Here is a 57,671-nt window from a genome sequence, read left to right on the forward strand (position 1 = left end):
AGATCCTGCATGAGGGCTTCCTCGCATCAAGGGCTGATATCAGCTGAACTTATAGGCTGGTTATGAATTACTCAATTGATTCGAGTCGCGGTGAAGCTATTCTGTGCACAACCGGGGAGCATTTTCTAACTTCCCCCGCGCGGAAAGCCGACGTCCAGCGCATTCTGACAACGATGAAACGAGGCCACCATGAGCGCAGCCAGTATCCCGCATTATATCAATGGGCAAATGTCTGCCGGACAGTCCGGCCAGAGCCAGGACGTTTTCAACCCGGCCACCGGCGAGGTCACGGGCCAGGTGATGCTGGCCTCTCAGGCCGATGTGGACACGGCCGTGGCTGCCGCCCAGGCCGCCTTTCCGGCCTGGGCCGATACGCCGCCAATCCGCCGCGCCCGGGTAATGTTCAAGTTCCTCCAGCTGCTCAACGAGCATAAGGATGAGCTTGCCGAAGCGATTACCAAAGAGCATGGCAAGGTGTTTACCGATGCCCAGGGCGAAGTCGCACGAGGTATCGATATCGTCGAGTTCGCCTGCGGCATTCCGCAACTGCTCAAGGGTGACTACACCGAACAGGTCGGTACCGGCATCGACAACTGGACGATGCGCCAGCCGCTGGGCGTCGTCGCCGGCATTACCCCGTTCAATTTTCCGGTCATGGTGCCGATGTGGATGTTTCCGCTCGCCATTGCCGCCGGCAACACCTTCATTCTCAAGCCGAGCCCCCTGGACCCCGGTGCCTCGCTGCTGCTCGCCGACCTGCTAAAGCGGGCCGGGCTGCCCGACGGCGTCTTCAACGTGGTGCAGGGCGACAAGGAGAGCGTCGAGGCGCTGCTTGACCACCCTGACGTCAAGGCGCTGTCGTTCGTGGGCTCCACGCCGATCGCCAACCTGATCTACGAGCGCGGTGCCCGTCACGGCAAGCGCATCCAGGCCCTGGGCGGCGCCAAGAACCACATGGTGGTGATGCCCGATGCGGACCTCGACAAGGCGGTGGATGCCCTGATCGGGGCGGCCTATGGCTCCGCCGGCGAGCGCTGCATGGCGATCAGCGTGGCAGTCCTGGTAGGCGACGTGGCCGACAAGGTGGTGCCGCAGTTGGCCGAGCGTGCCCGATCGCTCAAGGTCAAGAACGGCATGGCGCTCGACGCCGAGATGGGCCCGATCGTCACCGCCCAGGCCCACCAGCGCATCACCGGCTACATCGACAAGGGCGTGAGCGAGGGCGCCGAACTGGTGGTCGACGGCCGCGACTTCGATGCCGCCGGCACCGGCGAGGGCTGCGCCGGAGGCTTCTGGATGGGCGGCACCCTGTTCGATCACGTCACCCCGGAGATGACGATCTACAAGGAAGAGATCTTCGGCCCGGTGCTGGTCTGCGTGCGGGTGCCCGACATCGCCACCGCCATCCAGCTGATCAACGATCACGAGTTCGGCAACGGCGTGAGCTGCTTCACCGAGAGCGGCAGCGTGGCCCGCGAGTTCGGCCGCCGCATTCAGGTGGGCATGGTCGGCATCAACGTGCCGATCCCGGTGCCCATGGCCTGGCACGGTTTCGGCGGCTGGAAGCGCTCGCTGTTCGGCGATACCCACGCCTATGGCGAAGAGGGCGTGCGCTTCTACACCAAGCAGAAGTCGATCATGCAGCGCTGGTCAGATTCCATTCATGCTGGCTCCGAATTTGCCATGCCGACCCACAAGTAAGACGCGTCAACCATTGTCTCAGCGAGGGCACGTCATGGCAGAACAATTCCAAAATAGGCAAGAGTTCGACTATATCGTGGTAGGCGCTGGCACCGCCGGCTGCCTGCTGGCCAACCGCCTGAGCGCCGACCCGGCCAACCGGGTGCTGTTGATCGAGGCGGGCGGTCGCGACAACTACCACTGGATCCATATTCCGGTGGGCTATCTGTACTGCATCAATAATCCGCGAACCGACTGGTGCTTTCGCACCGAGTCCGACCCCGGGCTCAACGGCCGTTCGCTGATCTACCCCCGTGGCAAGACCCTGGGCGGCTGTTCCAGCATCAACGGCATGCTCTATATCCGCGGTCAGGCCCGCGACTATGACGGCTGGGCCGAGCTCACCGGCGACGACGCCTGGCGCTGGGACAACTGCTTGCCCGACTTCGTGAAGCACGAGGACCATCATCGGCTGGATGCGGGCGGCGATGCCGACGCGGCTCATCGCGACTTTCACGGTCACGGCGGTGAATGGCGCGTGGAGAAGCAGCGCCTCAGCTGGGAAGTGCTCGACGACTTCGCCACCGCGGCCGTGGAGGCCGGGATCCCGCGCACACGAGACTTCAATCGTGGCGATAACGAGGGGGTCGACTACTTCGAGGTCAACCAGCGGTCCGGCTGGCGTTGGAATACCTCCAAGGCCTTTCTGCGCGGGTCCGAAAAGCGCGACAGCCTCACCCTTTGGCATTCCAGCCAGGTGCTGGGTCTCGAGCTGGCACGATCAGGCGAGGGCGGCGAGCCGCGCTGTGCCGGTGTGCGCGTGGAACGCAATGGCAAGGAGACGGTGGCCCTGGCGGCGAAAGAGGTAATTCTCTCTGCCGGCGCCATCGGCTCGCCGCAGCTGCTGCAGCTCTCCGGCATTGGTCCGGCGGATCTGCTCGGTGAGCATGAGATCCCGGTGGCGGTGGACCTGCCCGGGGTGGGCGAGAACCTGCAGGACCACCTGCAGATTCGCTCGGTATATCGCGTGCATGGCGCCAAGACCCTCAATACCATGGCCAATTCCCTGGTCGGCAAGGCGAAGATCGGCCTGGAATATGCCCTCAAGCGCTCCGGTCCCATGAGCATGGCCCCCTCGCAGCTGTGCGCCTTTACCCGCAGCAGTGACGAGTACCAGCACCCCAACATCGAGTATCACGTTCAGCCGTTGAGCCTGGAGGCCTTCGGGCAGCCCCTGCACGACTTCCCGGCGATCACCGCGAGCGTGTGCAACCTCAACCCGACCAGCCGAGGCACGGTACGGATCAAGAGCCGCGATCCCCGCCAGCCCCCGGCCATTGCGCCCAACTACCTGAGCACGCCGGAGGATCGCAAGGTGGCCGCTGATTCGCTGCGGGTCACCCGGCGAATCGCCGAGCAGCCCGCCTTCGCCCGGTACTCGCCGGAGGAGGTCAAGCCCGGTGTTCAGTACCAGAGCGATGACGACCTGGCGCGTCTCGCCGGCGATATCGGCACCACCATCTTTCACCCGGTGGGCACGGTGAAGATGGGGAGCGACGACGACCCCATGGCGGTAGTGGACTCCCGTCTGCGGGTACGTGGGGTAGCGGGGCTGCGGGTGGTGGACGCCAGCGTGATGCCCACCATCACCAGCGGCAACACCAACTCGCCGACGCTGATGATCGCCGAAAAGGCGGCAAGCTGGATCCTGGCTGGGGCTTAACTCTGCTGTTGCCCAGGGCAAATAGTGTTTGACCTTCGTCATGGAAATGGGCAAAGTACACGCAGTTGGTTAGCAAGTCGAACATCGCAAGTGGTCATCGAAACGCTCATAGCATCGATCTCCCGGTGAAAAGTTTCTTGTTCTACCCACTGTAACTCGGGTATTTCCCGGCAAATCAAAACGCTATTAGAGGAATTCGATAATGGCTACCGGTACCGTCAAGTGGTTTAACGACACCAAGGGCTTTGGCTTCATTTCTCCGGACGACAACGGTGACGACCTGTTCGCTCACTTCTCCGAGATTCAAGCTGACGGCTTCAAGACCCTGCAAGACGGTCAGAAGGTTTCCTTCGACGTCACCCAGGGCAAGAAAGGCCTCCAGGCTTCCAACATCAAGGTCATCGGCTAAACGCCACTTGACCTCGATGTGACTCTCTCGAGAGTCTGAAAAGACCCGCTCCGCGCGGGTCTTTTTGTGTTTGTGTCATCTCTGTCTCCGGGAACCCTGTGCCGGGCTGCGGGCCGAACCGCATTGATTATTTTGGAATAAGAAGATCTCTATAAAGCGCTTTTTAGAATAACGATGTGGCGTCACAATGGCGACTCTCTGTCATTGACCGGATGCCTGCCATGCCCCCGGACGCCTGGATCTCCCTCGCCGTCGTGATCGCCGTCTTCCCGCTGATGGCATTTACCCGTCTCGGGCCCGATATCGTCCTGATGGGCGCAGTGATCGTGCTGCTGACCCTCGGTGTCATCGAGTCCTCCCAGGCGCTGGGTGGTTTCGCCAGTACCGGCCTGTTCACCGTGGCCTTCATGTACGTGCTGGTGACCGCCATTCGCCAGACCGGCGGCATCGACCTGATCATCCGCCACGTGCTGGGCCAACCCCGGGGCGAGGGCAGGGCGCTGATGCGCCTGCTGCTGCCAGTCGCGTCGCTGAGCGGATTTCTCAACAATACGCCGGTGGTGGCCACCTACATCCCAGCAGTGCTGAGCTGGAGTCGCCGAGTGGGTGTGCCGGCGCATCGCCTGCTGATGCCGCTGAGCTTCGCCTCCATTCTCGGCGGCACCATCACCCTGTTCGGCACCAGCACCAATCTTGTGGTGCACGGCCTGCTGGTGGATCGCTCGCCGGAGCTGGCCATGGGGCTCTTCGACCTCGCCTGGGTAGGCGTGCCGGTGGCGGTGATCGGCCTGGCCTATCTCATCCTGTTCGGGCCGCGGCTGCTGCCGGCGCGCCGCGGCACTGCAGCGGCCTTCGAGAATCCCCGTGAATTCACCATCGAGATGGAGGTCGATCCGGAGGGCCCCTTGATCAACCGCAGCGTGGAGGAAGCGGGGCTGCGCCACTTGCAGGAGCTGTTTCTGGTAGAGATCGAGCGCGGCGGCAACGTGGTCAGCGTGGTGGGGCCCGGCGAGCGGCTCAAGGGGGGTGACCGGCTGGTATTCGCCGGCACCAGCGAGGGGGCGGTGGAACTGCAGCAGGTGCGGGGCCTGATGCCGTCGCGCCACGGCGATTCGAGCCTGGAGAAGGACTTCAAGGAGCGCCGGCTGGTCGAGGCGGTGGTCTCCAGTCAGTGCCAGTTCGTGGGTCAGCGCATCCGCGATGGCCACTTCCGAACCCTCTACGGTGCCGCCGTGCTGGCGGTGTGTCGCGGTGGCGAGCGCGTGGCCGGCAACCTGGGCCAGGTGCGCCTGCAACCCGCCGACGTGCTGCTGCTGGAGGCGCGTCCTCCCTTTATTGAGCGTCATCGGCAGTCGCGGGATTTCCTGCTGATCAGCCAGATCAATGGCGCAGCGCGCCCCGTACACGAGAAGGCCTGGCTGGCCTGGAGTATCCTAGCCGGCGTGGTGGCCCTGGCGAGTCTCGGCGTGATGAGCATGATGAACGCGGCCATGCTGGGGGCAGCCATGGTGCTGCTGACCGGTTGCTGCACGGTGGGAGCGGCCAAGCGCGGGCTGGACACCCAGGTGCTGCTGACCATCGCCGCCTCATTCGGCCTGGGGGCAGCCCTGGAGAGCTCCGGGGCCGCCGCGGCCCTGGCCAATGGCGCCCTGGGGCTGGCCGGTGGCGATCCGCTGCTGCTGCTGATCGGTTCCTATCTGATGGTGGCGCTTTTGACCGAACTGGTGACCAACAATGCCGCCGCGGTGATCACCTTTCCGGTGGTGATGGCCAGCGCCGAGAGCCTGGGCGTGAGCCCCATGCCTTTCGTGGTGGCGGTGATGTTTGCCGCCTCGGCGAGCTTCCTCACGCCGATCGGTTACCAGACCAACCTGATGGTGCACGGGCCCGGCGGCTATCGCTTCGGCGACTTCCTGCGCGTGGGCGGGCTGCTCAATCTGATCACCGCCGCCATGGCGCTGACCCTGATTCCGTTGGTCTGGCCCTTCTGAGTGGCCGGGCGCCTCGCCGGCGCCGGGGCTTTGCGGTAGGGTGTCGAATCTGATTTCTCCGACTAACGGAAACCTTAACCATGAACCAATCCGGTGAGCTGATCATCGATCCGAAGGGCGCCAAGCCCGCCGATGCCTGCGTCTTTATCCTTCACGGCCTCGGCGCCGACGGCAGCGACTTCGAACCACTGGTGCCGGCACTACCACTGCCGGCGAACGCCAGCGTACGCTTCGTCTTGCCTCATGCACCGCGCCTTCCGGTGACCATCAACGGTGGCATGGTGATGCCTGCCTGGTACGACATCCTCGAGATGAGCCTGGATCGCCGCGTCGACGAGACGCAGCTGATGGCTTCGGCTGAGCGTATCCAGGCCCTGGTCCGCGAGCAGATGGGGCACGGCATCGACAGCCGGCGCATCATCCTGGCTGGATTCTCTCAGGGTGGGGCAGTGGCCTATCAGGCCGCACTCTCTTTCGAGGCGCCTCTGGGTGGCCTGCTGGCGCTCTCCACCTATTTTGCGACCTCGCAAAGCATCGCGCTTGCCGAGGCCAACCGAGAGCTACCCATCGAGGTGCACCACGGCAGCTTCGACCCGGTGGTGCCGGAGGCGCTGGGGCGTGCGGGCTTCGAGCGAGTCAAGTCGCTGGGCTATCCGGCCCACTATCGGCAGTACCCCATGGCGCATGCTGTCTGTCCCCAGCAGGTATCGGATATCGGCCACTGGCTGAGCCAGCGCCTGGCGCGCTGATCGTCCAAGGTCGCCTCGACAGGCTTGGGGCGGCTCGGCAAACTGGCCTGACGATATTCCGGTAAGCTTTCAGGACTGAGACCATGAGCCTTTCCCCATTCGCCAATCTCCCCGATGCCCAGGGTTACTTCGGTCGTTTCGGTGGCCAGCTGATTCCCCCCGAGCTCAAAAGAGTGATGGATGAGATCGACGCCGCCTATGAGGAGATTCGTGTTCGCGAGGATTTCCAGCAGGAGCTGGCCAGCCTGCTCGCCGACTATGTGGGACGTCCCAGCCCGATCTTTCATGCTCGACGGCTCTCGAAGAAGCTGGGTGGCGCTCAAATCCATCTCAAGCGCGAGGACCTAAATCATACCGGCGCCCACAAGATCAATCATTGTCTGGGCGAGGCATTACTGGCCAAGTTCATGGGCAAGACCAAGGTGATTGCCGAGACCGGCGCCGGCCAGCATGGTGTGGCCCTGGCTACTGCCTGCGCCCTGGTGGGTATTCCCTGCGAGATCCACATGGGCCAGGTAGACATCGAGAAGGAGCATCCCAACGTCACCAAGATGAAGATTCTGGGCTGTAAGCTGGTGCCGGTTACTCGCGGGACGGCGACCCTCAAGGATGCAGTAGACAGCGCCTTTGAGGAGTACCTCAAGGATCCCCAGCACTTCATCTATGCCATTGGCTCGGTGGTGGGGCCGCATCCTTTCCCGAAGATGGTGCGCGATTTCCAGTCGATCATTGGCCGCGAGGCCCGCGAGCAGTTCCTGGCGGGCCATGGGCGCCTACCCGATCACATCTCCGCCTGCGTGGGCGGTGGCTCCAACGCCATCGGCATGTTCACTGCTTTCCTCGACGACGAGGCCGTCCATCTGGTCGGCGTGGAGCCGGCCGGCGAGGGCCTGGAGACGCAACGCCACTCCGCCACCCTGACCCTGGGCAAGCCGGGTGAAATTCACGGCATGGCCTGCTACGTGCTGGAGGACGAGGCCGGTAACCCCATGCCGGTGCACTCCATCGCCTCCGGCCTGGACTATCCTGGCGTGGGGCCGCAGCACAGCTACCTCAAGGAGCTTGGACGGGTGGATTACCAGAGCGCCAGCGACGACGAGTGCCTTGACGCCTTCCTGACCCTGTCGCGGGTCGAGGGCATCATACCGGCGCTGGAGAGCGCTCATGCCGTGGCCTGGGCCATGCGCGAGGCGCCGACGTTGCCTACCGACCAGCACATCCTGGTCAACCTTTCCGGGCGCGGCGACAAGGATGCCGACTACGTGGCGGGCAAGCTCGGACTGTAAGTCGACTCCCGGGCCGAAGCGGCGCTGGTAACCCTCTCAGGTGCCCCACGGTGCATTCTGCGGTAGTGTGGAACTTGGGTCTGGAGAGGCCCGTTCACTGGACGCAGGGAGTGTCGTGACGTGAGCATGGAGAGAATCAGGCGGGCATGGCATCGCTGGTTGGCCGGAGAGGAGCGTGCGGCTCCCGGCTTGGGGGACCTGTTGCTGTCTCGTTACCCCGGGGCGGTCATGCTGCTTGACGAGAAAGGGGTGGTGCTGGAGGTCAATCCCGACTTCGAACGCCACGCTGGCCACGCCCCTAGCCAGATCCTCGGCCGCCGTGCAGTGACGCTGGATGCCGCTCCTCTGCACGGGGGGTTCGCGCTCGCTTTGGAGCATTGCCTGACGACTCGCCAGCCTTGGCGTGGCGTGTTGCTATGCCGGCGCGCCGATGGTGCTCTGCGCCATCAGACCACCATGATCCAGCTTCTGAGTGAGCCGCCGTCCGATACGCTGAGGCTGTTGGTGATCCAGTATGACGTTACCGGCATGCGTGAGCGGGAGCTTCACGACCGTCAGCTTCTGGCCAGGCTCGGCGATACCATTTCGCACCTGCCCGGCGTGGTCTTCCGCATGCGACAGGATGCGGCCGGGCGGCCAGAGTTGCTCTACGCCAGCGAAGGGCTCATGGCTCTGACAGCGTTGACGCCTGCCCAGGCCATGGATGACACAGAACGTCTGCTCGGTCTGATCCTGGAGGAGGATCGACGTTGGCTCGAGATGACCCTGGCCCAGTCGCTGGTGAGTCTGGACGATTGCCAGCTGGAAATTCGCCTCGACCTGCCGGACGGCGTGCGCTGGGTGGAGGCTCGCGCGAGGCCTCAGCGACGTCGCGATGGCAGCACCCTCTGGGACGGCCTGCTGATCGATGTGACCGAGCGCAAGGAAGAGGAGTTCAAGGTCCGCCGGCTGGTCAGCACCGATATTCTCACCGGGGCAATGAACCGGCGTGCCTTCTTCGAGCAGGTGGCGATGGTCCAGGCGCGTGCCCTGCGTCATGGCCAGGCTCTACCTTTGGCGATGCTGGATCTGGACCATTTCAAGGCCCTCAATGATACCCACGGCCATGCGGCGGGCGATCTCGCGCTGGAGGCCTTCGCGGCTACCTGCCGTGAGTGTCTTCGTCCCTATGACTTGTTTGCCCGCATCGGCGGAGAGGAGTTTGCGGTGTTGCTGGTGGACACCGCCCCCGACGAGGCCTGGGCTATTTTTGAACGCCTGCGCGAGGCGGTCGAGGAGATCGACCTGGAGGTCGATGGGACGATCATCCATTTCACGGTCAGCCTGGGGCTGGCAATTCTCGCGCCCGATGGCAGCCTGGATGGCACCTTGGGCGATGCCGACCGAGCCCTCTATCGGGCCAAGCATGAGGGGCGTAACCGTGTCTGCGGGCCTGTGGATCTGGAGCCCGCCGGGGCGGGCGGTAACGGGACGTGAGCTGCACGCTTGGCAATCCGGCCTTGAAGCGGTCACGATTCTACCTCATGTCATCAGTGACATGACGCCTGTCGGGCGTCACGATCTCTCTGCCGTGGGCGTCGCCCGCTATTAAATGGAGTAAATGAGCCATGTCCGGACTCTCCGAAAACTTCCGTCTCCCGGTTGCCTGTCCTAGCTGCGGTAGCCATTTGATGCGTGTCTCGCAGGTCAAGAATCCTGACGACAAGGTCTTCTGTGCTTCCTGCTCTCGCTTCGTCTGTCTCTACCACGAGGCCTGCACTGTTCTCGAGCAGGGGCCGTGCAGCGAGAGCGAGGCGCTGATCGAGCAGGCCGTCAATCGCGGTGATCGCTGATCGCCGATGACGGCCTCTCTTGCCTGGGTGCTGGGCGGCCTGCTGGTAACACTAGCAGGGTGCTGTCTGTTGGATCGCCATCTGCGCCGCGCCTGCCTGGTGTTCATTGTGTTCGCCCTGGTGATGTCATTGACCTGGTGGCAGCTGGGCACCCCCTGGCTTGCCGCCGGTGAGGCGCTGCTGGGTTCGCTGTTAACCGGTGCGGCGCTATTGCATGGGCTGGGTCGAGCGGGAGACGTGCCGCGGCTGGAGCAGCGTGACACCACGGTGCACCGTGGTGGAGAAGCTCCGGTGCGCTGGTTCGCCGCCCTTGGCTGGCTGATCCTGACTGCCCTGGCAATGGCAGGTCTGCTCGTTACCGAGCGGCTGAGCCTGGATGCAGCCGGCACGCTGGCCCTGGTGCCCTTTGCTATGGTGGTGATAGCGCTGGGCCTCTGGGCCTTCGCTCATCACCGTCACCTGCTACGCCGGCTGCTGGCATTCAACGTGCTCGGCTCCGGCGTCTTCCTGCTGCTGGCCGGACTCGCCGGCCACGGCCCTGAGGTACAAGGGTTGATTCTGGTGGGGCTTGCCGTGGCGCTGGTCGGCTCAGTGCTGGGCGTGCTGCTGCTTCGCCGCCTCCATGCCCTGGAGGACAGCGTGACCCTCGAGACCGAGGCCGGCCCGTGAATTCAGCCGCAAACCTCATGCTGTGGCTGGCGCTGGTGGCTCCGCTGCCGCTGGGTTTGCTGGCCTGGTTAAAACCGCCGCGCCATATGCGCACCGTGGCCTTGGCCGTAGGGGCGTTGCCCCTGGCGACGTGGTGGCTGCTACCGCAAGCGGTGGAAGGGGGGCTGAATGGCCGCCTGGCGCTGGGTGGGCTCTCGCTGCACTGGCGGCTTGACGCCCTGACGGCGCTGTTGCTGCTGTTGACCCAGCTGGTACTGCTGGCCAGTGCCGCCTACGCCGTCGGGCATCGCCGCGTGGCGGTGCCCGATGAGGCCTCCCATGCTCGCTTCTGGCCGCTGCTTGGTGGGCTGGCGTTCGCGCTGGGGTTGATCTGGGTGGCCGCCGACTTGCTGCTGCTCTACGTGGGGCTGGAACTGATGGGCCTGTGCGCGGTGGGCATGATGCTGCTGCCCGGCAAGGTCGAGGCGATTCGTGCCGGCCTGCGCTACCTGCTTTACGCGCTGGTAGGGTCCCTGGCCTGGCTGCTGGGCGTGGCGCTGCTGCTGGGCGCCTGGGGCACCCTGGAACTGGCGGAACTAGCGGCTGTGGCTGAGCCCGATGTCACGACTCGCATCGGCATGGCGCTGCTGACCGGGGGGCTGCTGCTCAAGGCGGCGATCTTTCCCTTGCACGGCTGGCTGGTACCGGTTCACGCCAGCGCTTGGACCCCGGTCAGCGCTGTTCACGGCGCCCTGGTGGTCAAGGCTTCCTTCTTTATCCTGATCCTCTTGTGGCGATTGTTGTTGCCTGATGCCGTCACGGCGGCCTGGGTGCTGGGGATGCTGGGGGCGTCGGCGGTGCTGTGGGGAGGACTCAAGGCGTGGCGGGCCGATTCGCTCAAGCAGGTGGTGGCCTGGTCCACGGTGGGCCAGCTCGGCTATCTGATGCTGCTGTTTCCGTTGCTGGCCGGCACGGCGGCGTCGGTGGCCGCCATGGCCTGGCAAGCCACCTGGCTGCAGCTGGCCGGCCATGCCCTTGCCAAGGCGGCAATGTTCATGGCCGTCGGTAATCTGATGCTCTCCACCGGCGCCAGCCGCCTGGTCGACCTGGCCGGTACCAGCCGCCGACTGCCGTTGTCGCTGATGACCTTCGGTATCGCCGCGGTGACCCTGATGGGGCTTCCGCCCAGCGCCGGTTTCACCGCCAAATGGCTGCTGCTGCAGGCCTCCCTGGAGGCGGGCCAGTGGCCCTGGGTCGCGGTGCTGGCGCTCGGCACTCTGCTCACTGCCGCCTATGTGTTCCGGGTACTTCGCTGTTCCTTCGTGGAAGAGGCGTCGCACCATGAGTTCCATCCCCCACCACGGGGAGCGGACCTGGTGCCGTTGGTTCTGGCGATGGCCGCCGTGGGTTTGGGCCTGGTGGCAGAGTGGCCTCTTGCGATGCTGCGCCAGGGAGGAGTGCCATGAGCGGAGCCTTCTTCCCGGTCGCCACCCTGTTCACCTCGTTGGCGGCGGCAGCGATCATCTTTCTGTTGCCCGAGGGTGCCTTTCGCGCCCGCACCGGACTCAACCTGGCCGCCGCCGTGCTCAAGATCGGCCTGGTCGCCTGGATGGTGCGCGGTCTCAGCCAGGGTCAGACCTACGCCGTGGAGTTTCCGGTGCTGGAGGGTCTGGCCTTCGTGCTGCGCGCCGATGCGCTAGGCATCATGTTTGCTGGGCTCTCCTCGTTGCTGTGGTTGTTCACCACCATCTACGCCATCGGTTATCTGGAGGACTCGCCCAATCGACGTCGTTTCTTCGGCTTCTTCAGCCTCTGCGTGGCCAGCACTCTGGGGATCAGCCTGGCCGGCAATCTCTTTACCTTCCTGATCTTCTACGAGCTGCTGACGCTCTCTACCTATCCGCTGGTGGCTCATCGCGGCACACCGAAGGCGCTTGCCGCGGCCACCCTCTACCTGCGCTTCACCCTCACCGCGGGGCTGGTGCTGATGATCGGCATGGTGGCGCTCCATGCGTTGGCCGGTGATATCCGCTTCGGCCAGCGGGAGGTGCTCGCCGACTTTGGGCAGGAGCAGCGCGGGATGCTGATTGCCATCTTCTGGGTGCTGATTGCCGGCTTCGGGGTCAAGGCGGGGCTGGTGCCCCTGCACGGTTGGCTGCCCCGCGCGATGGTGGCGCCGGCGCCTGTCAGCGCCCTGCTGCATGCGGTGGCGGTGGTAAAGGCCGGGGCCTTCGGCATCGTGCGCCTGGTCTATGACGTTTATGGCTCCGAGCTCAGCCAGGCGCTGGGGCTGCTCACTGGGTTAGCCGTCGTCGCCAGCGTGACCATCCTCTATGCCTCGCTGCGCGCCCTGGCCCAGGTGGAGCTCAAGCGGCGGCTGGCCTTCTCCACGGTCAGCCAGGTGAGCTATGTCGTGCTGGGCATCGGGCTGTTCGGGCCGCTGGGCACCATCGCCGCGCTGTCCCATCTGCTTCATCAGGGGCTGATGAAGATCACGCTGTTCTTCTGTGCCGGCAACTACGCCGAGGAACTCGGCATTCATCGCATTGACGAGCTCGACGGGGTGGGGCGGCGCATGCCGCTTACCAGCCTGGCCTTCAGCGTCGGCGCGCTGGGCATGATCGGTTTGCCACCGCTGGTGGGCTTCCTCAGCAAGTGGTACCTGGGCATCGGGGCCGTGCAGGCGGGGATGCCCTGGGTGATCGCTGTGCTGGTCGCCAGCAGCCTGCTCAATGCCGCTTATTTCCTGCCGGTCCTGTACCGGCTGTGGTTCTGCCCCGGCCCTGACCACGGGGTGGGGGCCTGGCCGGAAGAGCGTCATCTCGGCCGCTTCGAGACGAGCAGTTGGCTGCTGCTGCCGGCGCTGGCCACGGCGCTGTTCAGCGTGATGGCGGGTCTGCTGGCGGGTCTGCCTTACAGCCCGCTGGAGTGGGCGACTCGGGTGGTCAACCTGGAGTATCTGCCATGAGCCAGGCGATCCTTGGGGGGCTGATGATCGCTGCGCTGCTATGGCCGCTGGCGCTGATACTTCGCGAACCGCTGATGGCGGCACTGACCTCGCGTAGCGAGGTGCGATTTCCTCTGGATCCGCTGTGGGCCTCGGCGCCGCTGCCCGCCCTGGCGCTGGCGCTGCTGGGGGCAGACGGCAACCTGTCGTTGTCGGCCTGGTTGCTGGGCGGCGTCTGGGTGCTCGACGAGCCGCGCCGGGTGCTGCTGGCGTTTACGGCGCTGCTGTGGCTGTTTTCCGGCTGGTATGCCCGGGGCTATCTGGCGGGAGAGCGTGACCGAGCCAATGCCGGCAACGGGGCGTCGGCGGCACGGCTGGCGCGCTTCGCCGTGCTCTGGCCGCTGACCCTTTCCGGCAACCTGCTGCTACTGGTGGCCGAGGATATCGCCAGCTTTTACCTGGGCTTCGCGGTGATGACCTTCGCCGCCTACGGCCTGGTGATCCACGCTGGTACTCGAGATGCCCTGACCGGTGGTCGCGCCTACCTGATCATGGCGGTGCTGGGAGAGGGGTTGATTCTTGGCGGACTGCTGTGGGGTGCCGGCAACCTTGACGCGCTGACCCTGAGTGAGCTGCGTGAGGGGCTGGCCACCGCTCCCCACGGCGTCTGGATCGGGTTGCTGCTGTGGCTCGGGTTCGGTGTGAAGGCAGGCGTGGCAGGCCTTCACATCTGGTTGCCCCTGGCGCATCCGGTGGCCCCCACGCCGGCCAGCGCCGTGCTCAGCGGCGCCATGATCAAGGCCGGGTTGGTGGGCTGGATGGCGACTCTGCCGCTGGGGGAGTCCGCTGCGGCTGCCTTCGCCGATCTGGGCCGCGCCATGCTGGTGGTGGGCCTGGTGGGCGCCATCGGTGCGGCGCTGCTGGGGGTTTGCCAACGCCACCCCAAGGCGGTGCTGGCCTACTCCAGCGTCAGCCAGCTGGGCATGCTCGCTGCCCTGGTGGGAACCGGGCTCGTGACGCCTTCCCTGTGGCCGTCCCTGGCGCCGGCGGTGGTGCTCTTCGCCGCCCACCATGGCCTGACCAAGGGGGCGCTGTTTCTCGGCGTGGGCATCGGCGAGCATCCGCCGCGGATGCCAACCTGGATGCTGGCTCTGCTGCTGACGCTGCCGGCGCTGTCGCTGGCCGGGGTGCTGGGCTCGGGGCTGGCGACCAAATGGGCTTTCAAGGCGGCGCTATACGAGGGTGGCCAATTGGCATTGGCGACCTGGCTCTCCTTGGCGGCGGTGGGCACCACGCTGCTGATGGCGCGCACCCTGTGGTGTCAGTGGCAGGGTGAGCGGCAGGCCCGTTTAGACGGCCTGACGCCGCTTTTCGCCCCCATGCCGTTGGCCTGGTTGCTGCTGGTGGTCAGTGCCCTGACGCTGCCGCTGTGGCTGCCGACGTTGGGCTTGGCGCCTGCCTGGCCGCCGCGAGACGAGCTGTTCGGCTTCTGGTGGCCGGCCCTTTTCGGGGTGGCACTGGCCCTGCTGGCCGGCTGGCGGATACATCGCTGGCCGCTGCGGTTGGCGGGAAGGCGTCCGCCGGCGGGGGATTTGTGGTGGCCACTGGCACGCAGCCTGAGCCGACTGTGGATGGCGACCGCGCCCTGGCTTGTGCGACTGGCCGCGGCGAAGGCGGCCTGGGTGGCCTGGTGGGTTGCTCTGGAAGAGGCAGGAATCTCGATGCTGGACGCGCTGGGTGAGAGCGAGACGTGGCTGCGTCGCCACGCCGCGGTGCTGATGATGATGGTCGCCATGGGGCTTGCCCTGGTACTGCTGTTCAGCACCGCCTGACGCCCCAAAGGGCGGCAGGCGGGGAGTCGATGCGCGAGTGGGCGTCGGCCAGTGTCGGCCAGTAGAGAAGGGCTAGAGCAGTTCCTCGCCGGCCAGGGCCAGGCGCGAGCGCTCGACGCTCTTCAGGGTGACATGTCCGGCGTGGGGCCAGTCGCGGAAGCGCTGGACCAGTGCCGCCATGCCGCAGGTGTTGGCGGTCAGATAGGGGGTGTCGATCTGTCCGACGTTGCCCAGGCAGACGATCTTGGTATTGCGCCCGGCCCGGGTGACCAGCGACTTGAGCTGCTTGGGCGTGAAGTTCTGCGCCTCGTCGATGATCAGGAAGGTATCGTTGAGGGTACGACCCCGCATGAAACCGGGGGCGCGGATCTGCACCCGGGCGCCGAGCAGCTGGCGGGTTGCGCCGCTGTTCCAGCTGGATTCCCCATCCTCGTTGCGCAGCAGGTTGTCCATGTTGTCATGGAAGGCGCCCATCCAGGGCGACATCTTCTCCTCCTCGGTGCCGGGGAGAAAGCCGATGTCCTCGCTCATGGAGATCGGGGCCCGAGTGAAGACGATGCGCTCGAAGCGCTTGGTGTCCAGGGTCTGCTGGAAGGCGGCGGCCAGGGTCATGAAGGTCTTGCCGGTGCCGGCGCTGCCGGCGATGGTCACCAGATCGATGTCGTCGTCCATCAGCAGGTTGAGCGCGAAGTTCTGCCGGCAGTCGCTGGCGTGGACGCCCCACACGCTGGCGCCGTGACGGTAGTTGGCGAGCAGGTCCAGACGGGCACGCTGTCCACCCACTTCGCGCACGATGGCCTCGAAACGGGCATCGACATCGCCATCCGCCACCAGCATGCCGGGGTGCCACGCGGCAGGGATCTCGCCGGCGAGCTGGTAGATCACTCGCTGGGCCTCGCGCTCTACGCTTACGTCCAGCGCCAGGCCGTTCCACAGCTCACTGCCGGCATCCGGGTAGACCCTTACCCCTTCCAGCATGGCATCGCTGTCGTCGAAGGCGCGGTCGTTGAGGTAGTCCTCCACCGGCACGCCAAGAGCAGCGGCCTTGACCCTGAGGTTGATGTCCTTGGTGATCAGGATCACCGAGGCGTCCGAGCGCTCCTGACGCAGCCGACAGGTCTCGGCCAGGATACGGTTGTCGGGGTTCTCTTCGAGGGGTTCCAGGGGCTTGAGGTCGGTGTAGCAGAGCAGTCGCAGGCGCCCTTCGCGGCCGGCCAGGCGCGGTATGGGGATACCGTCGCGGATCTGCTCGAGGCCGACGTTGGCGGTGAGGTCTGACAGGGTGCGGCTGACCTGGCGGGCGGTGCGGGCGATCTCGCGGACGCCGTTCTTGTGCTTGTCCAGTTCCTCGAGAACGGTCATGGGGATGACCACTTCGTGCTCGTCGAACTGGTAGAGGGAGGCGGGATCGTGCAGCAGGACGTTGGTGTCCAGTACGTAGAGGCGGGTGGCCTTCTTGTCGATGCGTACCATCGGCGCAGCTCTCCTGATTGTCTCGAGCGGACGTCGTTCGTGACGTCCCGATGTCGACACAGTCAGCGCGATGTCAGGAAGGTGACGGCAGCCGACGGTGTCGTGCAGCGCTTCTACTCCCTCCTGTTGCTCTTACTTGCAGCATTTGACAGCGGGCGGAATGCAGAGTGCGATTCCGCCTCATGCCCAGCATGGCGCGCCCCATGCCTTGTTGCTGTGCAAAATCAGGCTTCCATTCAACGCTTTCTCAGCGTGGCGTTTCCGTGTCCCGGTAGACAGGTAGGGTAAACAGTGGGACATCAGATCAGTATCAGCACCCGATCTCCGTCGAAGCACGCCGACCAGGTACGCAGTTGGACGGACTTTTCCTCCAGGCACTGGCCGTCGATGAGGCGGAAGTGCTGCTTATAGAGCGGCGAGGCCACTACCGGTTGCCCTTCGATGTCACCGATGAGGCCTCGGGCGATCACGTTAGCCCCGGAGAAGGGGTCGCGGTGGTCGAGGGCATAGAGCTCCTGCTCATGGCCGGGAAGGTAGAAGAGGGCCAACTGGGCCGGGCCCTCAGGGGGCTCGAGCCAGGCGGCGACGCCTGAGTAGGGCACCAGGTCGGCGCGGGTGCAGAGGCATTGCCAGGTCAGGGTCATGGTATTGGCTGCTGCGGTGGCGTTATTCATAAGTTTTCCTGAGAGTTATCGGGAAATCGGCGAGCGAGATGAAGCGCTGGGCGCGCGGCGCACCGAAGGCGAGACATAACGGGGTGCTTCGAGGTGCCTCGCAACGATGCGACTCGCTCGCGCAGCCATTTCCTTACGCAGGGCGGAGCTGGCCGCGCTCGCTGGTAAAGATGATGTCCGGGTCGGGGCGGCTGTCGTTGACGAAGCTTCTGAAGCGCTTGAGCTTCTCCGGGTCGCTGAGGGCATTGGCCCATTCGCACTGGTAGTTGTCGATCACTGTCTGCATCTGGCGCTCCAGCTCCTCGCCGATCCTCAGGCTGTCCTCGAGCACCACGGCCTTGAGGTAGTCCAGGCCGCCCTCGAGGTTCTCGCGCCACACCGAGGTGCGCTGCAGGCGATCGGCGGTGCGAATGTAGAACATCAGCACGCGGTCGATGGTGCGGATCAGCGCCGCGTCGTCCAGATCGGTGGCGAACAGCTCAGCGTGGCGCGGGCGCATGCCCCCGTTGCCGCAGACATAGAGGTTCCAGCCATTCTCGGTGGCGATCACGCCGATGTCCTTGCTCTGCGCCTCGGCGCACTCCCGGGTACAGCCCGAGACGCCGAACTTGATCTTGTGCGGAGCGCGCAGGCCCTTGTAACGATGCTCCAAGCGGATCGCCATGCCCACGCTGTCATCCACGCCGTAGCGGCACCAGGTGCTGCCGACGCAGGACTTCACGGTGCGCAGCGACTTGCCGTAGGCGTGGCCGGTCTCGAAGCCGGCCGCGATCAGCTCGCCCCAGATATCCGGCAGGTCCTCGAGGCGGGCGCCGAACAGGTCGATGCGCTGGCCGCCGGTGACCTTGGTGTAGAGGCCATACTTCTGGGCCACCTGGCCCAGCACCACCAGCTTTTCCGGGGTGATCTCACCGCCGGCGATGCGCGGCACCACCGAGTAGGTGCCGTTCTTCTGCATGTTGGCCATGAAGGTGTCGTTGGTGTCCTGCAGCGGGATATGAGCCGCATCGGTGATCGGCTCGTTGAAACAGGAGGCCAGGATCGAGGCCACCGCCGGCTTGCAGATATCGCAGCCAAGCTTTGGGGCTGATGAAGAGCCCGGGTGGTGTGTGTCGACGTTGCCGTGCTTTTCGATCAGTTCGCCGAAGGTCTTGATGCCCTCGACACGCACGATGTCGTAGAGCCCCTGGCGGGTATGGGCGAAGTGTTCGCAGAGGGAATGGTCGACCTCCACGCCGCGGGCTTCCAGCTCATGGTCGACAACGCTCTTGAGGAGTGCCGAGCATCCCCCGCAACCGGTGCTGGCTTTTGTCTCACCCTTGACGGTCGCCAGGTCCATGGCGCCGGCGTCCAGCGTGGCGCAGACATCACCCTTGCTGACGTTGTGGCAGGAACAGATGGTCGCCGTCTCGGGCAGGGCGTCGGGTCCCAGTGTCGGGACGCCTTCGCTTGAGGGCAGGATCAGCGAGGCCGGATTTTCGGGCAGGTCGAGGCCGTTGCTGTAGTACTGCAGCAGGGTGTCGTAGACCCCGTTGTCGCCTACCAGCATGGCGCCGACCAGGCGCTTGCTGTCGGCAGATACCACCAGCTTGCGATACTCCTGCTTGATCTGGTCGAGATAGCGGAACATCTTGGCGCCGGGCGTCTGGTTGCCATGCGCATCGCCGATGGCACCGACGTCGACACCCAGCAACTTGAGCTTGGTGCTCATGTCGGCACCGCGAAAGCTTGCTCCCTGGCGTTGATCAAAAGAGGCGAGCAGGGTGGCGGCAGCCACCTTGGCCATCTGGTAACCGGGCGCTACCAGCCCGAAGATGCTGTTGTTCCAAAGCGCTACCTCACCGATGGCCAGTATCGCCGGGTCGCTGGTCAGGCAGCGGTCGTCGATCACCACGCCGCCGCGCTCGCCGATCTCCAGGGCGCAGTCGCGGGCCAGCTCGTCGCGCGGGCGGATGCCGGCGGAGAATACGATCAGGTCGGCCTCGAGCACCTTGCCGTCCTGGAATACCATTCGGTGCGCCGCGTCCACACCGTCCTCGATGCGCTGGGTGGCGCGGTCGGTGTGCACCTGGACACCCAGCGCTTCGATCTTCTCGCGCAGCAGCTCGCCGCCCTCGCTGTCGACCTGCATCGGCATCAGGCGTGGAGCGAACTCCACCACGGCGGTATCGAGGTTCAGCTCGCGCAGGGCGTTGGCGGCCTCCAGGCCTAGCAGGCCGCCGCCGACTACCACCCCGGTGGAAGCGCTCTCGGCGGCCTCGCGGATGGCATCCAGGTCATCCAGGGTGCGATAGACCAGGCAGCCCGGGCGGTCGTTACCAGAAATCGGCGGCACGAAGGGGAAGGAGCCGGTGGCCAGAACCAGTCGGTCATAGGGATAGTTGCCCGACTCGGTGACCACTTCGCCCCGGTCGCGGTCGATAGCCTTCACCGGTTCATGAAGGCGTAATTCGATGCCGTGCTCGGCATAGTAGTCGGCGGTGACCAGAGCCAGCGATTCGGCGTCGCGACCCCTGAAATACTCGGAGAGGTGCACTCGGTCGTAGGCCAGGTGGCGCTCCTCGCCGAACACTGTGATGGCATAGCGCTCGGTAGCATCGTTCTCCACCAGCTGTTCGACAAGGTGGTGGCCGACCATGCCGTTGCCGATGACGATAAGGCGTTGCTTGGGGGATGCGGGGGTATTCATGCGGCCTCCTCGACGGGGCGTTCCAGATAAGCGGAGTCGGTGGTGCGGCTGGTGTCCTCGGTGGCTGCGTCGAGCAGCACCTGGACATCGGCCGGGCCGAAGAGCAGGGCCTGGCGGCAGGCGCGCAGATCGCTGCCGGCCAGGGCGTGTTCGAAGGCCCAGGGTCCGAGGCGGGTATCGCCGTAGAGCACGGCCCCCTCGAGGCGGCCATCGCGCAGCAGCAGGCGACGGTAGTCGCCGTGCTCGGGGTCGTGGTAGCTCAGCACGTCGTGCTCCGGGGCGGGATCAATAGGACCGAAGGCGAAGAGCGATACGCCACTGATCTTGAGCTTGGTGGCGCTGGGGAGCTCGACATAGCCGCTGACCGTTTCACCGGCGAGGTGGGCGGCGAGCACCTCGACCTGGCGCCAGATCGGCTCGACCAGACCGTAGGTGTGGTGCTCGAACTGGCAGCATTCGCCGAGGGCGTGAATCGCCGGGTCACTGGTGGTGAGGGTGGCGTCGACCCGGATGGCGCGGTCACTGTCGAGTCCGGCATCGCGTCCCAGTTCGGCGTTGGGTGTGATGCCCGCGGCTACCACCACGCAGTCAGCGGCTAGGCGGCGACCATCCTCGAGGCGCACGGCGGCGACGTGGCCGTGGCCATCGTCCTCGAGGGCCGCAAGGTGGGCGCCGGTCATGACCTCGAGCCCGCGGCCGACGAGTTCATGCTCGAGCAGGCCGGCGGCGGTGGCATCGACCTGACGGTTCATCAAGCGTGAGTCGCGATGCAGCACGCTGACCCTCATGCCACGTTTGCGCAGCCCCTCGGCGGCTTCGATCCCCAGCAGGCCGCCGCCGATGACCACGGCGTTGCCGCCGCGTTCGGCGCAGTCAGCCAGGGTGGCGGCATCGTTCAGATCGCGGAAACCATGGACGCCTGCGAGCCGGATGCCGGGCACCGGTGGCAGTGCCGGGCGTGAGCCGGTGGCCAGCACCAGGCGGTCGTAGGCCAGGCAGCGTCCGCTCGCGGTGATCACTCGGCGCGCCTGGCGCTCGATGTGCTCGACGCGATCACCGAGGATCAGCTCGACGCCCTGCTCGGCGTACCAGTCGGTGTCGCGCAGGGTCAGGGCGGCGTGGTCCAGTTCCCCGGCCAGCAGGGGCGAAAGCAGAATGCGGTTGTAAGCTGGTACGCGCTCGGCACCGATCACGGTGATGCGCGAGGGGGGCGTTGGCTGCGTCAGCAGCGCCTCGACCAGCCGCTGACCGGCCATGCCGTTGCCGATGATCATCACCCGGTCGCGGGGCGTGGGGGCGGGGGTCGTGGTGGCGTTGAGCGTGGCAGATAGTCTCATGTCGGTCGACTCCTCGATGACGTGCTGGGAAGCAAGCGGCAATAAAAAAACGTCTTGGCCTCCTGCAGGGCAGGAGGCCAAGACGTCTTTGTCTGGTAGAGACGGTCGCCGTTGACCGTCGGGCGACCACGTTGTCGCCGTATCTTGCGTTGACCTGAATAAAGCAAGTCGCCTGCCAACTGGGGTGAATATCAATTTAATGATTGTTTTTCAGTTGGCTGGATATGTCGGTCAGTCGAAGACCTGGTCCCAAGGCGGGGCTAGTTGCACATCAGTGGTGCAGGGCGCGATCAAAATGCACGGCGCTGTAGCACTCCCCTAGGGTGGCGAGGTCGAGACGCTGCCCCCGGCCACGCAGATGCTGGTCGAGCTGATCGGCGAGCCGTTCGGCGAACACCGGATCGGGACGCAGCACGTCAATGCCGCAAAGACGTTGCCGCAGCGGGGGGGTATCAAAGGGCAGGGTCTCGAGATGCTCCACCGAGCGATCGAGATAGGGGGGTAGGGCCAGCCAGTCGCGCGCCTGCCGGCGGTGTGCCGGCGACTCGGCCAGCCAGTCGCTGGCCGCCACCAGCGCTCGGATCAGCCTGGCCAGGGTCGCCGGATAGTGGCGCGCCCAGGAGCGGGTCACCCCGAGCACCTTTTCCGGCTGGTCTGGCCACAGCTGGGCGCCGCTGGCGACGATACGCCCGGCCTGGCGGTGCTCGGCGAGGCTGCCCCAGGGCTCGCCGACGCAGAACCCGTCGATTTTCCCCTGCTGCATGGCATCGACCATGCGTGGCGGTGGCAATGCCACCAGTTCGACGGTTCGGTTGGCATCGATGCTGCCCAGGCCTAGCCAATGGCGCAGCTGATAGTGCTGGCAGGAGTGGGGGTAGACCATCGCCAGGCGCGGCGGCCGGCTCGTGCCCGGCAGGAAGCCGGCCAGCGCTCTGGCGCTGGCGGCCGGGTCATCGCCAAGCCGTGCCGAGCAGGCGTCGGCCAGTTCCCGGGACAGCACGATGGCGTTGCCATTTCGGCTCAGGGTGATCGGTGCCAGGGTGTCGCAGGGCGCGCGCTCCAGCCCGAGACTCATGGCCAGGGGCATGGGCGCCAGCATGTGGGCACCGTCGAGCAGCCCTGCGGCGACCTTGTCCCGCAGCGTCGACCAGGCGTTCTGGCGCGACAGGGTCACCTCCAGGCCCTGGTCGGCGAACAGGCCACGTTCGCGGGCGACCACCAGCAGGACGCAATCGAGCAGCGGCATGAAACCCAGCTGCAGGTGCGGCAGCTCGGCCGGAGGCAGCGTGTTCATAGGCCCTTCTCCAGACGTTCGAGAATATCGATGACGCTCATGGCGACCTCGGCGATGCGCTGACCTCGGTCCATGGCCAGCTTGCGCAGCATTTGGTAGGCCTGCTCCTCGTCACAGCTTTGGTGGCGCATCAGCAGCCCCTTGGCGCGCTCGATGCGCTTGCGTTCGGTGAGCTGGGTTCGGGTGCGATCGAGCTCCTGACGCATCGCCTGAAATGCCTCGAAGCGGGCGATGGCGACCTCGATGATCGGCTTGACCCGCCCCTGGACCAGTCCGTCGACCACATAGGCGCTGACGCCTGCCTTGAGCGCCGACTGCATAATGACGGGGTCGTGCTGGTCGGTGAAGAACACCACCGGACGAGGGTTCTCGCGATTGAGCTGGGCCATGCTGTCGAGTGTGTCGCGGTCCGGCGATTCCATGTCGATGATCACCACGTCCGGCTGATGTCGCGCCACCATGTCATTGAGGCTGGCGGGGCTATTGAGGTGGCAGATCACCCGATGGCCCTCTCGCATGAGGGCCTCCTCGACCATGGCGGCGCGCAACTCTTCGTCGTCGACCAGTAGTACATCAAGAGCTGGAGGCATGGTGGGCTCGTCTAGGAGTGGTTGAGGAAGGCAGTGCAATTTGCGTTCCATCGTGGGGCGGAAGAGGGGGCCATACACCGCCGTTGGGGGCATGACAGGGATCTGGAGGCGGCATCGGTCGCTGCCCGAATGAGTGTTGCACTGCATCATGCTGGTGCAAGTCGCCGGCCGAGCGCAATGCCGTGGTGCGACGGAGGCCATTCGAGGAGTCCCGATTTGTGCCTGGCGCGATGCCTGTGCCTCCGGAGAGTCGGGCCGCGGGGAGTGGGGCGGGCCGAACTGGCACGTTCCTTGCTCAGTTCAGTGCCACAGCATAGACAATCTGCCGAGGGCCAGCGCCGGCCCTCCACCGACGAAGACGTCCCCTGCCGAAATCTCTAGATGCCGGCAGTGGGCGTCTTTGCGTTGGGGGCCAGCTCGCATTGGTCGGCGGCGAAACGAGGAGTCACCATGTATCAGGCCAATGATTCTGCGCCGATGAGCCGACAGGTTAAGACCACCTGCCCCTACTGTGGAGTGGGGTGTGGGGTGACCGCGACGCTGGAGAAGGGGACCCTGAACGCCTTGGAGGGAGACCGTCAGCACCCTGCCAACTACGGACGCCTTTGCGTCAAGGGCTCGTCGTTGCACGAGACCCTGGGGCAGCGGGGGCGCCTGCTCCGGCCGCGGGTGGATGGCGTCGAGGTTGACTGGGATACAGCACTGAAGGCGGTGGCCGAGCGTCTGACCGCCATCCGGAGTCAACAGGGCAACGAGTCGGTGGCGGCCTACCTCTCCGGTCAGCTGTTGACAGAGGACTATTACGTCGCCAACAAACTGTTCAAGGGGTTTCTCGGCACACCACACCTGGATACCAACTCACGGCTCTGTATGGCCTCGGCGGTGGCCGGCTACAAGCGTGCTTTTGGCGCCGATGCGGTGCCGTGCTGCTACGAGGATCTCGAGGAAGCCGAGCTGGTGGTGCTGGTGGGATCCAACCTGGCCTGGAACCACCCGGTGCTTTATCAGCGCCTCAAGGTGGCCAAGACCCGTAACCCGCTGATGCGCGTGGTGGTGATTGATCCGCGGGTCACCGACAGCTGTGAAATCGCCGACCTCTATCTGGGCCTCAAGCCCGGCAGCGACGCGTGCTTGTTCAATGGCCTACTGAGCTGGATGGCGGCCAGGGGCAAGCTCGATGAGGTCTATCTGACGCGCCATACTCAAGGGCTGGAAGAGACCTTGGCCGCGGCCCGGGAGGAGGAGTGCTCGGTGGCGGCCGTGGCCGCTGACTGTGATCTGGACCCGGAGCGGCTGGAGACCTTCTACTACTGGTTCACCAGTCAATTGCACGTGGTGACGCTCTACTCCCAGGGGATCAACCAGTCCTCCAGCGGCACCGACAAGTGCAACGCCATCATCAACTGCCATCTGGCCGGCGGCAAACTTGGCCTGCCCGGCGCCGGACCCTTCTCCATCACCGGCCAACCCAATGCCATGGGTGGTCGCGAGGTGGGTGGGCTGGCCAACCAGTTGGCGGCCCACATGGATTATCACACCCCCGGTGCCATCGACCGCGTCACCCGCTTCTGGGCCACTGATAACTTGACGCCGACTTTGCCGAACGGTCCCGGCCATAAGGCCGTCGAGCTCTTCGCCGCCATCGAGCGCGGCGAGGTCCGGGCGCTGTGGGTGATGGCCACCAATCCGGCGGTGAGCCTGCCGGATGCCGCTCGGGTGCGCGCCGCACTGGCCAGGTGCCCCCTGGTGATCGTCTCCGAGTGCGTCACCAACACCGATCTGCTCGACTACGCCGACATTGTCCTGCCAGCCTCGAGCTGGTCGGAGAAGGACGGCACCGTGACCAACTCCGAGCGCTGCATCTCGCGCCAGCGCGGCCTGCTGCCGCCGCCAGGCGAGGCGCGCCACGATTGGTGGATCATCTGCGAGGTCGCCAAGCGACTGGGCTATGGAGAGGCCTTCGCGTATGCCCACCCCGCCGAGATCTTCGATGAGCATGCCCGGCTCTCCGGCTTCGAGAATGCCTCGGACAGCACCGGGACGTGCAAGCGGTTGTTCGATATCTCGGGCCTGGTGGGACTCGACCGTGATGCCTTTGACGCCCTGGCGCCGATCCAGTGGCCGGTCACCGCCAGGGCTCCCCAGGGGACCGCACGCCTGTTCGAGGATGGCCGCTTCGCCACCGATGATGGCCTGGCCCGGCTGGTGCCGGTCAGGCCGCGGGCACCCGAGCAGCGTCTCAGCGCGGCGCGTCCGCTTCGCCTCAATACCGGTCGTATTCGCGACCAGTGGCACACCATGACCCGCACCGCCCGGGCTCCGCGGCTGATGAATCACCGCGCCGAGCCGTTCATCGAGGTGCATCCCGATGATGCGCTGGCCTGCGGCGTCGCCGACAAGCGCCTGGCGGTGCTCACCGGCGAGGCCGGGGAGTATCGCGCCAGGGTGCGGGTGACCAATGCCCAGCGGTGTGGCGAGGTGTTCGTGCCCATGCACTGGAGCGACTGCTTCACCCGGCAGGCCCGCAGCGGGGCCTTGATCACCGGCCACACCGATCCCCTCTCCGGCCAGCCGGAGTCCAAGCATGGGGCCGTGGCACTGGCCCCCCTGGCCATCGTCTGGGAGGCCACGCTGCTGGTCACTGATGGGCTCACCGACGCCACGCTCTGGTGCGATAGTGACTATTGGACGCGCATTCCCATGCGGGGGTGCCAGCGCTGGCAGCTCGCCGGTGTGCAGGCCGAGCGTGACTGGCTCGAGCGCCTGGCGGCCTGGCTGCCCGAGTCGGCAACGCTGTGGTGCGAGGATGCCAGCGATGGAAGGCTGCGTGCTGCGGCGGTGAAGAACGGACGGCTGCGCTGGTGGGCGATGATCGGTCCCCCCGCCGAGCTGCCTGGCCTGGCCTGGCTCGAGCAGCGCTTCAACGAGACCGAGCTGAGAGTTCAGTATCGCAGCCGTCTGCTGGCCGGCTGTGACGACGGGGCCGCCGATACCGGTCCCACGGTGTGCAGTTGCCATCAGGTGGGCCAGAGGAAGATCGTGTCCGCCATTCGCGAGGGCGATACCAGCGTCGAGGCGCTGGGTGCGCGACTTGCCTGCGGTACCCAGTGCGGCAGCTGTATTCCGGAACTCAAATCCCTGATCGAGGAGGAGCGGGCCCATGAGCGCACCGAGCCGACCCCTGAATCGCAAGTGGCCTGACGCACTGGTCCGTCTCAGCCAAGGCGTGGCACGCTCTCTGGCGACGCTCGGCGGCGATTCCCGTGCCGAGGCTAAGCCCACACTAACGCTGCGCGGCGAGTGCCGCCCGGGCAAGGTCTACCTGGTCGGTGCTGGCAGCGGCGCTGTCGACTTGCTGACCCTCAAGGCCGCACGGCTGCTGATGCAGGCTGGGGCGGTGATCTACGACCGCCTGGTGGGAGATGAGGTGCTGGCGCTGATCCCCCCCGGCTGCGAGCGCTACGACGTGGGCAAGGCGCGCGGCCACCATAGTGTGCCCCAGCCCGAGATCGGCGCACTGATGTGTCGACTGGCCGCCGAGGGCAAGTCGGTGGTGCGCCTCAAGGGGGGAGACCCCGGTGTGTTTGGGCGCATGGGGGAGGAACTGGCGGCCCTGGCCCAGGCAGGGGTGCCCGCCGAGATCGTGCCCGGCATCACCGCTGCCTCGGCGGCGGCGGCGAGCATGGGGATTCCCCTCACCGATCGTGGCCATGCTCAGCAACTGCGCTTCATCACCGCGCAACATTGCCGCGAGGACGGCGCGCCGGACTGGGTCTCGCTGGCCCGCCGCGACGAAACCCTGGTGTTCTACATGGGGCTCTCCCGGGTCGCTGCCATCTGTGCTGGTCTGCGCGGCGCCGGCATGCCCGGCGATTGGCCGATCCTGCTGGTGGCCAACGCCAGTAAGCCCGAGCAGCAATCGCTGGTCGGCTGCCTGGCGGATATGCCGCAGCAGCTGGCCGACCAGCCGCTGCCTTCGCCGTGCCTGATCGTGGTCGGCAGCGTGGTGCACATGGTCGAGACCAGTCCGGCCGTTCAGCGAGTCGCCGGCGTCGATGGCGACCCGCCGGGAGGGCTCACACGACGGCAACGCGGGTAATATTCAGGCGTGCTCCCGCAGAGCGCAGCAGAAGACTCTGCCCCGTCACCCCGACGCAGAAGGGCCGGTCTTTATGACCGGCCCTTCTGCGGCTATGGTGTCGGAGGCTACGGGGTGAGAGTCCTTGGCACCGTTTTCTATGGCGGTTGGCTCGCCCGGCTCACAGCTGCGCCAGCACTGTTTCGGCACTGCTCTTCTCGACGCCCTTGGTGTCGATCCCCATGTACTCGACCACGCCATCGTTGGCGATCAGGGCAAAGCGCTTGCTGCGGATGCCCATGCCGCCACCGCTGGCATCCATCTCGGTGCCAATGGCCTTGGTGAAGTCGGCGTTACCATCGGCCAGCATGGTGAAGGCTTCGGCATTCTGAGTCTGCTGCCAGGCATCCATCACGAAGGCATCGTTGACCGCCATGCAGGCGATGGTATCCACCCCCTTGGCGAGGATCTCATCGGCCTTGATCACGAAGCCGGGCATATGGGTGTTGGAGCATCCGGGCGTGAACGCGCCCGGTACGGCGAACAGCACCACCCGCTTGCCGGCAAACAGCTCACCGGTGGAGACGTCCCGGGGGCCATCCGAGCCGTTGGTCTTGATCGTGACATCGGGAATCTTTTGACTTCCCCCCTCCCTCAGCTTGCGTTGCCGCCAATGGCGGAAAGGAAGGGGATCCTACGGCGCTCAGGTGCAGCTTACGGCTGCCACTGAGTCGCTTCGGCGGGTTCCTGCTGCTGGCGGCCTTGCTGCACCGCTCACTTTACAGGCTAACCGGGCATGCCCTGCCCTTAGCACATTGATCGCGCCGACATGATCGGCATTGGCCTCAAAGCCGCACTCGACACAGGCGAAGCGAGATTGGCTTCGCCGGTTCCCGGCGGCCACATGCCCACACTCGGGGGAGGTGCGACTGGTGTTGCGCGGTGGCACCGTGACCAGATGCGCCCCGCGCCAGGCCAGCTTGTAGTCGAGCTGGCGGCGGAACTCGAACCAGCCCTGGTCGAGAATCGAGCGGTTGAGCCCCGCCTTGGCCCGGACGTTGCGACCGGGCTGCTCGACACTGCCCTTTGCCGACCGCGACATGTTGCCTACCTGCAAGTCTTCCAGCACCACGAGCGCGTGGTTTTGGCTGATCGTGGCGGAAGCCTTGTGTAAGTCATCGCGGCGGACATTGGCGATGCGAGCTTGGATCTTCTGGATGCGAGCCTTGGCCTTCTTCCCGTTGTTGCTGAACTTGGTATTGTGGCTCAGGGTGCGCTGCGCCTTGCGCAGCGCCACTTGATGCGCCTTGAAGCTGTTGCGCGGCGCGAGGTAGGAGCCGTCCGAGAGCGTGGCGAACCTTGCCACGCCCATGTCGATGCCGACGGCGCCTCCGCTGGGAGCCGGCACTTCAACCTCGCGTTGGGTCTGGATGCTGACGAACCAGCGGCCTCCTGACTGGCTGACGGTGACATTCTTGACCGCCCCCAGTGCATCGCGGCTATTGCGGTAGCGCAGCCAGCCGAGCTTAGGCAGGAATATCCTGCCGTTACCCTGGTCGAGCTTGATCTGTTTAGGATCGGGATAGCGGAGGCTGTCGCGCTGACCTTTCTTCTTGAAGCGCGGAAAGTCCGCCCGCTTGGCGAAGAAGTTGGTGTAGGCACGCTCCAAGTCTTTCAGTGACTGCTGAAGCGGGTGAATCGGGCCTCCCTTGAGCCACGGCATCTCGGCGCTGTTGCGCCAGCCAGAGAGCTCTTTGCACAAGGCCGCGTAGCCGAGCTTTTATTCACCTGCCTCGAAGCGAACCTTCTGCAGCGCCAGCCCCCGATTGAATACGAACCGCGCCATGCCGGCGAACTGGCGCATTTTCCGCACCTGCTCACCGTTGGGCATCAGCTCGTATTTGAAGGCTTGAAGGCGCTGCATGGCTTACCATTTACTGTCCATATGTCCAGCATTATAGGGCGCCTGCGGCGCCCGCGCTACCTCGGCGGCCCCATCCTTCCCCGCACTAAAAGTACGGGGCATGCCGCGCATTTTGGTCACCTGATACGAGTGTCATACGAGATCCTTCAAGGGGAATGGACAGGTGAGCCAGGCTACGCCAATGTTCGTGTTTGTCTACCACTGACCGATGAGTGCCGGACTGGCGTAGCACTCCCGATGATGGCAGCCGTCTCCTTCAGGATGCGGTGATGTGATGAGAATAGCGGCGCGCCATGGGCCCGGACGAAAGCCGCCGCTTCTGAGAGCGGCGGGCGGGTGGGGCAACTCCCCGGGTGGGGGCGCGAGGCTCAGCGCAGCGACAGGGCGCCGGCGCCGGTGTCTTCGCCCACGGCGTCCTGGTAGGCCTTGGCCTCCTCGGCTTCCGTTTCGTCGGAGAAGCGCACGACCAGCGCGCAGGAGGCCAGCACCAGCACGGTCACCCCCAGGTAGAATAGCCCCTGCTGGTAGGTGATGGCCTCGCTGCGGAACAGGAAGGCGGCGCCCACGGCGCCCACGTTGCCGCCAGCGCCGACGATGCCGGCCACGGCACCCAGTGCCTTCTTGTTGATGAAGGGGACCACGCCATAGGTGGCACCTTCGGCCATCTGCACGAAGAGGCTGAAGACCAGCATGATGCCGATGGCATAGGAGAGCACATGCATCTGGGAGAAGGCGATCAGGGCGATCCCCTCGCAGACCAGGGCGATGAACAGCCAGCGAACGCGGCCCTTCAGGCCCCCATGCTTGGCGAACAGATCCGAGAAGATACCGCCCATGGTGCGGGCGAAGATATTCATCAGGCCGAACAGCCCCGCCAGCATGCCCGCAGTGGCCAGGGTGAGGTCGAAGTGGTCGAAAAAGTAGATGGCGGCGATGTTGTTGATGGTCAGCTCGACACCGAAGCAGATGGCGTAGACCACGAACAGGGCCCAGACGCGGATATCCTTGGCGGCGGCCAGGAAGGTCTGGCCTGCACCGCTGTCGCCGCTGGCCTGGGGAAGCTCGCCCCGGGCGCGCAGGTCCTCGAAGTTGCCGTTGGGTGCATCCTGAGTAAAGCGGTAATAGCAGATGCCAGTGACGAACAGCACGATGCCGGGCACCACCATGGCCAGGCGCCAGCCAAGCGTTTCGCTGACGCCCAGCATCAGCAGGCCGGAGAAGATCAGCGGCATCAGGATTTGGGTGGTACCACCACCCAGGTTGCCCCAGCCGGCGCTGGTGGCGTTGGCGGTGCCCACCACGTTGGGGGCGAACATCATGGTGGTGTGGTACTGAGTGATGACGAAGGCCGCGCCGATGGCACCGATGGCCAGGCGTGCCAGCAGGAAGGTCTCGAAGCTGTTGGCGAAGCCGATACTCATCACCGGAATCGAGCCAAGGATCAGCAGGCCAGAGTAAGCCTTGCGTGGCCCGATGCGGTCGCAGAGTACGCCGATGGCCAGACGCACGATCACGGTGATCAGCACCGAGGCAATGATGGTGTTGCCGATCTGAGTCTGGGTCAGGCTGAGGTCCTCGCGGACCACTGCCATAAGCGGGGCGATACCGAACCAGCCAAAGAAGCAGATATGGAAGGCGAACCAGGAGAAGTGAAACGCGCGCATCTGGGGGGTGGTGAAGTCCAGCAGTCGGATCCTGTTGGCCTTGTTGAGAACGTCCATGGTGTAACCTCGCGGATCAGTCAATCGCGTTAGCAAACGAGCCCTTCGACGTTGAAGGTCAGGTTCGACGCACTCGTGCTCCACGGAGCCTGGTCCACGTCCACCAAGTCTTGATCTGTAATAAGCAAATAAGCTGCCACTTTAGTGCTTTTTAATTATTTTTCAGTGGCTTGAAAAAAAACTAGGGCCGCCTTCATCAGGCGGCCCTCGACCGAGTGGGATAATAAGCAATTCGATGGTGCAGTGCCGCACGCATGTGCCCGATCCTGGTGCCTGTTGCGGCGACCGACGCGCGCTACCACGCGAACCTAGGGGGCTGATGAAGATCACCCTGCTCTATCCAGTCCTTTCCTCTCGCCTACGACAGCAGGCGGGGCTCAGTGTGCTTTCCCGCCTGATTCTGATCGTGGTAACGCCGATGCCGTGCTGCTCTGCAGAATCAGGCTTCCATTCAACGCATTCTCAGCGTGGCGTTTCCGTATCCTGATAGACGCTCTCGACGTCCAGGGTGGAGCGTTGGCCCAGATCCTCGAAATTCTCGACCAGCCACTTCTCGGCGGTGCGCCGACCCTCGTCGCGCAGATGGCAGAGGAAGGGCCACTCGGAGTTGAGCTTGCTGGAGACCGAGAGCTTGCAAAGGGTCTCGTCCCCGGCGATGCGGTGAAAGAGGGTGCCCCCGAAGCAGCCGATGTCCACACCGTGATCGCCGAGGAGGCGCTGGACCATGGCAATCATGCGCACCTCCTTGATAAGGGCGGCGTTGAAGGTGATCTCATTGAGACGGTTCATGATCGCCGCGGCGTTGGTGGGCAGCTCTTCGCGGTAGATAGGGTTGATCTGCACGATCATGATGTCTCGGGTGCCACAATGCTCCATCAGCGGCATCAGCGAGGGGTTGCCCATGTAGCCGCCGTCCCAGTAGGCCTCGCCGTCTATCTCCACCGCCTTGAACACCGTGGGCAGGCAGGCCGAGGCCATCACCGCGTCCAAGCTCATCTCCTCGCGGGTGAAGATACGCTGCTTGCCGCTGCGCACGTTGGTGGCGGTGACGAAAAGCTTGAGGTCCTCGCAGTGGCGCACCCGCTCGAAATCGACCCTTTCGCTGACGATGTCGCGCAGCGGATTGAGGTCGAAGGGGTTGAGCTGGTAGGGCGAGACCAGCCGGCTCATCAGGTCCATGGCGATGTAGCCCGGCGAGTGGTCGAGGCTCCAGTTGCCCATGAGCTTGTCCAGCGGGGTGCGCTGGATGGGGCTGGACCTGCCGGCATGGCTGACCGCTTCCCAGAAGTCGTGCAGCGCCTGGCGGGCGGTGTCGCGGTCGCCGCGGGTCAGGGCATCGGCCATTACGACACCGTTCATGGCCCCGGCGCTGGTGCCGCTGATCCCCTCGATCTCGATGCGGGGATCCTCGAGCAGACGGTCCATCACTCCCCAGGTGAAGGCGCCGTGGGAACCACCGCCCTGTAGCGCCAGGTCGATACGTTTGGTCTCGGTCATAAGTGTCCCTGCTTTTGCTTTGATGCACTGCACAAAGCGTCAGCATAGCCCTCTGCCAGAGAGACGCAAACGAAAACCGCCCGTCTCAACGCATGGCGAGCTGACCTTCGACGCGGTCGCAGGCCAGATAGGCGGAGCCCTCGAGCCACTCCTGGTCCGGGTAGTAGACAAACAGGTACTGCTCCTCCTTGATGCTGTCGATCAGGGAGTAGGTAACATCCTGGCGCACCGCCGGGCAGCCGTGGCTGCGCCCCAGGCGACCGGTCTGTTCGATGAAGCTGTCGCTGACGTAGTCGGCCCCGTGGATGACAATGGCGCGCTGGTAAGCCAGGTCGTTGATGCCAGTTTCCAAGCCTTCCAGGCGAAGCGAGTAGCCGTTGCGACCGTAGTAGGTGTTCATGGTGCGAAAAAGCCCCAGGCTGGATTGGTGGCTTTCCGGGACATTAGAGAAGGTGGTAGCCATGGCGTCACCGGAGCCCTGGCCGTGGGAGACAAGCTCCTTGAACAGCAACTCGTCGCGGTTGAGGTCAAAAACCCATAGACGTGGCTCGCTGGAGGGGAGCGAATAGTCGATCACCGCCAGGCGCTCGGCGTCCGGGTCGGCGCAGGCCAGGGCATTGGCGGCAAGCGATAGCACCTTAGGGTCTGCGCCAGGCGCCAGGCGGTTGAGTCGTTCATCCAGGGTCTGGTCCTGGAGCACCTCGGGGTGCAGGGTCTGGGCGAGGAAGGTATCGGCATGAGCCTGGCCGGAAGCGAGCAATACGCAGCCGGCGAGCAGGGGCAGGGGAAACAGTGATGGGATCATGAAGACGGTACCTTGAGAGTCGGTAACTGACGGGAAGCCAAGCAAGGTTAAGCGAAGCCTGCTTCCCTGTGGCCCCGAACCTGTGGCTATTATGGAGAGAGAGCCAAGGAAAGCCAATTTAGCCTTAAACGATAAAAGGAACCGAACATGCGGTTATTTGTTCCCATCCTCGCCACAGTGGTGCTGTTGGTATCCGCGTCTATTAGTGCTGAGGAGCCGCATGACGTCCAGACTGGCAGCCTGGAGGTGGAAATCGCCCTCCTGGTGGCCGAGCAAGACGCCGAGCTGCAAGATTTCTATGCAATCCGTGATTACCGCCCGGCCTGGGCGGAGCGCCAGCGGGTGGCGGCCTTTGCCGAAGCCCTTCAGACCCTCGAAAGCGATGGATTGGACCCGAGTGACTACCGGGCAAACCGGCTGGTAGCCGAACGTCGCCGACTTCACGAGTCAGATGCCGCGCTGGTTGAGCTGGCGCAATTTGACCTGGAGACCTCCGCGCTGCTGCTGACGGCGTTGAGCCATCTGCAGCGCGGTCGCCTTGATCCGCGCCAAGTCGACCCTCAGTGGGAGATTCCGGTGGCGCCGGCGCGACTCGATCTCGACACCATATCCCGGGCCGTGGACGGCCAGCGATTCGAGCAGGCCTTCAGCGAAGCGCGCCCACCCTATGCGCCCTACGAGCGGCTGCGCAGCGGCCTGGCACGCTACCGCAACATCCAGCGGGTGGGCGGTTGGCCGCCGCTGCCTGAGCAGCCTCGCGTGCTGCGCTTGGAAGATGTGGATGACACGGTCAGCCTGCTCCGTGAGCGGTTGGCCATGGAGGGGGAGCTCGAGGTAATGGCCGCCGACCCCTCCGCCTTTCCGCGCGCCGAGCTTGAGACCCCGGACCCGCGGCGATTCGATGCTCTCCTGGAAGAGGCGGTGAAGCGCTTCCAGCGCCGCCACCTGCTTGAGGCGGATGGTATCGTCGGTCCCCAGACACGAGACGCCTTAAATGTGCCGGTAGCGGCGCGTATCGATCAGATTCGACTCAACCTGGAGCGTGCTCGCTGGCTGCTGAATGGCCTGCCGGAGGCCTTCGTGCTGGTGGATATCGCCGGCTACCGGCTCAGCTATTTCCGCCCAAACGGCGAGATATGGCGTTCGCGTATCGTGGTGGGTCAGCCCTATCGACGCACCCCGTCGCTGCGCTCCGAGATCACCCACATGACCGTCAACCCCACCTGGACAGTGCCCCCTACCATCATGCGCGAGGACGTCCTGCCGGCGATCCGTCGCGACCTGGGCTATCTGCAGCGGCAGAACATGCGGGTGCTCAGCCCCTCGGGTCAGCGCCTTGATCCCCGACAGATCAACTGGTGGAGCCCGGGCAACGTGATGATCCGTCAGGATTCGGGACCTCATAACGCTCTGGGGCAGGTGGTGATCCGTTTCCCCAACGACCATCTGGTCTACCTGCATGACACCCCGGCCCAGGGGCTCTTTGCCCGGGAGCAGCGAGCCTTCAGCTCAGGCTGCATCCGTGTGCAGGGCGTGCTGGAGTTTGCCCAGCTGCTGTTGGACGACACCGAATCTGGCCAGAACGTGCAGGCGCTGACCGCCAGCGGCCAGACCCGCAACGTGCCGCTGGCCAGCCGCATGCCGGTGATCCTGCACTACTGGACCGTGCATCCGGGTGAGGATGGCCAGCTGGTGTTTCGACCGGATATCTACGACCGTGACGACGACGTGCTACGGGCACTCAATCGCACGTCGGTGCTGTAGACGCAGGTCTGACACCTCGGCGATGCATGGCGCGATGGCGCCTACTCATAGCCTTTCGCCTGCAGCCGGAACAGCCGGGCATAGCGTCCGTTGGAGGCCATCAGGCTGTCGTGGTTGCCCTGCTCCAGAATCTCACCGCCGTCGATCACCAGTATCTGATCCGCGGCGCGCACGGTAGAGAAGCGGTGGGAGATCAGCATGGTCATCTTGTTGTGGCTGTGCTTTCGGAAGTCGGCAAATACCGCTGCCTCAGCGGCGGCGTCCATGGCAGCGGTGGGTTCATCGAGCACCAGGATGTCGGCGCTCTCGCGCATATAGGCCCGCGACAGGGCAACCTTCTGCCACTGGCCGCCTGAGAGCTCCTGGCCCCCCTTGAACCAGCGGCCCAGCTGGGTGTGGTAGCCGCCGGGCATCGAAGCGATGAAGTCGTCGGCAAGGCCACGCCGCGCCGCCTCTTGCCAGCGCGCTTCGTCGTCGAAGGCGGCTACGTCGCCGGCCCCCAGGTTCTCGCCCACCTTGAGCTGGTAGCGTACAAAGTCCTGGAAGATCACCCCGACGCGCCGCCGAAGGGCCCGGACGTCCCACTCGCGCAGGTCGCTGCCGTCCAGCAGGATGCGCCCTTCACTGGGCTCATAGAGTCGGGTAAGCAGCTTGATCAGCGTGGTCTTGCCGGAGCCGTTGGCGCCTACCAGCGCCAGGCTCTCGCCGGGGGATAGATGCAGCGAGATGCCGGCAAGCGCGGGATTTTCGGCGCCGGGGTAGGTGAAGCCAACGTTCTCGAAACGAATGCCGTCGCTGGGGTGGGCGCCTTCGGTCAGGGTGCCGGTCTGCGCTGCCACTGGCTGTTCCAGATACTCGTAGAGGTTGGAGAGGTAGAGATTGTCCTCATACATCCCGCTCACCGAGGTCAGGCTCGCCGAGAGTGCCCCTTGGCCCTGCTTGAAGACCATCAGGTACATGGTCATCTCGCCCAGGGTCAGACCGCCCGAGATCGTCTCCACCACCACCCAGGCGTAGGCACCGTAAAAGGCCAGGGTGCCGATCAGCCCGAGGCCGAAGCCCCAGCTCTCGCGGCGCAGCGTCAGGCGGCGATCTTCGCCGTAGAGGGTATCGAAGATCTTCCGGTAGCGATCCAGCAGCAGGGATTCCAGGCCGAACAGCTTGACCTCCTTGATGCTGTCTTCCCGGGCCAGCACCGTCTCCAGATACATCTGCATGCGGGTCTGTGGCGAGCGCCAGCGGAACAGCCGGAAGGCGTCGCCGGAGAACTTGGCCTCGGAGAGGAACACCGGCAACGCCCCTACCATCAGGATCAGCAGGGCCCAGGGCGAGAACTGCACGAGCAGGAAGCCGAAACTGACCAGCGAAATGCCGTTCTGGGCGAGACCGAAGGTCTTGTTAACCAGCCCCAGCGGGCGTACCGACGCCTCGCGGCGGGCCCGAGTCAACTTGTCGTAGAACTCAGAATCCTCGAACTGGGCCAGGCTGACGGTGCCGGCCTTCTCGAGAATCATCACGTTGACCTTCTGGCCCAGCAGGGCACGCAGCAGCGACTGCTGGGCCGAGAGGCCACGCTGGGCCATGGCGATGGCGGCGATAATCCCGGCCTCGGCCAGCACGTAGCGCAGCACCGGCCAGGTGCTTTCAAAGGTGATAGCCGCGCCGGTCTCTCGGTGGTAGGCCATGGCCGCTACCACGGCGTCGACGATCAGCTGACCAATCCAGGCCGCCACAGCCGGCAGCACACCGGCTACCAAGGTGCACAGCGCCAGCCCCACAGTGAGTGGCCGCGAGGTTTGCCAGACCAGGGTTAGCGCCCGACGGCTGTAGCGAAAAACCCCGAAGAAGGCCGCCAGGCGGTTCGTGGGTGGGGGCGTGGGTTGGGTGCGACTCATGTGGGGCGAGGACAAACAGTGTCTCCGTGATGGGAGAGGGTCAGCAATGAATGGCAAGGGCCCTTAACTGCAGCGCCCCGCTGAAAAGCGGGGCGCTGCGTGGTGTCGGCGAAGGTTCAGCCCTCGTCGTTGCTTCGGCGGCTTGCCACCACTGTTCCGGTGTCGCCGCTCTGCAGGACAGCCAACAGCGGTTCTGCCTGTCGGCGGAAGGCCACCAGCTTGTCGCCGGAGAGGCTCTTGTTTTCCGGAAGGGAGACGGTCATCGCATTGACCTGGCTGCTGTTAACCAACACTTCGTAGTGCAAGTGCGGACCCGTGCTGCGGCCGGTGTTGCCGGACAGCGCAATGCGTTCGCCCATGGTCACTCGATCTCCGCGGCTGACCAACGGGCGAGAGAGGTGCAGATAGCGGGTCTGATAGCCGTTATCATGGCGTACCACGATGTAGCGCCCCGCTGTCGGATGGTTGGCCACTTTTTCCACTCGGCCGTCTGCCGGAGCAACGACCGGCGTGCCGATAGGCATGGCGAAGTCGGTGCCGCGATGTGGGCTCACGCGACCGGTAACCGGGTGCTTGCGACGAGGATTGAAGTTCGAGCTCAGCCGGTAGCTGCCCTCGAAGGGATAGCGGTTGAAGGCCGGATCGAGGCTTTCACCGTTGGGAGTGTAGAAATTGTTGTCGGTATCGTTGCGAATCAGGGTCAGGTCGAGTCGCTCTCCCTCGTACTGCACGGCGAGCACTCGCGGATCGAAGCTGGAGCCATCGATAATGTCGGACTCCACCAGCACCTGAAAACGATCGCCGCGACGGGTGTCGCGGCGGAAGTCTAATTTCTTGCCGAGTACGCGGGACAGCTCGCTGATCTCCGCGCTGGAGAGACCGGTGGCCTGGGCGGAGCGGGTGAAGCTGCCGCTGACGGTACCCGCAAACAGCCGCTGGGAGGCCTCACCGGTGCGCTCGATGGTGGCAACCTCGAAGCCGCTGTCATCGCGCTCTACCAGGAAACCGTCTCGGGCGTTGCGCATCATGCGCATGGCCAGGAGGTTGCCATCTTCGTCGAGCTGATAATCAAAGCTGTCGCCGGCCCGCCAGCGAGCCAGGACGGCCTTGTCGGGTAATTGGTCCAGAAGACGAATTACCTCGCTGTAGCCCATGCCAAGACGATTTTGGGCCATCACCGCGAAGGTATCACCCTGCTTTACTTCGTAGGTCTGCCATTCTGGCACAAACGATTTGTTGGCGGCGATCTCCTGCTCGAGAATCACGGGTCCATCTTCGAATAGCCCCAACTCATCATCTGGCAACGGCTCGTAGGAGGTGGCGTCGGCCATCAGAGTGCCGTCATGGTCCAGCATGCCGCTGCCGATGGTGCCTACCACCACCGCCATGTGCACGGCACCCTGATCAAGGTGGGTCGGTAGCGCTTCGGCAAGGTCGGCTTCAGGCTGGCTGTTGGACGGTCGAGTGAGCGCCAGTGGCAGATCGCCATCCGCTGAGGCGCTGGCACTGTCGATCAGCTCAAGCTCGAAGGACTCCTCATCCACCAGATTTGCCAGCGGCATGTGCTGGCGAGTAGCGTCCAGTGCCTGGCTGGCAATATCAATGGCATCCCCAAGGGGGCTGCGCTGGAAACTGAGCGAAGGAAGCCCCGGGCTGGCATCAACCTCGAGGGGGACGATCACGGTGTCTAGCGTGCGGTGTTCACGCTGAACATCCTGATAGGTAGTAACGATTTTCTGTGCGCCCAGCACGGTGACCATGGTGGCAACCGGCAACAATAACAACTTATGCGTGCGGGGCAGCGAATGAAGGATTCGCAACATGGGTAAGGGCCAGTGAATAATGGAAAAGAAAAAAAGGCCTACGAACTCTAACCCATGACGTATGGCATGCCTAGCCTGTACATTTGCACAGTAAAGCCGTTCACAATGAAATGTGAACGGACTCGAGGCGTCAATAAACGATATTTGTTACTGAATGTTATTTAAGCGCAGGCCAGATAGGAAAATCAACCCTTCACACGGAAGATGGCGTCAACCCGTAAGAGTCCCGTCCTGATAGTCGCGAAGTGCCTGCTCGAGTTCCGCATGGCTGTTCATCACAAAGGGACCGTAGTGCGCGACAGGCTCGCGGTGGGGGATTCCCGCAAGCAGCAGCGCCTGGCCGCCCGATGCACTGGCTAGCGCAAGACGGTCGCCCGCAGTGAGGCGTGCCAGATGTCCCGCCGGTATTAAAGTATTGCCTACGACCAATTCGCCCTCGAACACATAGACCAGCAGGGTGGGGGCATCAGTACGCAAGACCAGCTCACCACCCGATGCAACGCTCGCATGGGCGACGCCGCCGCTGCCTGCCAGCGCATCGAGAGGACCCACGATGATCTGGCCATCGTCGCGAGTCCAGCGACCGCCAAGGGCGACCAACTCTGCGCCACCGCCGATAAGGCGAGGCATTTCACTGCCGTGCACATCACGGTATTGCGCCGGGCTCATCTTCTCGCTGGCGGCCAGATTCAGCCACAGTTGAAAAGCGTGCAGGCCCTGGCTGTCGGTGAGTGGCATCTCGGAGTGAATGATGCCGCGGCCGGTATGCATCCACTGGGCGTCGCCGGCATTGATGGTGCTCGAGTGCTTCAGGTGGTCTTCATGGGTCAGGCCACCGTGGATCACATAGGTCAACGTCTGTATGCCGCGGTGCGGATGAGGCGGAAAGCCGCCGATGTAATCGTCCGGACGCTCGGAGCCGAGCTCGTCCAGCATCAGAAAAGGGTCTAACCCGCCAGTGAAGTCGTGGATCCGCTTGATCTTGACACCGTCACCGTCCTGACTGGGCTGGCTGGGCTGCAGGCTTTCGACCTGACGAAGCGTGGATGTTGTCATGGCAGGTACCTCTTGATGCGGTGACAAATTCTTTATGGTGAGCAACGTTGTATTTTAGGCCGAATTTTTCGAAGATTAGGCGCAATAATTCGCTTGTTTAGTTCGAGGATATCGAAATGTCGCGTGTCACCCTGGCCCAATGGCAAATGCTGGCGGCGGTGGTCGATCACGGCGGCTTTGCCCGCGCCGCCGAAGCGATCCACAAGAGTCCCTCCACGCTCAACCATGCGGTGCATAAGCTCGAAGAGTTGCTTGGCGTCCAGATGCTGGAGCCCGTCGGCCGCCAGGTGCGCCTGACCGAAGCCGGCGAGCTTCTGCTGCGCCGTGCGCGGCAGCTAATCGAGAGCGCCGCCGCCCTGGAGGATGTGGCTGGCCGGCTCTCGGAAGGGCTGGAGGCAGAGGTGGTACTGGCCGTGGATCAGGTCTTTCCCTCCGACGCCCTGGCCCGCGCCCTGGACGAGTTCTCCGATACCTACCCTTACGTGCGGGTACAGCTTCACGAGACGGTGCTCAACGGCGGCATCGAGATGCTCTACGACGGTAGTGCCGATCTGGTGATCTCTGGTCTTTCGCCCCAGGGCTTTCTGGGCGAGCCGCTGGTCACGGTGCGTTTCGTGGCGGTGGCCCACCCAGAGCACGCCCTGCATCGGCTCGAACGCAGCCTCGACCTGCGCGATCTCGTGCAATATCGCCAACTGGTGGTACGCGATTCGGCGCTACGGCAATCCATGGATGCCGGCTGGCTCAAGGCCGAGCAGCGCTGGACCGTGAGCCACCTGGAAACGTCTATCGACATGGTGGAGCGCAGCCTGGGGTTTGCCTGGCTGCCCGAAACGCGTATTCAGGACGCGCTCGCAGCCGGTCGGCTCAAGCCGCTGGCGCTTTCCGCTGGTGGCTTACGGGAGATCCCCGTGCAGCTTATTTACCGCGATCGCGATCGTGCAGGTCCCGCTACTCGCGCCATGGCCGAGACGCTGATCAGGAAGGTAAGCGATAATATATCCGGTGATTGTTCGATTTTGTCGAAAGAATAGGCCCAGTTTATGCGCTTAACTATCGATGATTTCGTACTAGAATAGTCAGCCACTCAAATCGCCAAGTACGACGTTGGTCAAGTACAACGTTGGTCAAGTACAACGCTGACAGTAAAGGAGAGTTTCTATGGGCCTGTTGATCGATGGCAAGTGGCATGACCAATGGTATGACACCGATAAGCACGGCGGCGAGTTCGTGCGTGAGTCCGCGCAGTTGCGCGACTGGGTCACTCGGGACGGTGGCAAGGGGCCTGATGGCCAGCCGGGCCTGCCCGCTGAGCCCGGGCGCTATCACTTTTACGTTTCGCTCGCATGCCCCTGGGCACACCGTGTCATGATCATGCGCAAGCTCAAGGGGTTGGAGGACCTCATCGGCCTGTCCCATGTCAGTCCGCTAATGCTCGACCAGGGTTGGACCTATGACGTGGACGAGGGGGCGAGCGGCGACCCGATCAACGGCGTCGACTATCACCATCAGCTCTATACCCTCACCGATTCTCACTACACCGGACGTGTGACGGTACCTGCCCTGTGGGACAAGCAGGGGGCACGCATCGTCAACAACGAGTCGGCCGAACTGCTGCGCATGTGCAACGGTGCCTTCGATGAGCTGACCGGGAACCGGCTGGACTTCTACCCCGAGGACCTGCGAGAGACCATCGATGCGGTCAACGAGGACGTTTACGACCACATCAACAACGGCGTTTACAAGTCCGGTTTCGCCACCGAGCAAGAGGTCTACGAGAAGCACGTGGTGGCGCTGTTCGATTCACTTGATCGCATGGAAGCGCGCCTCGCAAAGCATCGCTATCTTGCCGGTGAGTGGTTCACCGAAGCTGACATCCGTCTTTTCAGCACCCTGATTCGCTTCGACGCCGTCTACCACGGCCACTTCAAGTGCAACCTCAGGCGCATCGAGGACTACCCGAACCTTTCGAACTACGTGCGTGAGCTTTACCAATGGCCAGGCATCAAGGAAACGGTGAACTTCGACCATATCAAGCGCCACTACTACTATAGCCACGATAACATCAACCCCACTCGAATCGTGCCTTACGGCCCTGTGCTGGGCCTCGAACGCCCCCACGATCGTGAGCGGCTGCCGGGCAAGGGCATTCGAGAGAAGGGCTAACGCGGGAGATTGCAGAAGCGCTGATTCCTCATGGGGTTCAAACCGCTTCTTAATCAGGATTCAGGATATTGCCGCTTGAAATCGGTCGTTAGACCGACAGGAAGGCGGTGATCTTTTCTGCATCGCAGCCCTCCCTGGCCACATCGTGCACCATATTGCCGGACTCTATCACCATCAAGCGGTCGGCAACATCCAGAGTAAAACTCAGGATCTGCTCCGAGACGACGATGGTGATGTCTCGCATCTGCTGAATTTCGTTCAGGGTATGTGCGATTTCCTTGATGATGGAGGGCTGAATCCCTTCGGTGGGCTCATCGAGCAACAACACCTTGGGTTCGGAAACCAGTGCTCTTGCTATGGCAAGCTGCTGCTGTTGCCCGCCGGAGAGATTGCCGCCCTTGCGGTGGCGCATCTCTTGCAGTACCGGGAACATCGAGAAGATCTCATCCGGCACACGACTCCGCTGCGTGGCCGTTTCCAGTCCTGCCTGGATGTTCTCCAGCACCGTGAGGTGGGAAAAGATCATCCGCCCTTGAGGTACATAGGCCAGACCGGCCGCAACCCGCGCGTGGGAGGGGAGGCCCGTAAGTTCCTGGCCGTCGAGCACGATGTTGCCGGCATTGTGCTTAAGAATGCCGATCAGGGTCTTGAAGACGGTTGTCTTGCCCATCCCGTTGCGACCCATGATTGCCAGCGTTTCATTCTTGTGGGCGGTGAAGGCGACGTCATGGATCACCTCGCTCTGCCCGTAACTGACCTTGAGACCCGAGACTTCCAGCATCGCTCGCTCCTTACTGTCTGTTTTGTCGGTGGAGAACGGATTCAATGGCCCAGATACACGTCGATCACGCGTTGATCCGCCTGCACTGTCTCCATGTCGCCTTCGGCGAGAATGGCGCCCTGGTGCAGCACAGTGACCTTGCGGCCAATCTGCTTGACGAAGTTCATGTCGTGTTCAATGACGATGATGGAATGCTTGCCGGCGAGGCGGTTGAGTAGTTCGGCCGTGAGTTCTCGCTCCCGGGCGCTCATCCCGGCGATCGGCTCGTCAAGCATCAGGAGTGCGGGGTCCTGCATCAGCAGCATGCCAATCTCCAGCCACTGTTTCTGGCCGTGGCTCAGCAGGCCTGCTTCCGTGTCCAGGGCGTCGTCGAGAAGCACCACGCCGGCGATCTCGAGTATCTTATCGTTGAGCGCTTGGTCGCGCTTGAACGCCAATGCCCCCCAAACTCCGCGACCCCGAGGGTATGAGACCTCCAGATTTTCGCGAACCGTCAGGCTGTCGTAGATCGACGGCGTCTGGAACTTGCGTCCTACTCCTTCCCAGACGATGCGGTGCTCCGGAAGCTTGGTCAGTTCCCTGCCGCGAAACTTGATTGACCCGTCGGTGGGCTTCGTCTTCCCACAGATCAGGTCCAGCAGCGTGGTCTTGCCGGCCCCGTTGGGTCCGATTACCACTCGCAGCTCTTTCTCATCCACGTAGAAGTTGAGGCCGTCGATCGCTTTGAAGCCATCGAAGGAAACCGTCAAGTCCTCGACTGACAGCAGAAAATCCGTATTGCTGCTCATGAACGCACCTCCGAGGATTTCGTTGATGGCGTTGCGCCAGCGGCCTGTCGGGGAAGCAGGTCGCGTACCTTTACTGCATATTTTTCGTACAGCCCCGCGAGCCCGTAGGGCAGGAAGAGCACGACAACGATGAATACCGTGCCCATCAGGAACAGCCAGAGTTCGGGATAGGCTTCGGCAAAGGCAATTCGAGCGAAGCCAACGGCGAGTGCCCCGTATACCGCGCCGATCAGCGACAACCGTCCCCCCACCGCCGCGAAGATAACGAACTCAATGGAAGGGATGATCCCGATCAGCGAGGGCGACATGAAGCCCTCCTGGAGAGTGAACATGGCGCCGCCGATAGCCGAGAAGATGCTGGCAATGCAGAACGCGAAGGCCTTGAAGTTGGCCACATCGTAGCCGGAGAAGCGCACCCGGTCCTCGCGGTCACGCATGGCGATCAGGATGCGCCCGAACTTGGTGTGCAGCAGCCACTTGCCCAGCATGATGACCAGCAGCAGCAGGATGGCGGTGATGAAATACAGTGTTACCAGGGCCTCATCGGTATTGATGCTCCATCCCTTGAGCGTGCGAAGATCGGTAATGCCGTTGGCGCCGCCGGTATAACCCTGCTGCGCCACCAGCAGGATAGTCAGAATCACCACCAGGGCCTGGGTAATGATGGCGAAGTAGACGCCGCTGACCCGGCGCTTGAACATGGCGATGCCGATCAGGTAGGCGAAGGCCGCTGGCAAGAGAAGGATGGCGACCAGCGTAAAGGTAAGGCTGTTGAAGGGCACCCAGAACCATGGCAGCTCGGTGATCCGGTTCCAGTCCATAAAGTCTGGGATGCCGGGTGTGGTCTGGATGGCTGTGGCTTCTGGCGTCGAAGCCTCAAGCTTCAGGAACATGGCCATGCAGTAGCCACCGATGCCGAAGAAAATGCCTTGGCCGAGGCTCAAGATGCCGCCATAGCCCCAGCAAATCACCAGGCCGATGGCGACGAAGCCGAAGCTCAGAAAACGACCGGTCAGTGTCAGCTGATCCACCCCCATACTCACCGGGAAGATCACCAGGATCACGGCGGCTAGAACGAGCAGGCTGACCAGTCCACTCCTGCCGCCAAGAAAGTCAAGATTAGCGTTCATGGTCGGATTACTCCCATCCCGGCCCGCCTAGCGGCGCACCTTGCTGGCGAATAGCCCTTGCGGGCGAATCATGAGAATGGCGACGACGATCAGCAGGGTGATGACCTTGCCCATGGAGCCACCGATGAAGAAATCGAGGATTGATTGCCCCTGAGCGATGGTGAAGGCCGACGCGACGGTGCCAAGCAGGCTGCCAGCACCCCCGAAGACCACCACCAGGAAGGTGTCGACGATGTAGAGCGAGCCGCTGGTGGGCCCGGTGGAGGAAATCGTGGTGAAGGCTGCCCCGGCGATGCCAGCGATACCGCAGCCGAGGGCAAAGGTCAGACGGTCGACGCCGCGCGTGTTGATGCCCACGGCGCCAGCCATTTCGCGGTTGGCGGTGGTGCAGCGGACACGCAACCCCCAGCGCGAGCGAAACAGCAGCCAGGCGACTCCTGCCGTTACGAATAGGGTAAGCCCCATGATCGCCAGGCCGTTGATCGGAATATCGATCATCAGCGTGGGACGGTATGAGCCCTGCAGCCAATCGGGCAGGCGCACGCTGACCTCCCGAGCCCCGAAGCCGGAGCGAAAGGCCTGCTGCATGATCAATGCCAGCCCCCAGGTTGCCAGCAGCGTATCCAGCGGGCGGTGATAGAGGTGTCGTATCAGCACGAGTTCGACGATCCAGCCGACGATGAAAGCCGCCAGGAAAGCGAGTGGAATGGCCAGAATCAGGTAATAGTCCATCATCCACGGCATCTGGACTGCCACGAAGGTGGAAAATAGGTAGGTGGCATAGGCACCGATCACCATGAACTCACCGTGAGCCATGTTGATCACACCCATCTGCCCGTAGATGATCGCCAGGCCCAGTGCCATCAGCAGAAGGACACTGAAGAAGCTCAGGCCGGCGAAGCCTTGCATGGCAAAAATCGCCATCAGCTCCTGAGTTGTGAAGTCACTCATTGCGTGAGTCTCCGTGGGGCATGGAACCCGGGGTTCCGATAGAAGGCGCGTTGGGAGGAGAACGAGGCAACACCGAGGCGGCGCCAGGCCGCGCCACCTCGGTATCGCTGGGCCTTACTGATAGCCCTCCGGGAAGGGGTTAGGCTCGATCATCTCGGGGGATTCCCACACCACGTCGGCCTGCCCGTCGCCGTTCCACTTGCCGATGCGTGTATAGCTCCAGAGATGATGGTTGGGGTGCACCTTCACATAGCCTTCAGGCGCAGTGTCCAGTTCGATATCGGGCAGGTGCTCACGAATCTTGTCGATATCGAAGCTGCCAGCACGCTCCACGGCCTCTTTCCAGATCCACGGGCCGAGATAGGCCGCCTGGGTGACATCACCGATCACGCTGTCCTCACCCCAACGCTCTTTGAAGGCCTGCACGAAGGCTTGATTGTTCTCGTTGTCGAGACTCTGGAAATACTTCATCGCCGAGTAGAACCCCGCGACATTCTCTCCGCCGATACCCAGCACTTCGTCTTCGGTCACCGAGATGGCGAGTACGTCCTGGTTGTCACCGTTGATGCCGGCAGCGTTAAGCTGACGATGCCATGCCACGTTGGAACCACCGACAACGGCATGAAAGATCATGTCCGGCCGACGCAGACGAATGCGGTTGATGGCGGAACCGAAGGAGGTGTGGCCAAGCGCGTAGTAGTCCTCACCAACCACGGTGCCACCCAGCACATCTTCGATGTGGATGCGCGCGATCTTCATCGAGGTGCGCGGCCAGATGTAGTCGGAACCGATCAGATAGAAGGAGCGGGCGCCCTTCTCGTTCCAGGCCCAGTCGATGCCGGCCAAGATCTGCTGAGTTGCCTCCTGCCCGGTGTAGACCACGTTGGGAGACTGTTCGAGGCCTTCGTAGAAGGTCGGATAGAACAGCATGCCATTTTCGCGTTCAAAGACCGGCAGGATTGCCTTGCGCGATGCCGATGTCCAGGCACCGAAGATGGCCGCGACATTGTCCTGGCGGAGCAGCTTGCGGGAGCGGTCGGCGAAGGTGGGCCAGTCACTGGCCCCGTCTTCCTGAATGATTTCAATCTGACGTCCCAGCACGCCACCCATGGCATTGATCTGCTCAATGGCGAGGGTTTCCGCTTCCACGGACCCGGTCTCACTGATCGCCATGGTGCCAGACAGCGAGTGCAGAATACCGACCTGAACCGTGTCATCCGTGACGGCCAGGCCGGTGGTATTTACCTCTGCCGTGGGCCACTGCGGGTTGGCATGTGCAGTGGTTCCCAGGCTAAGCGAGAGCGCCACGGGTGCGGCGATCATGCCGCCGATGACGGTGCGTCGCAGACGTTTCAGTAGTGGGTCACGCTCTGTTGAACAACGAGACATCCCAGACTCCTTGGCTGCATGGAAACAGCCGGTTGCGAGTAGACATTGTCCGAAAGCAGCTCCGGAGCCTAAAGCTTCGGCCTGTGCTGCGTTGCAGAACAATACGTCGATTAACGTATGGCCCCGGGGGGGAGGACGCGGGCAGAGTCTTCAGGCATGCAGGAAAGTGCCGTCCACACGATGGGTTTTCATTATCCAGGCACGTTTTTTGCTCCATGTTGGGGTAATCGTGTTGCGGCGCTGATCGTAGCGCCCGCTACAGTCTTCTCTGGAGCCTCCGTTTGATGACAACACCCCCCCATGCAGCACCCTCACCAGGTGATGAGGTCGGATTGGACGAGGGTCGGTCGAGAGTCCAGCGCGTGCCGAGAGTTCGGCGTATCTACAATCAGTGGGTGGCGAACCAGACGCTGGAGGACTTCGCGCTGCGCTTTACCGCCCATCGTGCCCGGCGATTCTCTTGTTTCCAGGTGGCGAACACCGCTCTTGGGGCCGTGTCGTTTCTCGCTCTGGAGGCAATTGGTGGTGTGATCACCATCCTTTACGGATTTCAGAACGCGGTCATGGCCATCTTCGTGGTGTCTGCTCTGATCTTCCTGACCGGCCTGCCGATTGCCTACCATGCCGCTCGCTCCGGCCTGGATATCGACCTGCTGACGCGTGGCGCCGGCTTTGGCTACATCGGTTCCACGATCACTTCCTTGATCTATGCCTCGTTCACTTTCATTTTCTTTGCCATCGAGGCGGCGATCCTGGCCCTGCTGCTGGAGATGTGGTTCGGCCTGCCGCTATGGGCGGGATATACCCTGAGCGCGGTGGCGGTGATCCCCCTGGTGACCCACGGCATTACGCTGATCAGTCGGTTCCAGTCGCTGACTCAGCCCATCTGGCTGGGCCTTCACCTGCTGCCATTTCTCGCCATGGGGGTGCATGGACTGATCGACCTGGAGGGCTGGATGGGTTTTGCCGGGACGCATCCGCAGGCGAACGACGGCTTTGATCTGCTGCTTTTTGGTGCAGCATCAGCGGTGATATTCGCGCTGGTGGCCCAGATCGGTGAACAGGTGGACTATTTGCGCTTCCTGCCGGGCACCACACACAAAGGACGGGTGGGCTGGTGGCTGGCGCTGCTGACGGCAGGGCCAGGGTGGATCATTCCCGGCGCGCTGAAGATGCTTCTGGGGTCGTTTCTGGCCTATTTCGTCCTCAGCCTTGGAGGCACCACAGAGCAGGCCTCTGAGCCCACCGAAATGTATCTGGCCGCCTTTCAGTATGTGACCCCCAATGCCGAACTGGCCATGCTGCTGACCGGTCTATTCGTCATCCTGTCGCAGATGAAAATTAACGTCACCAATGCGTATGCCGGCTCTATCGCCTGGTCGAACTTCTTCTCGCGCCTGACCCGCAGTCATCCGGGGCGAGTGGTCTGGCTGGTATTTAATGTCGCCATTGCGCTGTTGCTGATGCAGATCGGCATCTACAAGGCGCTGGAACAGATCCTCAGTTTGTATTGCCTGGTGGCCGTGGCCTGGGTAGGGACCCTGGTGGCCGACCTGCTGGTCAACAAGCCCCTGGGCCTCAGTCCGTCGCATATCGAGTTCAAGCGGGCTCACCTTCACGACGTCAATCCGGTGGGTGTGGTGTCCATGCTGCTCTCGCTGCTGCTGGGGGTGACGGCGTTCATCGGCCTGTTCGGCGAGACCGCCCAGGCTTTGGCTCCCTTTCTTGCCCTGGCGCTGCCGTTTTTCACGGCACCGCTGATCGCTCTGACGACCGGCAGCCGCTATTACATCGCGCGCACGCCCAAGGCCGACTGGGAGGCCAATAAGATCATCCGCTGTTTGGTCTGTGAGCACGGCTTCGAGCCCGAGGACATGGCGGAGTGTCCGGCTTACGGCGGGCCCATCTGTTCGCTGTGCTGCTCCCTGGATGCGCGCTGCAACGACCTCTGCAAGCCCGGGGCACGGCTCTCCTTGCAGATATGGGCGGTATTGAACTTCCTTTTCCCCACCAAGGTGGTGCACCGCTTGCATTCGCGGTTTGGCAAGTACCTGTTTCTGATGCTGGTGATGGTGCTGGTGATGGGCTCGTCGTTGTCGGTTATCTATGTGCAAGCGACCCTGGATGACCGGGTGCACGCCGAGGTGGTGGCAGCGACGTTATGGCAGACCTTCTTCATCCTGTTTCTGATTGCCGGCGTAGTCGCCTGGCTGATCGTCCTGGCTCACGAGAGCCGGGTCGCAGCGGAACGCGAATCGCGCTACCAGAATAGCTTGCTGATGGAGGAAATTGAGGCCCATGAGCGGACCGATCGGGAGTTGCAGAAGGCCAAGGAGGTAGCCGAAGCGGCGAACATGGCCAAGAGCCGCTACATGGTGGGAATGAGCCATGAGCTGCGCACGCCGCTGAACACGGTGTTGGGCTATGCGCAGCTGCTTGAACGCGACACCGAACTCTCAGAGCCACGCCGCAACTCGGTTCAGGTACTGAGACGCAGCGCCGAGCACCTGTCGGGGCTGATCGACGGCGTGCTGGATATCTCACGCATCGAGGCGGGAAGGCTGGAACTCCATCGTGAGGAGGTCAACATCCGTGAGCTGCTTGACCAGCTGGTGCAGATCTTCCGGCGTCAGGCGGAGGAGAAGGGCCTGGCCCTGGTATTTGACTGCGCCGAGCGCCTGCCAAGCGCCGTCTATACCGACGAGCGCCGGCTGCGGCAGGTGTTGATCAACTTGCTCTCCAATGCGGTGAAATTTACCGATGAGGGACAGATTCGCTTTAGCGTCGATTACGGCGGCCAGGTGGCGACATTTCAGGTGCGGGATACCGGCCTGGGGATACCGGCGTCGCAGCTGGACTGCATCTTCAAGCCATTCGAGCGAGTGGCGCCGAGCCAGGGTGAGTCGCGGCCCGGCATGGGCATCGGGCTGACGATTACCAAGCTGCTGGCCGAGATCATGGGCGGCAACATTGAGGCTGAAAGCCGGCTTGGCGTCGGTAGCGAATTCCGAGTGCGGCTGATGCTTTCGGCGGTGCCCAAGCTGTTGCGGCCGAATGCGCCGCCTCGCCGCATCATCGGTTATCAGGGGCCGCGTTCTCGTGTCCTCGTCGCTGACGATGAGACGCCGCATCGGGACCTGCTGGCCGAATTTCTGGGTGATCTTGGGTTCGCGGTGGAGACCGCCCCCGACGGTAAGGAGTGCCTGGCGCAGGCGCAGCAACGCCCGCCAGACCTTTTCCTGCTTGACATTACCATGCCGGGAATGAGCGGTTGGGAATTGGCCGAACGCTTGCGGGCCGCGGGTCAGCGGGGCGCTATCGTCATGGTGTCGGCAGATGCCTCCGGGCTACAGCGCTTCAGTCGCGGCGAGGGGCCGTGGAGCGACTACCTGACCAAACCGGTGGATCTGGCGCAACTGCTGGATAAGATAGGGCGTCTGTTAAGGCTTGACTGGGTGCATGATGAACCAGTCGACAATCCGGCGGAGTCTCAGCTGGCTGCTCAACTGACTCGCCCCATGGTCTTACCCCAGGAAGCACTGCTGAGCGCATTGGAAAGGTTGGCGCGCATCGGTCACGTGGCGGGAGTGCGAGCGCAGTTGACTCGCATTCAGCAGGAGGCGCCCGAGGCGGCCCCCTTCGTTGAACATGCCCGATTGCTGGCGCAGCAGTTCCAGTTTGCCAACCTGCTGAGCCTTATTCGGCAGCTGAGGACAGAACGCCAGGAGGAGGACGATGCGTGATATCACAGAACCGGCACAGAGGGACACCGTGCTGGTAGTGGACGACTCCCCGGAGAGCCTGAGCCTGATTACCGATGCTCTGGCCAGTGCAGGGGTGACCGTGCTGGTGGCTCTGGACGGTCGCAGTGCGCTGGGGATGCTGGACGAGGTGACGCCAGACATCGTGTTGATGGATGCCATGATGCCCGGACTGGACGGCTTCGAGACCTGCCGGTTGCTGAAACAGCGCCACGACCTGCCGGTGATTTTCATGACCGGCCTGAGCGAGACTGAACACATTGTTCGCGGAATGGAAGTGGGTGGCGTGGACTACATCACCAAGCCGGTGGCGCCCGATGAGTTACTGGCGAGGATGCGGGTGCATCTGACCAATGCGCGTCGTACGAGCAGCGCGCGGGCTGCGTTGGATGCCAGCGGACGTCATATGCTGGCGGTGAATGCGGCGGGAGCCATTCTCTGGAGCACGCCCCAGGCCAGTCGTCTGCTGGAGGAGATCCTCAGTCAAGATGGCTTGGTGGTTGATGGCGAGTCGCTGCCGTTGTCCGAGTGGCTGGCCCGTTGCCTGCTAACCATGGGCGCCCCGGCCGTGTCGGTGCCCGGCGCCGAGGCGCGGGTCGAGGCTTCTCTGATCGGCCAACTGGCCGAAGATGAGTATCTGCTGAACCTGTCACGCAAGCGGGACGTGCTGCCCGAGCAGTTGCTGGGTGAGCGATTGGGGCTGACTCAGCGTCAGGCGGAAGTTCTCTACTGGATTGCCAACGGCAAGTCCAATCGGGATATTGCCCTGATCCTCGACATGAGTCCACGGACCGTGAACAAGCACCTGGAGCAGGTATTTCTGAAGCTGGGTGTCGAAAATCGCACCTCGGCGGCGGTAATCGGATTGAACGCCATGAACTGATACGTCAATTAACGTATTGGCGGTAAAGCATGCCGACTCCAAACTGTTACGACGCAAATCACCGCTGAAGTATACGACCGAAACACCGTCTCGCCTGCCGTGTCTCGCAGCGCCGGTGCTTATCTGATTCGGCTAGGCGGTGTTCCCGATCGTCAGTTCAGGAGGCTCGTGCAATGCGACATGGTGATATTTCCAGCAGTGCCGATACCGTCGGTGTAGCGGTGGTGAACTACAAGATGCCTCGTCTGCACACTCGCGCCGAAGTGCTGGAAAATGCCCGGAAAATTGCCGATATGGTGGTTGGCATGAAACAGGGGCTGCCGGGCATGGATCTAGTGGTTTTCCCCGAGTACAGCACCCATGGCATCATGTATGACCATGATGAGATGATAGAAACGGCTGCGGTCATTCCCGGTGATGAGACGGCTATATTTTCCCGCGCCTGCCGCGAGGCCAATACCTGGGGTGTGTTCTCTCTGACGGGAGAACGTCATGAAGATCATCCCAAGAAACATCCCTACAACACCCTCGTTCTGATCAACAATGAGGGCAAGATCGTCCAGAAATATCGCAAGATTATTCCCTGGTGCCCCATTGAGGGCTGGTATCCCGGCGGCCAGACCTTTGTCAGCGAAGGACCCAAGGGGATGAAGATCAGCCTGATTATCTGCGATGACGGCAACTATCCCGAGATCTGGCGTGATTGTGCCATGAAGGGCGCCGAGTTGGTGGTGCGCTGCCAGGGCTATATGTACCCCGCAAAGGATCAACAAGTATTGATGGCCAAGAGTATGGCCTGGGCCAACAACTGCTATGTGGCAGTGGCTAACGCCAGCGGCTTCGACGGCGTCTACAGCTACTTCGGACACTCGGCCATCATCGGCTTCGATGGTCGTACCCTGGGCGAGTGTGGCGAGGAGGATATGGGCGTTCAGTACGCGCAGCTCTCACTCAGTCAGATTCGAGATGCTCGCGCCAATGATCAGTCTCAGAACCATCTATTCAAGCTGTTGCATCGCGGCTATACCGGCGTTCACGACTCGGGTGACGGCGACAAGGGAATCGCCAACTGCCCGTTCGATTTCTACCGTACATGGGTCCTGGATGCCGAGAAGGCCCGCGAGCAGGTGGAAAGCATTACGCGCTCCAGCATCGGGGTGGCTCAGTGTCCGGTGGGTAGTCTGCCGGTAGAAGGCAAGGAGAAGGGGGCCACGGGATAAACGGTGGTGCCTTTCATCAACGATCGTCTGGAGAGCCAGCGGGCCGCCCAGGCTAGGCCAGAATCGGCAGCGCCGGGCCTGAGCCGGTTTACCTTCGACCCGCAGCAGGTCATGGATAAGTTGCAGCTGGGCATCTTGGGGCAGCCAGACGCGTTAGCTGCCCTACGTGATCTGCTGTACGTGGTGAAAGCAGATTTGGCTTCCGAGCAGCGTCCGCTCGGCGTGGTGCTGTTAATGGGCCCCACCGGAGTTGGCAAGACCGAGACCGTGCGCCTGCTGGCGCGTGCCATTCAAGGCCGTGACGATGCACTGTGCCGTATCGATATGAACACGCTGGGACAAGAGCACTATGCCTCGGCGCTGGTGGGCGCACCGCCGGGCTATGTCGGCAGTAAGGAGGGTCACAGCCTGTTCGATGCCGAACGCATTTCCGGTAGTTTCAGCACGCCTGGGGTGGTGCTGTTCGACGAATTGGAAAAGGCCAGCCCGGAGGTGATCCGAACGCTGTTGAATGTGCTGGACAGCGGCTGGCTGACCCTGCCTGCTGGCAATCGACATATCGACTTTCGCAATACCCTGATCTTCATGACGAGTAACCTGGGTTCCGGGGAGCTGGCACGCTATCAGGGCCGATTCCGTCGCGGCTGGCGGCGCTTTTTCAAGCCCAATCCACAACGTCAGCAGCAACTGCTGGATAGTGCGCTGCATCGGCACTTCGAGCCGGAATTCATTAACCGGATTGACCGCATCCTGCACTACCAGCCCATTGGCGATGGTCAGTTGGACGCTCTGCTTGAGCTTGAGCTTGGCAAGTTGAATGAGCGACTCGCCAGGCAGGGCCGGCATCTTAGCCTCAGCCCGGCGGCGACGCGCTGGCTGCGGCAGAATTACGACGCCCGCTTTGGCGCACGCGACCTCTCGCGTGACTTGCGCGCTCGGCTGTTGCCAACGCTGGCACAGACTATGCTAAGTGAAGTGGATTCCACGCATCTGTATGCCGATCTGCATGACAATACATTGGTGATCCGCGCGGCCACTTACGTCAAGTGACGTATGGTCAGCGCCAACGTCTTGTCAGATAGTGAAATCGAGCGTTGTTTCTGCTGCATCAATAATCGATCAAGCGAAATCAGAGGGGTGGTTGCCATGGCTGATACCATTATCAAGATTGATTTAGGAAAATCCTGCTACGACAACGACATGATCCACAATCGCTGGCACCCAGATATTCCAATGGTGGCTAACGTCAAGCCCGGCGATGAATTTATTGTCGAGTGCTATGACTGGACTGGTGGGCAGATAAAGAATGACGACAGTGCCGACGATGTAAGAGATGTCGATCTGACTCAAGTGCATTTCTTGTCTGGCCCCATCGGTGTTGAGGGGGCCAAGCCTGGTGATCTTCTTGAAGTGGATATTCTGGATATCGGCGCTTTCAAGGAGAGTCAATGGGGCTTCAACGGTTTCTTCGCGAAGCAGAATGGTGGCGGTTTTCTGACCGAGCACTTCCCGGAAGCACAAAAATCCATCTGGGATTTCAACGGCATGTTTACCAAGTCTCGGCATATTCCTAATGTGGAGTTTGCGGGATTGATCCATCCAGGATTGATCGGCACTCTGCCTTCCAAGGAAATGCTGGCAGACTGGAATAAACGAGAAAAGGCACTGGTTGATACCGACCCGGACCGGGTGCCGCCATTGGCTGCTCTGCCTTTCTCCGACACTGCCCATATGGGTCGCATGCCGGCGGACCAGGCCAAGACCGCAGCCGCTGAAGCCGCGCGAACCGTGCCGCCTCGCGAACATGGTGGTAATTGCGACATCAAGGACCTGTCACGTGGTTCCAAGGTCTACTTCCCCGTCTACGTAGATGGCGCTGGGCTTTCGGTGGGCGATCTCCACTTCAGCCAGGGCGATGGGGAAATCACCTTTTGTGGTGCCATCGAAATGGCTGGGTGGATTCATCTTCGGGTTAATGTCATCAAGGACGGCATGGCGAAATATGGTATCAAGAACCCGATCTTCAAGCCGAGTCCGATCAAGCCCCGCTATGACGACTATGTGATCTTCGAAGGGATTTCCGTGGACGAACAGGGGAAGCAGCATTACCTGGACGTACATGTGGCCTACCGTCAGGCATGTCTCAATGCCATCGAATACCTGACCAAGTTCGGTTATACCCCCGCTCAGGCCTATGCCATTCTCGGTTGCGCCCCGGTCGAGGGCCATATCAGCGGGGTAGTGGATATACCCAATGCCTGCGCGACGCTCTGGTTGCCCACCGGGATATTCGATTTCGACGTTAACCCCAGTGCCTCAGGACCCGAGGTCAAGGTCAAGGGCGGCATGGATGTGCCTCTATCGCCAGACAAGGAGTGATGCCATGCCTCTTTATGATTACAAGTGTAGTGAGCATGGGCTATTTCATGAACTGGCCACGCTCGCGGAGAGCGCTGAACCTAAATCCTGCCCAACGTGCGGTACGCTGTCGGCCCGGGTAATCCTGTTGTCGCCTGCATTGCGCGCCATGGACTCAGCGACTCGAGATGCCATGGATCGTAACGAGCGAAGTCAGTATGAGCCCAGATTTTCTACGCCGGAGCATCGCAGCGAAGATCAGGCCCGTCATGAGCATCGTCACGGCAAGGGCTGCGGCTGTGCGCATACGAGCCATGACAAACCCAAAGTGTTCTACACGGCGGATGGCAAGAAGATGTTTCCGTCTGCCAGGCCCTGGATGATTAGTCATTAATCACCTTCACTGAACACTCTTCCCCGGAACTGCCCATCGATTGTTCGATGGGCAGTTTCATGCTGTTTATCGTATGTCTCAAGCAGACATGGCGTGCATCCTGACCCGGGTGGAGGTGTGCCATGGTTCAGCTGTTCTTTGCCAGCCACCGGTCCAGCGCATTGGCGAATTCGCGGCGATCCGCATCGGTGTAGCCCTTGGGGCCGCCGGTGTGCTCGCCGCTGGCGCGCATGGTCTCCATGAAATCTCTCATCTGGACCCGAGCGCGGATGTTGTTCGCGTTGAGTGCCTCCCCGCGTGTCGTCATCACCTTCGCCCCGCGCTCGATGGCCGCCATGGCCAGCGGAAGGTCGGACGTGATCAGCAGGTCGTTTGCCTGGATACGCTCGACGATCTCGTCATCGGCAGCATCGAAGCCCTGGCTTACCGCCAGCGCCGTCACCCACGCCGAGCGCGGTAGCGGTACTGCATGATTGGCCACGAACCAGGCGCTGGTCGAGGTACGTTCGGCGGCGCGTACGATGATCTCGCGCGCCACTTTGGGGCAGGCGTCGGCGTCGACCCACAGCGTCGGCATGGAGAGTCTCCCGGAGCACGAAGAAGAGTTGGACTGGCGAAAAGGTTGGCCAGGACAAGGAGACAATGGTAGCATGCGCTTTCCTCGCATGTGCTGACCCCACCATCATGTACGACGCCATCTCTGCCGGTCATCGACCGATCACAGGATGGGCGCCGCAACGCCAGGCCCAGCGTCATTGCTGATCGCCCCAAGCGTTCGAATTGTGTAGATGGCGCGCCAACTGAGATCCCGCCAAACTGGCGAGATCGGCGCAAATGGTCGCCACAGGGCTCCTGTTCGCCATCCCCGATGGCTTGGGCCCGATGCTAGGTGCGACCGGCGTCCCCGACTCCGATGTCTCGTACTGCACCCCCTGTGGGAACAGTGCGCCTGACCGCTATTGTCCGCGTCAGGGACGCCAATGAATTTATGCCGGAGATCCCGGCCTACCAAGGTGTGATTGATGACCTCGACTTCTGTCGCTTCGCCGAGCTTCGGCGACCTCGCTCTGTTGCCTGCTGTTCTGTCTGCCGTCAAGACTCTGGGCTACGAGACTCCTTCTCCGATCCAGATTCAGACCATTCCGGCACTGCTGGAAGGGCGTGACATGCTGGGCCAGGCCCAGACCGGCACCGGCAAGACCGCTGCCTTCGCCCTGCCGATCCTGTCGCGCATCGAGCTGACTCGCCGCGAGCCCCAGGTTCTGGTGCTGGCGCCGACCCGCGAGCTGGCCCAGCAGGTGGCCGTCTCCTTCAGCAAGTACGGCCAGAACCTTCAGGGCCTGGAAGTTGCTACCCTTTGCGGCGGTCAGGAGTACCGCGAGCAGTTGGGTGCGCTGAAGCGTGGTGCCCAGGTAGTAGTAGGCACCCCGGGCCGGGTCATCGATCACCTGGACCGCGGTAGCCTCAAGCTCGACGGTCTCACCTCCTTGGTGCTCGACGAAGCTGACGAGATGCTGCGCATGGGCTTCATCGACGACGTCAAGCGCGTAGTGGCTGATACCCCCAAGACTGCCCAGCGGGTGTTCTTCTCCGCGACCCTGCCGACCGAGATCGAGCGCATCGTCAACCGCTATCTGGTCGATCCGGTCAAGGTTGCCATTGCCTCGGCGAAGGGCACTGCGGCGAGTATCGAGCAGTTCCTGGTTCGCGTCGACGGCGGTGCCAAGCTGGAAGCGTTGTCGCGTATCCTCGAGGTGGAGCCCGTTGATGGCGCCATCGTCTTTGTGCGTACCCGTGCGGCCTGCACCACCTTGACGGAACAGCTCAGTGCCCGTGGCCTGAGTGTCGCCAGCCTGTCCGGTGACCTGGACCAGAGCCTGCGTGAGCGCACCGTTACCCGCCTCAAGCGGGGCAAGGTGGATATTCTGATCGCCACCGACGTGGCCGCTCGCGGTCTGGATGTGTCGCGTCTGACCCACATCATCAACTATGACCTGCCCCAGGACGCTGAGGCCTATACGCACCGCATCGGTCGTACCGGCCGGGCAGGGCGTACCGGTGTCGCCATTACCTTCGTAGGTTTCCGTGAAGGCCGCAAAGTGGGCTGGATCGAACAGGCCACCGGTCAGAAAC

At 63.1% G+C, this 57,671-nt stretch carries 46 protein-coding genes (2 of these 46 only partly in view); 24 read left to right on the forward strand and 22 right to left on the reverse strand.

The features are described from left to right. On the reverse strand, window positions 1-11 hold the 5' portion of the coding sequence (locus ACFODV_RS04710) for a LysR family transcriptional regulator (protein WP_379755379.1). It extends 892 nt beyond the left edge of the window; only the first 11 of its 903 coding nucleotides appear in the window; the start codon lies at window positions 9-11; its stop codon lies beyond the left edge, outside the window. Between the two features lie 178 nt (window positions 12-189). Between ACFODV_RS04710 and ACFODV_RS04715 the strand changes: the two genes are divergently transcribed. The 12 genes from ACFODV_RS04715 to ACFODV_RS04770 all read left to right on the forward strand — a co-directional run bounded on the left by ACFODV_RS04715 (window position 190) and on the right by ACFODV_RS04770 (window position 15,097). Continuing rightward, window positions 190-1,701 (forward strand): CoA-acylating methylmalonate-semialdehyde dehydrogenase, encoded by a 1,512-nt coding sequence (locus ACFODV_RS04715; RefSeq protein WP_379755382.1) that lies wholly within the window; start codon window positions 190-192, stop codon window positions 1,699-1,701. A gap of 34 nt (window positions 1,702-1,735) precedes the next feature. Beyond that, window positions 1,736-3,403, forward strand: a complete 1,668-nt coding sequence (locus ACFODV_RS04720; protein ID WP_379755385.1) for a GMC family oxidoreductase — start codon at window positions 1,736-1,738, stop codon at window positions 3,401-3,403. A 202-nt stretch (window positions 3,404-3,605) separates the two neighbouring features. Next, complete coding sequence (locus ACFODV_RS04725; RefSeq protein ID WP_010629501.1) at window positions 3,606-3,812, forward strand: cold-shock protein; 207 nt, start codon at window positions 3,606-3,608, stop codon at window positions 3,810-3,812. A 221-nt stretch (window positions 3,813-4,033) separates the two neighbouring features. After that, the gene (locus tag ACFODV_RS04730) at window positions 4,034-5,803 is read left to right on the forward strand and encodes an SLC13 family permease (RefSeq protein ID WP_379755388.1); all 1,770 of its coding nucleotides are present in this window, start codon (window positions 4,034-4,036) and stop codon (window positions 5,801-5,803) included. An 80-nt stretch (window positions 5,804-5,883) separates the two neighbouring features. Then, complete coding sequence (locus ACFODV_RS04735; RefSeq protein ID WP_379755391.1) at window positions 5,884-6,552, forward strand: alpha/beta hydrolase; 669 nt, start codon at window positions 5,884-5,886, stop codon at window positions 6,550-6,552. Between the two features lie 83 nt (window positions 6,553-6,635). Next, window positions 6,636-7,838 (forward strand): tryptophan synthase subunit beta, encoded by a 1,203-nt coding sequence (trpB, locus tag ACFODV_RS04740; protein ID WP_379755394.1) that lies wholly within the window; start codon window positions 6,636-6,638, stop codon window positions 7,836-7,838. Between the two features lie 126 nt (window positions 7,839-7,964). Further along, window positions 7,965-9,314 carry a sensor domain-containing diguanylate cyclase gene (locus ACFODV_RS04745; RefSeq protein WP_379755599.1) on the forward strand — a complete coding sequence of 450 codons (1,350 nt, stop codon included), beginning with the start codon at window positions 7,965-7,967 and terminating at the stop codon, window positions 9,312-9,314. A 131-nt stretch (window positions 9,315-9,445) separates the two neighbouring features. Then, entirely contained in the window at window positions 9,446-9,670 is a 225-nt protein-coding gene (locus tag ACFODV_RS04750; protein ID WP_379755397.1) for a hypothetical protein, read from the forward strand. Between the two features lie 6 nt (window positions 9,671-9,676). Continuing rightward, window positions 9,677-10,339 (forward strand): NADH-quinone oxidoreductase subunit K, encoded by a 663-nt coding sequence (locus ACFODV_RS04755; protein WP_379755400.1) that lies wholly within the window; start codon window positions 9,677-9,679, stop codon window positions 10,337-10,339. Then, entirely contained in the window at window positions 10,336-11,784 is a 1,449-nt protein-coding gene (locus ACFODV_RS04760) for a complex I subunit 5 family protein (protein ID WP_379755403.1), read from the forward strand. Before ACFODV_RS04755 ends, ACFODV_RS04760 begins: the two co-directional genes overlap by 4 nt. Beyond that, window positions 11,781-13,286 (forward strand): complex I subunit 5 family protein, encoded by a 1,506-nt coding sequence (locus ACFODV_RS04765; RefSeq protein ID WP_379755405.1) that lies wholly within the window; start codon window positions 11,781-11,783, stop codon window positions 13,284-13,286. Before ACFODV_RS04760 ends, ACFODV_RS04765 begins: the two co-directional genes overlap by 4 nt. Continuing rightward, a complete protein-coding gene (locus ACFODV_RS04770) occupies window positions 13,283-15,097 on the forward strand; it encodes a proton-conducting transporter transmembrane domain-containing protein (protein WP_379755408.1) in 1,815 nt (604 codons plus the stop codon). The genes ACFODV_RS04765 and ACFODV_RS04770 overlap by 4 nt, the downstream gene beginning before the upstream one ends. 72 nt (window positions 15,098-15,169) lie before the next feature. Here ACFODV_RS04770 and ACFODV_RS04775 read toward each other — a convergent pair whose 3' ends face one another. From ACFODV_RS04775 to ACFODV_RS04800, 6 genes are all read right to left on the reverse strand, one after another. Continuing rightward, complete coding sequence (locus tag ACFODV_RS04775) at window positions 15,170-16,570, reverse strand: PhoH family protein (RefSeq protein ID WP_379755411.1); 1,401 nt, start codon at window positions 16,568-16,570, stop codon at window positions 15,170-15,172. Between the two features lie 299 nt (window positions 16,571-16,869). Further along, on the reverse strand, window positions 16,870-17,244 hold the full coding sequence (gene nirD / locus ACFODV_RS04780) for a nitrite reductase small subunit NirD (RefSeq protein WP_379755414.1): 375 nt from the start codon (window positions 17,242-17,244) through the stop codon (window positions 16,870-16,872). A gap of 133 nt (window positions 17,245-17,377) precedes the next feature. Beyond that, window positions 17,378-19,933 (reverse strand): nitrite reductase large subunit NirB, encoded by a 2,556-nt coding sequence (gene nirB, locus ACFODV_RS04785; protein WP_379755417.1) that lies wholly within the window; start codon window positions 19,931-19,933, stop codon window positions 17,378-17,380. After that, window positions 19,930-21,270 carry an NAD(P)/FAD-dependent oxidoreductase gene (locus ACFODV_RS04790; RefSeq protein ID WP_379755420.1) on the reverse strand — a complete coding sequence of 447 codons (1,341 nt, stop codon included), beginning with the start codon at window positions 21,268-21,270 and terminating at the stop codon, window positions 19,930-19,932. The genes nirB and ACFODV_RS04790 overlap by 4 nt, the downstream gene beginning before the upstream one ends. Window positions 21,271-21,541: 271 nt before the next feature. Continuing rightward, window positions 21,542-22,564, reverse strand: coding sequence for a CmpA/NrtA family ABC transporter substrate-binding protein (locus tag ACFODV_RS04795; protein ID WP_379755423.1), 1,023 nt, complete (start codon window positions 22,562-22,564; stop codon window positions 21,542-21,544). Continuing rightward, entirely contained in the window at window positions 22,561-23,154 is a 594-nt protein-coding gene (locus ACFODV_RS04800; protein ID WP_379755426.1) for an ANTAR domain-containing response regulator, read from the reverse strand. The genes ACFODV_RS04795 and ACFODV_RS04800 overlap by 4 nt, the downstream gene beginning before the upstream one ends. 450 nt (window positions 23,155-23,604) lie before the next feature. On the opposite strand from ACFODV_RS04800, the gene ACFODV_RS04805 reads away from it, so the two are divergent. Beyond that, entirely contained in the window at window positions 23,605-26,355 is a 2,751-nt protein-coding gene (locus ACFODV_RS04805; protein WP_379755429.1) for a nitrate reductase, read from the forward strand. After that, a complete protein-coding gene (cobA, locus tag ACFODV_RS04810; RefSeq protein ID WP_379755432.1) occupies window positions 26,315-27,253 on the forward strand; it encodes a uroporphyrinogen-III C-methyltransferase in 939 nt (312 codons plus the stop codon). Before ACFODV_RS04805 ends, cobA begins: the two co-directional genes overlap by 41 nt. 160 nt (window positions 27,254-27,413) lie before the next feature. On the opposite strand, the gene ACFODV_RS04815 is transcribed toward cobA, so the two are convergent. From ACFODV_RS04815 to ACFODV_RS04840, 6 genes are all read right to left on the reverse strand, one after another. Next, a complete protein-coding gene (locus ACFODV_RS04815; protein ID WP_379755602.1) occupies window positions 27,414-27,890 on the reverse strand; it encodes a peroxiredoxin in 477 nt (158 codons plus the stop codon). A 45-nt stretch (window positions 27,891-27,935) separates the two neighbouring features. Next, window positions 27,936-28,994: an RNA-guided endonuclease InsQ/TnpB family protein gene (locus ACFODV_RS04820; RefSeq protein WP_379755435.1), complete on the reverse strand. Its 1,059-nt coding sequence runs from the start codon at window positions 28,992-28,994 to the stop codon at window positions 27,936-27,938. A gap of 18 nt (window positions 28,995-29,012) precedes the next feature. Continuing rightward, window positions 29,013-29,156 (reverse strand): helix-turn-helix domain-containing protein, encoded by a 144-nt coding sequence (locus tag ACFODV_RS04825; protein WP_379755438.1) that lies wholly within the window; start codon window positions 29,154-29,156, stop codon window positions 29,013-29,015. Between the two features lie 368 nt (window positions 29,157-29,524). After that, window positions 29,525-30,877: a NarK family nitrate/nitrite MFS transporter gene (locus ACFODV_RS04830; protein ID WP_379755441.1), complete on the reverse strand. Its 1,353-nt coding sequence runs from the start codon at window positions 30,875-30,877 to the stop codon at window positions 29,525-29,527. Between the two features lie 462 nt (window positions 30,878-31,339). Beyond that, window positions 31,340-32,374 (reverse strand): patatin-like phospholipase family protein, encoded by a 1,035-nt coding sequence (locus ACFODV_RS04835; protein WP_379755444.1) that lies wholly within the window; start codon window positions 32,372-32,374, stop codon window positions 31,340-31,342. Window positions 32,375-32,459: 85 nt separating this feature from the next. Further along, on the reverse strand, window positions 32,460-33,179 hold the full coding sequence (locus tag ACFODV_RS04840) for a murein L,D-transpeptidase catalytic domain family protein (protein ID WP_379755447.1): 720 nt from the start codon (window positions 33,177-33,179) through the stop codon (window positions 32,460-32,462). 147 nt (window positions 33,180-33,326) lie between these two features. Here ACFODV_RS04840 and ACFODV_RS04845 point away from each other — a divergent pair, with 147 nt between their 5' ends. Beyond that, window positions 33,327-34,943: a L,D-transpeptidase family protein gene (locus ACFODV_RS04845; protein ID WP_379755451.1), complete on the forward strand. Its 1,617-nt coding sequence runs from the start codon at window positions 33,327-33,329 to the stop codon at window positions 34,941-34,943. Between the two features lie 41 nt (window positions 34,944-34,984). Here the strand turns inward: ACFODV_RS04845 and ACFODV_RS04850 are convergent, their stop codons facing one another. The 3 genes from ACFODV_RS04850 to ACFODV_RS04860 form a co-directional block, all read right to left on the reverse strand. Then, window positions 34,985-36,838, reverse strand: a complete 1,854-nt coding sequence (locus tag ACFODV_RS04850; protein ID WP_379755605.1) for an ABC transporter ATP-binding protein — start codon at window positions 36,836-36,838, stop codon at window positions 34,985-34,987. A gap of 116 nt (window positions 36,839-36,954) precedes the next feature. Next, window positions 36,955-38,661 carry a peptidoglycan DD-metalloendopeptidase family protein gene (locus tag ACFODV_RS04855; protein WP_379755454.1) on the reverse strand — a complete coding sequence of 569 codons (1,707 nt, stop codon included), beginning with the start codon at window positions 38,659-38,661 and terminating at the stop codon, window positions 36,955-36,957. A gap of 210 nt (window positions 38,662-38,871) precedes the next feature. Next, window positions 38,872-39,717: a pirin family protein gene (locus ACFODV_RS04860; RefSeq protein WP_379755457.1), complete on the reverse strand. Its 846-nt coding sequence runs from the start codon at window positions 39,715-39,717 to the stop codon at window positions 38,872-38,874. A 116-nt stretch (window positions 39,718-39,833) separates the two neighbouring features. Here ACFODV_RS04860 and ACFODV_RS04865 point away from each other — a divergent pair, with 116 nt between their 5' ends. Beyond that, on the forward strand, window positions 39,834-40,751 hold the full coding sequence (locus ACFODV_RS04865; RefSeq protein ID WP_379755460.1) for a LysR family transcriptional regulator: 918 nt from the start codon (window positions 39,834-39,836) through the stop codon (window positions 40,749-40,751). Window positions 40,752-40,878: 127 nt separating this feature from the next. Continuing rightward, on the forward strand, window positions 40,879-41,883 hold the full coding sequence (locus ACFODV_RS04870; RefSeq protein WP_379755463.1) for a glutathione S-transferase family protein: 1,005 nt from the start codon (window positions 40,879-40,881) through the stop codon (window positions 41,881-41,883). Window positions 41,884-41,971: 88 nt separating this feature from the next. Here the strand turns inward: ACFODV_RS04870 and urtE are convergent, their stop codons facing one another. From urtE to urtA, 5 genes are all read right to left on the reverse strand, one after another. Next, complete coding sequence (urtE, locus tag ACFODV_RS04875) at window positions 41,972-42,664, reverse strand: urea ABC transporter ATP-binding subunit UrtE (RefSeq protein WP_379755466.1); 693 nt, start codon at window positions 42,662-42,664, stop codon at window positions 41,972-41,974. A 41-nt stretch (window positions 42,665-42,705) separates the two neighbouring features. Further along, entirely contained in the window at window positions 42,706-43,452 is a 747-nt protein-coding gene (urtD, locus tag ACFODV_RS04880; RefSeq protein WP_379755469.1) for an urea ABC transporter ATP-binding protein UrtD, read from the reverse strand. Next, window positions 43,449-44,582 carry an urea ABC transporter permease subunit UrtC gene (gene urtC / locus ACFODV_RS04885; RefSeq protein ID WP_379755472.1) on the reverse strand — a complete coding sequence of 378 codons (1,134 nt, stop codon included), beginning with the start codon at window positions 44,580-44,582 and terminating at the stop codon, window positions 43,449-43,451. The genes urtD and urtC overlap by 4 nt, the downstream gene beginning before the upstream one ends. 27 nt (window positions 44,583-44,609) lie before the next feature. Then, window positions 44,610-45,533 carry an urea ABC transporter permease subunit UrtB gene (urtB, locus tag ACFODV_RS04890; protein ID WP_379755475.1) on the reverse strand — a complete coding sequence of 308 codons (924 nt, stop codon included), beginning with the start codon at window positions 45,531-45,533 and terminating at the stop codon, window positions 44,610-44,612. A 114-nt stretch (window positions 45,534-45,647) separates the two neighbouring features. After that, window positions 45,648-46,922: an urea ABC transporter substrate-binding protein gene (gene urtA / locus ACFODV_RS04895; protein ID WP_379755477.1), complete on the reverse strand. Its 1,275-nt coding sequence runs from the start codon at window positions 46,920-46,922 to the stop codon at window positions 45,648-45,650. A 362-nt stretch (window positions 46,923-47,284) separates the two neighbouring features. Between urtA and ACFODV_RS04900 the strand changes: the two genes are divergently transcribed. The 6 genes from ACFODV_RS04900 (at window position 47,285) to ACFODV_RS04925 (ending at window position 55,538) form a co-directional block, all read left to right on the forward strand. Further along, window positions 47,285-50,665 carry a hybrid sensor histidine kinase/response regulator gene (locus tag ACFODV_RS04900; protein ID WP_379755480.1) on the forward strand — a complete coding sequence of 1,127 codons (3,381 nt, stop codon included), beginning with the start codon at window positions 47,285-47,287 and terminating at the stop codon, window positions 50,663-50,665. After that, complete coding sequence (locus ACFODV_RS04905; RefSeq protein ID WP_379755483.1) at window positions 50,658-51,566, forward strand: response regulator; 909 nt, start codon at window positions 50,658-50,660, stop codon at window positions 51,564-51,566. Before ACFODV_RS04900 ends, ACFODV_RS04905 begins: the two co-directional genes overlap by 8 nt. 173 nt (window positions 51,567-51,739) lie before the next feature. Next, a complete protein-coding gene (locus ACFODV_RS04910; RefSeq protein ID WP_379755486.1) occupies window positions 51,740-52,786 on the forward strand; it encodes an aliphatic amidase in 1,047 nt (348 codons plus the stop codon). A gap of 6 nt (window positions 52,787-52,792) precedes the next feature. After that, the gene (locus ACFODV_RS04915) at window positions 52,793-53,836 is read left to right on the forward strand and encodes an AAA family ATPase (protein ID WP_379755489.1); all 1,044 of its coding nucleotides are present in this window, start codon (window positions 52,793-52,795) and stop codon (window positions 53,834-53,836) included. A gap of 96 nt (window positions 53,837-53,932) precedes the next feature. Further along, complete coding sequence (gene fmdA / locus ACFODV_RS04920; RefSeq protein WP_379755492.1) at window positions 53,933-55,165, forward strand: formamidase; 1,233 nt, start codon at window positions 53,933-53,935, stop codon at window positions 55,163-55,165. Between the two features lie 4 nt (window positions 55,166-55,169). After that, window positions 55,170-55,538: a zinc ribbon domain-containing protein gene (locus tag ACFODV_RS04925; RefSeq protein ID WP_379755495.1), complete on the forward strand. Its 369-nt coding sequence runs from the start codon at window positions 55,170-55,172 to the stop codon at window positions 55,536-55,538. 127 nt (window positions 55,539-55,665) lie between these two features. Here the strand turns inward: ACFODV_RS04925 and ACFODV_RS04930 are convergent, their stop codons facing one another. After that, window positions 55,666-56,115, reverse strand: a complete 450-nt coding sequence (locus ACFODV_RS04930; RefSeq protein WP_379755498.1) for a YaiI/YqxD family protein — start codon at window positions 56,113-56,115, stop codon at window positions 55,666-55,668. Window positions 56,116-56,560: 445 nt separating this feature from the next. Here ACFODV_RS04930 and ACFODV_RS04935 point away from each other — a divergent pair, with 445 nt between their 5' ends. Next, window positions 56,561-57,671: the 5' portion of a DEAD/DEAH box helicase gene (locus tag ACFODV_RS04935; RefSeq protein ID WP_379755501.1), read on the forward strand. The gene runs 617 nt beyond the window's last position; the window shows 1,111 of its 1,728 coding nt (coding positions 1-1,111); the start codon lies at window positions 56,561-56,563; its stop codon lies beyond the right edge, outside the window.

Origin of the sequence: Halomonas tibetensis, assembly GCF_042643535.1 — a bacterium.
Taxonomy (GTDB): domain Bacteria; phylum Pseudomonadota; class Gammaproteobacteria; order Pseudomonadales; family Halomonadaceae; genus Halomonas; species Halomonas tibetensis.

What these genes read in the sequence shown, in the direction of transcription:
- ACFODV_RS04715 (WP_379755382.1), top strand. Translation starts at nt 190, where the DNA reads ATGAGCGCAGCCAGTATCCCGCATTATATCAATGGGCAAATGTCTGCC.
- ACFODV_RS04720 (WP_379755385.1), top strand. Translation starts at nt 1,736, where the DNA reads ATGGCAGAACAATTCCAAAATAGGCAAGAGTTCGACTATATCGTGGTA.
- ACFODV_RS04725 (WP_010629501.1), top strand. Translation starts at nt 3,606, where the DNA reads ATGGCTACCGGTACCGTCAAGTGGTTTAACGACACCAAGGGCTTTGGC.
- ACFODV_RS04730 (WP_379755388.1), top strand. Translation starts at nt 4,034, where the DNA reads ATGCCCCCGGACGCCTGGATCTCCCTCGCCGTCGTGATCGCCGTCTTC.
- ACFODV_RS04735 (WP_379755391.1), top strand. Translation starts at nt 5,884, where the DNA reads ATGAACCAATCCGGTGAGCTGATCATCGATCCGAAGGGCGCCAAGCCC.
- trpB (WP_379755394.1), top strand. Translation starts at nt 6,636, where the DNA reads ATGAGCCTTTCCCCATTCGCCAATCTCCCCGATGCCCAGGGTTACTTC.
- ACFODV_RS04745 (WP_379755599.1), top strand. Translation starts at nt 7,965, where the DNA reads ATGGAGAGAATCAGGCGGGCATGGCATCGCTGGTTGGCCGGAGAGGAG.
- ACFODV_RS04750 (WP_379755397.1), top strand. Translation starts at nt 9,446, where the DNA reads ATGTCCGGACTCTCCGAAAACTTCCGTCTCCCGGTTGCCTGTCCTAGC.
- ACFODV_RS04755 (WP_379755400.1), top strand. Translation starts at nt 9,677, where the DNA reads ATGACGGCCTCTCTTGCCTGGGTGCTGGGCGGCCTGCTGGTAACACTA.
- ACFODV_RS04765 (WP_379755405.1), top strand. Translation starts at nt 11,781, where the DNA reads ATGAGCGGAGCCTTCTTCCCGGTCGCCACCCTGTTCACCTCGTTGGCG.
- ACFODV_RS04770 (WP_379755408.1), top strand. Translation starts at nt 13,283, where the DNA reads ATGAGCCAGGCGATCCTTGGGGGGCTGATGATCGCTGCGCTGCTATGG.
- ACFODV_RS04775 (WP_379755411.1), bottom strand. Translation starts at nt 16,570, where the DNA reads ATGGTACGCATCGACAAGAAGGCCACCCGCCTCTACGTACTGGACACC.
- nirD (WP_379755414.1), bottom strand. Translation starts at nt 17,244, where the DNA reads ATGAATAACGCCACCGCAGCAGCCAATACCATGACCCTGACCTGGCAA.
- nirB (WP_379755417.1), bottom strand. Translation starts at nt 19,933, where the DNA reads ATGAATACCCCCGCATCCCCCAAGCAACGCCTTATCGTCATCGGCAAC.
- ACFODV_RS04790 (WP_379755420.1), bottom strand. Translation starts at nt 21,270, where the DNA reads ATGAGACTATCTGCCACGCTCAACGCCACCACGACCCCCGCCCCCACG.
- ACFODV_RS04795 (WP_379755423.1), bottom strand. Translation starts at nt 22,564, where the DNA reads ATGAACACGCTGCCTCCGGCCGAGCTGCCGCACCTGCAGCTGGGTTTC.
- ACFODV_RS04800 (WP_379755426.1), bottom strand. Translation starts at nt 23,154, where the DNA reads ATGCCTCCAGCTCTTGATGTACTACTGGTCGACGACGAAGAGTTGCGC.
- ACFODV_RS04805 (WP_379755429.1), top strand. Translation starts at nt 23,605, where the DNA reads ATGTATCAGGCCAATGATTCTGCGCCGATGAGCCGACAGGTTAAGACC.
- cobA (WP_379755432.1), top strand. Translation starts at nt 26,315, where the DNA reads ATGAGCGCACCGAGCCGACCCCTGAATCGCAAGTGGCCTGACGCACTG.
- ACFODV_RS04825 (WP_379755438.1), bottom strand. Translation starts at nt 29,156, where the DNA reads ATGCAGCGCCTTCAAGCCTTCAAATACGAGCTGATGCCCAACGGTGAG.
- ACFODV_RS04830 (WP_379755441.1), bottom strand. Translation starts at nt 30,877, where the DNA reads ATGGACGTTCTCAACAAGGCCAACAGGATCCGACTGCTGGACTTCACC.
- ACFODV_RS04835 (WP_379755444.1), bottom strand. Translation starts at nt 32,374, where the DNA reads ATGACCGAGACCAAACGTATCGACCTGGCGCTACAGGGCGGTGGTTCC.
- ACFODV_RS04840 (WP_379755447.1), bottom strand. Translation starts at nt 33,179, where the DNA reads ATGATCCCATCACTGTTTCCCCTGCCCCTGCTCGCCGGCTGCGTATTG.
- ACFODV_RS04845 (WP_379755451.1), top strand. Translation starts at nt 33,327, where the DNA reads ATGCGGTTATTTGTTCCCATCCTCGCCACAGTGGTGCTGTTGGTATCC.
- ACFODV_RS04850 (WP_379755605.1), bottom strand. Translation starts at nt 36,838, where the DNA reads ATGAGTCGCACCCAACCCACGCCCCCACCCACGAACCGCCTGGCGGCC.
- ACFODV_RS04855 (WP_379755454.1), bottom strand. Translation starts at nt 38,661, where the DNA reads ATGTTGCGAATCCTTCATTCGCTGCCCCGCACGCATAAGTTGTTATTG.
- ACFODV_RS04860 (WP_379755457.1), bottom strand. Translation starts at nt 39,717, where the DNA reads ATGACAACATCCACGCTTCGTCAGGTCGAAAGCCTGCAGCCCAGCCAG.
- ACFODV_RS04865 (WP_379755460.1), top strand. Translation starts at nt 39,834, where the DNA reads ATGTCGCGTGTCACCCTGGCCCAATGGCAAATGCTGGCGGCGGTGGTC.
- ACFODV_RS04870 (WP_379755463.1), top strand. Translation starts at nt 40,879, where the DNA reads ATGGGCCTGTTGATCGATGGCAAGTGGCATGACCAATGGTATGACACC.
- urtE (WP_379755466.1), bottom strand. Translation starts at nt 42,664, where the DNA reads ATGCTGGAAGTCTCGGGTCTCAAGGTCAGTTACGGGCAGAGCGAGGTG.
- urtD (WP_379755469.1), bottom strand. Translation starts at nt 43,452, where the DNA reads ATGAGCAGCAATACGGATTTTCTGCTGTCAGTCGAGGACTTGACGGTT.
- urtC (WP_379755472.1), bottom strand. Translation starts at nt 44,582, where the DNA reads ATGAACGCTAATCTTGACTTTCTTGGCGGCAGGAGTGGACTGGTCAGC.
- urtB (WP_379755475.1), bottom strand. Translation starts at nt 45,533, where the DNA reads ATGAGTGACTTCACAACTCAGGAGCTGATGGCGATTTTTGCCATGCAA.
- urtA (WP_379755477.1), bottom strand. Translation starts at nt 46,922, where the DNA reads ATGTCTCGTTGTTCAACAGAGCGTGACCCACTACTGAAACGTCTGCGA.
- ACFODV_RS04905 (WP_379755483.1), top strand. Translation starts at nt 50,658, where the DNA reads ATGCGTGATATCACAGAACCGGCACAGAGGGACACCGTGCTGGTAGTG.
- ACFODV_RS04910 (WP_379755486.1), top strand. Translation starts at nt 51,740, where the DNA reads ATGCGACATGGTGATATTTCCAGCAGTGCCGATACCGTCGGTGTAGCG.
- fmdA (WP_379755492.1), top strand. Translation starts at nt 53,933, where the DNA reads ATGGCTGATACCATTATCAAGATTGATTTAGGAAAATCCTGCTACGAC.
- ACFODV_RS04925 (WP_379755495.1), top strand. Translation starts at nt 55,170, where the DNA reads ATGCCTCTTTATGATTACAAGTGTAGTGAGCATGGGCTATTTCATGAA.
- ACFODV_RS04930 (WP_379755498.1), bottom strand. Translation starts at nt 56,115, where the DNA reads ATGCCGACGCTGTGGGTCGACGCCGACGCCTGCCCCAAAGTGGCGCGC.